The 57,551-nt window shown below is 57.0% G+C and carries 53 protein-coding genes (1 of these 53 running past the window's edge); 16 read left to right on the top strand and 37 right to left on the bottom strand.

Features of this window, described 5'->3' with window-relative positions:
- Positions 1–645: 645 nt before the first annotated feature.
- Positions 646–1,581, bottom strand: coding sequence for a transcriptional regulator LrhA (gene lrhA / locus AC1RKG_RS20275; RefSeq protein ID WP_493183640.1), 936 nt, complete (start codon positions 1,579–1,581; stop codon positions 646–648).
- Positions 1,582–2,439: 858 nt separating this feature from the next.
- Here lrhA and AC1RKG_RS20270 point away from each other — a divergent pair.
- Both AC1RKG_RS20270 and yfbR read left to right on the top strand, forming a co-directional pair.
- A complete protein-coding gene (locus tag AC1RKG_RS20270; RefSeq protein ID WP_020827851.1) occupies positions 2,440–3,654 on the top strand; it encodes a pyridoxal phosphate-dependent aminotransferase in 1,215 nt (404 codons plus the stop codon).
- Positions 3,655–3,771: 117 nt separating this feature from the next.
- The gene (gene yfbR / locus AC1RKG_RS20265; protein WP_020827852.1) at positions 3,772–4,371 is read left to right on the top strand and encodes a 5'-deoxynucleotidase; all 600 of its coding nucleotides are present in this window, start codon (positions 3,772–3,774) and stop codon (positions 4,369–4,371) included.
- 26 nt (positions 4,372–4,397) lie between these two features.
- Here yfbR and AC1RKG_RS20260 read toward each other — a convergent pair whose 3' ends face one another.
- The 4 genes from AC1RKG_RS20260 to yfbV form a co-directional block, all read right to left on the bottom strand.
- The gene (locus tag AC1RKG_RS20260; RefSeq protein WP_232807826.1) at positions 4,398–6,230 is read right to left on the bottom strand and encodes an SLC13 family permease; all 1,833 of its coding nucleotides are present in this window, start codon (positions 6,228–6,230) and stop codon (positions 4,398–4,400) included.
- Positions 6,231–6,327: 97 nt separating this feature from the next.
- Positions 6,328–6,984: a sugar phosphatase gene (locus AC1RKG_RS20255; RefSeq protein ID WP_046373051.1), complete on the bottom strand. Its 657-nt coding sequence runs from the start codon at positions 6,982–6,984 to the stop codon at positions 6,328–6,330.
- 16 nt (positions 6,985–7,000) lie between these two features.
- Positions 7,001–7,495 carry a YfbU family protein gene (locus AC1RKG_RS20250; RefSeq protein WP_020827855.1) on the bottom strand — a complete coding sequence of 165 codons (495 nt, stop codon included), beginning with the start codon at positions 7,493–7,495 and terminating at the stop codon, positions 7,001–7,003.
- A gap of 146 nt (positions 7,496–7,641) precedes the next feature.
- The gene (gene yfbV / locus AC1RKG_RS20245; RefSeq protein ID WP_020827856.1) at positions 7,642–8,097 is read right to left on the bottom strand and encodes a terminus macrodomain insulation protein YfbV; all 456 of its coding nucleotides are present in this window, start codon (positions 8,095–8,097) and stop codon (positions 7,642–7,644) included.
- Between the two features lie 354 nt (positions 8,098–8,451).
- Between yfbV and ackA the strand changes: the two genes are divergently transcribed.
- The gene (gene ackA, locus AC1RKG_RS20240) at positions 8,452–9,654 is read left to right on the top strand and encodes an acetate kinase (protein ID WP_020827857.1); all 1,203 of its coding nucleotides are present in this window, start codon (positions 8,452–8,454) and stop codon (positions 9,652–9,654) included.
- A 74-nt stretch (positions 9,655–9,728) separates the two neighbouring features.
- Positions 9,729–11,891, top strand: a complete 2,163-nt coding sequence (gene pta / locus AC1RKG_RS20235; protein ID WP_041415539.1) for a phosphate acetyltransferase — start codon at positions 9,729–9,731, stop codon at positions 11,889–11,891.
- Between the two features lie 66 nt (positions 11,892–11,957).
- On the opposite strand, the gene yfcD is transcribed toward pta, so the two are convergent.
- The gene (gene yfcD, locus AC1RKG_RS20230; RefSeq protein WP_020827859.1) at positions 11,958–12,515 is read right to left on the bottom strand and encodes an NUDIX hydrolase YfcD; all 558 of its coding nucleotides are present in this window, start codon (positions 12,513–12,515) and stop codon (positions 11,958–11,960) included.
- A 90-nt stretch (positions 12,516–12,605) separates the two neighbouring features.
- On the bottom strand, positions 12,606–13,157 hold the full coding sequence (gene yfcE, locus AC1RKG_RS20225; RefSeq protein WP_020827860.1) for a phosphodiesterase: 552 nt from the start codon (positions 13,155–13,157) through the stop codon (positions 12,606–12,608).
- Between the two features lie 259 nt (positions 13,158–13,416).
- On the opposite strand from yfcE, the gene yfcG reads away from it, so the two are divergent.
- The 3 genes from yfcG (at position 13,417) to AC1RKG_RS20210 (ending at position 15,465) form a co-directional block, all read left to right on the top strand.
- Entirely contained in the window at positions 13,417–14,046 is a 630-nt protein-coding gene (gene yfcG / locus AC1RKG_RS20220) for a GSH-dependent disulfide bond oxidoreductase (protein WP_020827861.1), read from the top strand.
- Between the two features lie 104 nt (positions 14,047–14,150).
- Positions 14,151–14,522 (top strand): dihydroneopterin triphosphate 2'-epimerase, encoded by a 372-nt coding sequence (folX, locus tag AC1RKG_RS20215; RefSeq protein ID WP_012146035.1) that lies wholly within the window; start codon positions 14,151–14,153, stop codon positions 14,520–14,522.
- A gap of 28 nt (positions 14,523–14,550) precedes the next feature.
- Positions 14,551–15,465 (top strand): TIGR01777 family oxidoreductase, encoded by a 915-nt coding sequence (locus tag AC1RKG_RS20210; protein WP_122079909.1) that lies wholly within the window; start codon positions 14,551–14,553, stop codon positions 15,463–15,465.
- A gap of 41 nt (positions 15,466–15,506) precedes the next feature.
- Here the strand turns inward: AC1RKG_RS20210 and hisP are convergent, their stop codons facing one another.
- The 15 genes from hisP to AC1RKG_RS20135 form a co-directional block, all read right to left on the bottom strand.
- On the bottom strand, positions 15,507–16,280 hold the full coding sequence (gene hisP / locus AC1RKG_RS20205; protein ID WP_020827863.1) for a histidine ABC transporter ATP-binding protein HisP: 774 nt from the start codon (positions 16,278–16,280) through the stop codon (positions 15,507–15,509).
- 18 nt (positions 16,281–16,298) lie between these two features.
- Positions 16,299–17,003, bottom strand: coding sequence for an ABC transporter permease (locus AC1RKG_RS20200; RefSeq protein ID WP_020827864.1), 705 nt, complete (start codon positions 17,001–17,003; stop codon positions 16,299–16,301).
- Positions 17,000–17,686, bottom strand: coding sequence for a histidine ABC transporter permease HisQ (locus AC1RKG_RS20195; RefSeq protein ID WP_020827865.1), 687 nt, complete (start codon positions 17,684–17,686; stop codon positions 17,000–17,002). Before AC1RKG_RS20195 ends, AC1RKG_RS20200 begins: the two co-directional genes overlap by 4 nt.
- An 85-nt stretch (positions 17,687–17,771) precedes the next feature.
- Positions 17,772–18,554: a histidine ABC transporter substrate-binding protein HisJ gene (gene hisJ / locus AC1RKG_RS20190; protein WP_020827866.1), complete on the bottom strand. Its 783-nt coding sequence runs from the start codon at positions 18,552–18,554 to the stop codon at positions 17,772–17,774.
- Positions 18,555–18,856: 302 nt separating this feature from the next.
- Positions 18,857–19,429 (bottom strand): UbiX family flavin prenyltransferase, encoded by a 573-nt coding sequence (locus tag AC1RKG_RS20185; protein WP_020827867.1) that lies wholly within the window; start codon positions 19,427–19,429, stop codon positions 18,857–18,859.
- 131 nt (positions 19,430–19,560) lie between these two features.
- Positions 19,561–21,078 (bottom strand): amidophosphoribosyltransferase, encoded by a 1,518-nt coding sequence (purF, locus tag AC1RKG_RS20180; RefSeq protein ID WP_020827868.1) that lies wholly within the window; start codon positions 21,076–21,078, stop codon positions 19,561–19,563.
- 21 nt (positions 21,079–21,099) lie between these two features.
- The gene (cvpA, locus tag AC1RKG_RS20175) at positions 21,100–21,600 is read right to left on the bottom strand and encodes a colicin V production protein (protein WP_020827869.1); all 501 of its coding nucleotides are present in this window, start codon (positions 21,598–21,600) and stop codon (positions 21,100–21,102) included.
- A 232-nt stretch (positions 21,601–21,832) separates the two neighbouring features.
- Positions 21,833–22,597 (bottom strand): cell division protein DedD, encoded by a 765-nt coding sequence (gene dedD, locus AC1RKG_RS20170; protein WP_048763008.1) that lies wholly within the window; start codon positions 22,595–22,597, stop codon positions 21,833–21,835.
- Positions 22,598–23,863 (bottom strand): bifunctional tetrahydrofolate synthase/dihydrofolate synthase, encoded by a 1,266-nt coding sequence (folC, locus tag AC1RKG_RS20165; protein WP_020827871.1) that lies wholly within the window; start codon positions 23,861–23,863, stop codon positions 22,598–22,600.
- Positions 23,864–24,070: 207 nt separating this feature from the next.
- On the bottom strand, positions 24,071–24,979 hold the full coding sequence (accD, locus tag AC1RKG_RS20160; RefSeq protein ID WP_020827872.1) for an acetyl-CoA carboxylase, carboxyltransferase subunit beta: 909 nt from the start codon (positions 24,977–24,979) through the stop codon (positions 24,071–24,073).
- A 233-nt stretch (positions 24,980–25,212) separates the two neighbouring features.
- A complete protein-coding gene (locus tag AC1RKG_RS20155) occupies positions 25,213–25,875 on the bottom strand; it encodes a DedA family protein (RefSeq protein WP_020827873.1) in 663 nt (220 codons plus the stop codon).
- Positions 25,876–25,950: 75 nt separating this feature from the next.
- Positions 25,951–26,772, bottom strand: coding sequence for a tRNA pseudouridine(38-40) synthase TruA (gene truA, locus AC1RKG_RS20150; RefSeq protein WP_020827874.1), 822 nt, complete (start codon positions 26,770–26,772; stop codon positions 25,951–25,953).
- Positions 26,772–27,782, bottom strand: coding sequence for an aspartate-semialdehyde dehydrogenase (locus AC1RKG_RS20145; protein ID WP_046373047.1), 1,011 nt, complete (start codon positions 27,780–27,782; stop codon positions 26,772–26,774). Before AC1RKG_RS20145 ends, truA begins: the two co-directional genes overlap by 1 nt.
- Positions 27,783–27,871: 89 nt before the next feature.
- Positions 27,872–28,993 carry a 4-phosphoerythronate dehydrogenase PdxB gene (pdxB, locus tag AC1RKG_RS20140; RefSeq protein WP_493183639.1) on the bottom strand — a complete coding sequence of 374 codons (1,122 nt, stop codon included), beginning with the start codon at positions 28,991–28,993 and terminating at the stop codon, positions 27,872–27,874.
- Between the two features lie 177 nt (positions 28,994–29,170).
- Positions 29,171–29,944, bottom strand: a complete 774-nt coding sequence (locus AC1RKG_RS20135; protein ID WP_048763002.1) for an AraC family transcriptional regulator — start codon at positions 29,942–29,944, stop codon at positions 29,171–29,173.
- A 117-nt stretch (positions 29,945–30,061) separates the two neighbouring features.
- Between AC1RKG_RS20135 and AC1RKG_RS20130 the strand changes: the two genes are divergently transcribed.
- Positions 30,062–30,964, top strand: coding sequence for a DMT family transporter (locus AC1RKG_RS20130; RefSeq protein WP_020827878.1), 903 nt, complete (start codon positions 30,062–30,064; stop codon positions 30,962–30,964).
- Here AC1RKG_RS20130 and AC1RKG_RS20125 read toward each other — a convergent pair.
- From AC1RKG_RS20125 to AC1RKG_RS20115, 3 genes are all read right to left on the bottom strand, one after another.
- Positions 30,961–32,379: a sensor histidine kinase gene (locus tag AC1RKG_RS20125; protein ID WP_122079914.1), complete on the bottom strand. Its 1,419-nt coding sequence runs from the start codon at positions 32,377–32,379 to the stop codon at positions 30,961–30,963. The two genes, AC1RKG_RS20130 and AC1RKG_RS20125, sit on opposite strands and share 4 nt — an antisense overlap.
- A complete protein-coding gene (gene tctD, locus AC1RKG_RS20120) occupies positions 32,366–33,040 on the bottom strand; it encodes a transcriptional regulator TctD (protein WP_122079915.1) in 675 nt (224 codons plus the stop codon). The genes AC1RKG_RS20125 and tctD overlap by 14 nt, the downstream gene beginning before the upstream one ends.
- 220 nt (positions 33,041–33,260) lie before the next feature.
- Complete coding sequence (locus AC1RKG_RS20115; RefSeq protein ID WP_122079916.1) at positions 33,261–33,587, bottom strand: hypothetical protein; 327 nt, start codon at positions 33,585–33,587, stop codon at positions 33,261–33,263.
- Between the two features lie 299 nt (positions 33,588–33,886).
- On the opposite strand from AC1RKG_RS20115, the gene AC1RKG_RS20110 reads away from it, so the two are divergent.
- Genes AC1RKG_RS20110 through AC1RKG_RS20100 form a run of 3 tightly spaced genes read left to right on the top strand, consistent with a single transcriptional unit; the run spans position 33,887 to position 36,841 of the window.
- Positions 33,887–34,867, top strand: coding sequence for a Bug family tripartite tricarboxylate transporter substrate binding protein (locus AC1RKG_RS20110; RefSeq protein WP_020827882.1), 981 nt, complete (start codon positions 33,887–33,889; stop codon positions 34,865–34,867).
- A 13-nt stretch (positions 34,868–34,880) separates the two neighbouring features.
- Positions 34,881–35,312 carry a tripartite tricarboxylate transporter TctB family protein gene (locus tag AC1RKG_RS20105; RefSeq protein WP_046373041.1) on the top strand — a complete coding sequence of 144 codons (432 nt, stop codon included), beginning with the start codon at positions 34,881–34,883 and terminating at the stop codon, positions 35,310–35,312.
- 11 nt (positions 35,313–35,323) lie between these two features.
- A complete protein-coding gene (locus tag AC1RKG_RS20100) occupies positions 35,324–36,841 on the top strand; it encodes a tripartite tricarboxylate transporter permease (RefSeq protein WP_020827884.1) in 1,518 nt (505 codons plus the stop codon).
- Positions 36,842–36,876: 35 nt separating this feature from the next.
- On the opposite strand, the gene AC1RKG_RS20095 is transcribed toward AC1RKG_RS20100, so the two are convergent.
- Positions 36,877–37,506, bottom strand: a complete 630-nt coding sequence (locus tag AC1RKG_RS20095; protein WP_128864618.1) for a CatB-related O-acetyltransferase — start codon at positions 37,504–37,506, stop codon at positions 36,877–36,879.
- 155 nt (positions 37,507–37,661) lie between these two features.
- Complete coding sequence (locus AC1RKG_RS20090) at positions 37,662–38,657, bottom strand: DMT family transporter (protein WP_122079919.1); 996 nt, start codon at positions 38,655–38,657, stop codon at positions 37,662–37,664.
- A 169-nt stretch (positions 38,658–38,826) separates the two neighbouring features.
- On the opposite strand from AC1RKG_RS20090, the gene pdxR (AC1RKG_RS20085) reads away from it, so the two are divergent.
- Entirely contained in the window at positions 38,827–40,284 is a 1,458-nt protein-coding gene (pdxR, locus tag AC1RKG_RS20085; RefSeq protein ID WP_493183638.1) for a MocR-like pyridoxine biosynthesis transcription factor PdxR, read from the top strand.
- Between the two features lie 8 nt (positions 40,285–40,292).
- On the opposite strand, the gene AC1RKG_RS20080 is transcribed toward pdxR (AC1RKG_RS20085), so the two are convergent.
- From AC1RKG_RS20080 to AC1RKG_RS20065, 4 genes are read right to left on the bottom strand one after another with little or no spacing between them, the layout of a single operon-like run.
- A complete protein-coding gene (locus tag AC1RKG_RS20080; RefSeq protein WP_020827888.1) occupies positions 40,293–40,793 on the bottom strand; it encodes a protein disulfide oxidoreductase in 501 nt (166 codons plus the stop codon).
- Entirely contained in the window at positions 40,786–41,502 is a 717-nt protein-coding gene (locus tag AC1RKG_RS20075; RefSeq protein ID WP_116690054.1) for a DsbA family protein, read from the bottom strand. The genes AC1RKG_RS20080 and AC1RKG_RS20075 overlap by 8 nt, the downstream gene beginning before the upstream one ends.
- A complete protein-coding gene (locus AC1RKG_RS20070; RefSeq protein WP_493183637.1) occupies positions 41,499–43,535 on the bottom strand; it encodes a protein-disulfide reductase DsbD family protein in 2,037 nt (678 codons plus the stop codon). The genes AC1RKG_RS20075 and AC1RKG_RS20070 overlap by 4 nt, the downstream gene beginning before the upstream one ends.
- Before the next feature lie 49 nt (positions 43,536–43,584).
- Positions 43,585–43,950 (bottom strand): hypothetical protein, encoded by a 366-nt coding sequence (locus AC1RKG_RS20065; RefSeq protein ID WP_046373035.1) that lies wholly within the window; start codon positions 43,948–43,950, stop codon positions 43,585–43,587.
- Between the two features lie 305 nt (positions 43,951–44,255).
- On the opposite strand from AC1RKG_RS20065, the gene flk reads away from it, so the two are divergent.
- The gene (gene flk / locus AC1RKG_RS20060; RefSeq protein WP_046373034.1) at positions 44,256–45,284 is read left to right on the top strand and encodes a flagella biosynthesis regulator Flk; all 1,029 of its coding nucleotides are present in this window, start codon (positions 44,256–44,258) and stop codon (positions 45,282–45,284) included.
- Between the two features lie 95 nt (positions 45,285–45,379).
- On the opposite strand, the gene AC1RKG_RS20055 is transcribed toward flk, so the two are convergent.
- Positions 45,380–45,835, bottom strand: a complete 456-nt coding sequence (locus AC1RKG_RS20055) for a rhodanese-like domain-containing protein (protein ID WP_020827892.1) — start codon at positions 45,833–45,835, stop codon at positions 45,380–45,382.
- 93 nt (positions 45,836–45,928) lie between these two features.
- Between AC1RKG_RS20055 and pdxR (AC1RKG_RS20050) the strand changes: the two genes are divergently transcribed.
- On the top strand, positions 45,929–47,362 hold the full coding sequence (gene pdxR, locus AC1RKG_RS20050) for a MocR-like pyridoxine biosynthesis transcription factor PdxR (RefSeq protein ID WP_493183636.1): 1,434 nt from the start codon (positions 45,929–45,931) through the stop codon (positions 47,360–47,362).
- A 32-nt stretch (positions 47,363–47,394) separates the two neighbouring features.
- Here the strand turns inward: pdxR (AC1RKG_RS20050) and AC1RKG_RS20045 are convergent, their stop codons facing one another.
- The gene (locus tag AC1RKG_RS20045; protein ID WP_020827894.1) at positions 47,395–48,291 is read right to left on the bottom strand and encodes an endonuclease/exonuclease/phosphatase family protein; all 897 of its coding nucleotides are present in this window, start codon (positions 48,289–48,291) and stop codon (positions 47,395–47,397) included.
- A 214-nt stretch (positions 48,292–48,505) separates the two neighbouring features.
- Here AC1RKG_RS20045 and pepT point away from each other — a divergent pair, with 214 nt between their 5' ends.
- Entirely contained in the window at positions 48,506–49,738 is a 1,233-nt protein-coding gene (gene pepT / locus AC1RKG_RS20040) for a peptidase T (RefSeq protein ID WP_122079923.1), read from the top strand.
- A 43-nt stretch (positions 49,739–49,781) separates the two neighbouring features.
- Here the strand turns inward: pepT and AC1RKG_RS20035 are convergent, their stop codons facing one another.
- Positions 49,782–50,894 carry an SLC13 family permease gene (locus AC1RKG_RS20035; RefSeq protein ID WP_176984254.1) on the bottom strand — a complete coding sequence of 371 codons (1,113 nt, stop codon included), beginning with the start codon at positions 50,892–50,894 and terminating at the stop codon, positions 49,782–49,784.
- Between the two features lie 157 nt (positions 50,895–51,051).
- On the opposite strand from AC1RKG_RS20035, the gene apbE reads away from it, so the two are divergent.
- Positions 51,052–52,083 carry an FAD:protein FMN transferase ApbE gene (gene apbE / locus AC1RKG_RS20030; protein WP_020827897.1) on the top strand — a complete coding sequence of 344 codons (1,032 nt, stop codon included), beginning with the start codon at positions 51,052–51,054 and terminating at the stop codon, positions 52,081–52,083.
- A gap of 46 nt (positions 52,084–52,129) precedes the next feature.
- On the opposite strand, the gene AC1RKG_RS20025 is transcribed toward apbE, so the two are convergent.
- The 3 genes in view from AC1RKG_RS20025 to AC1RKG_RS20015 are tightly spaced (each overlapping or abutting the next) and all read right to left on the bottom strand, a layout consistent with a single transcriptional unit that may run on beyond the window.
- Positions 52,130–55,249, bottom strand: coding sequence for an efflux RND transporter permease subunit (locus AC1RKG_RS20025; protein ID WP_493183635.1), 3,120 nt, complete (start codon positions 55,247–55,249; stop codon positions 52,130–52,132).
- Positions 55,246–56,697 carry an efflux RND transporter periplasmic adaptor subunit gene (locus tag AC1RKG_RS20020; RefSeq protein ID WP_493183634.1) on the bottom strand — a complete coding sequence of 484 codons (1,452 nt, stop codon included), beginning with the start codon at positions 56,695–56,697 and terminating at the stop codon, positions 55,246–55,248. Before AC1RKG_RS20020 ends, AC1RKG_RS20025 begins: the two co-directional genes overlap by 4 nt.
- Positions 56,694–57,551: the 3' portion of a TolC family protein gene (locus AC1RKG_RS20015; RefSeq protein WP_493183633.1), read on the bottom strand. It continues 402 nt past the right edge of the window; the window shows 858 of its 1,260 coding nt (coding positions 403–1,260); the start codon falls outside the window, past its right edge; it ends in the stop codon at positions 56,694–56,696. The genes AC1RKG_RS20020 and AC1RKG_RS20015 overlap by 4 nt, the downstream gene beginning before the upstream one ends.

The raw sequence follows: 57,551 nt of genomic DNA, 5'->3' as shown, positions 1-57,551 counted from the left end.
CATCGATTTAAGGGAAGGATAAATAAACCACACAAACAAACTGCTTTTACAGCGAGTTAGGCAGCGTTTTACTGTGGGCTTTTTACTCCTTTCTATAACCTTTTGTCAACTTTGACAAAAGTATCTACACACTAGTTTACATACGTATCATTTAATTAACATTTGATGCGCCTGGCTTAGGCTAAATCGTGTCAGTTAATTGCCGTGTAGAAACAGATAGATATAAACCAACATGCACATTTCAGTTTTACTATACCATTGTCTCAGGAATCTCCTGTTCTTCCACTCACTACCTAGGGGTATTTTTTTGATCCAGGACACGTTTTCAGCATAAAACCTCAAAAAAAGTGTGGCCCTTTAATAAATTTTGTCAATTCTTGCGGTAAAAATCGCCGTGACACGCTATCAAAATAACCCTATCTATTCCAGGTCTTTAGCGGTGAAATTAATCGTTCAAAAAATAAGCGAAAGTCATTTTTTTCGTCTGATAACCGTTCTCATTACCCAGAAAAACTTAAATAAATACCCACTTCGATATCTGAATCAAACGAACTCGATATAAATAAAACTTTTACCGAATTTTGGCCAAAAAAAAACCTCCGCCGAAGCAGAGGTTTTATCATCCCGTTTTAACGCGTTTCGGCGTTATTCTTCATCATCAACCAAACAAGCATCATCTTGCAACGATGCCCCAGGTCCATTGAAGCTGTAGTTGTCATTGCCATTCTGCATGGCGCTGAATATCGCCATCGCCAGCTCATTACCGCACTGAGGATCCTTGCACAGGCTGTATTGAGTATCAGGCAACGCGGGTAACCCCTCGGTTGCACCAAGCACACGCAGGTCCGGACTCATCATTTCTATTGGGCGAACGGTAATGCCCAGCCCGGCCTTACAGGCGGCGCGAACGGCGGAAAGCGTCGAAGCCACATAGGCGATCCGCCATGGGATCCCGGCGTCATCCAGGTGTTTGATCGCCATCGCGCGGAATGGACTTGGATCGTCCATCACCACCAACGGGATCGGTTCGCCAGCCTGGAAATGGTAATCGGCCGCGCAATACCACAGGGTTGGCGAGGTACGCAGCACAATGTGCGGGCGATCTGCGGCAGCTATAGTGGTGATGGCCAGATCGACTTCGCCGCTTTCCAGCATGTCGACCATGAACGAGCTGGGTTTCACCCGGACATCAATCGCCAGTTTTGGGTACACCGACGTGACGCGGTTAAGCAAGAAAGGCAGGATGGTATCGGCGGTATCGTCGGAAGCGCCAATAGTCAGAACACCCTTTATATTGTTGTACATCAACGAAGTACAGGCTTCGTCATTGAAGCGCAGGATTTTCCTGGCGTAGCCGAGAAGCTGAATACCGTGTTCGGTCAGTAATTTATTGCGCCCATGTCGGGCAAACAACTCTTTGCCAACCAGTTGCTCTAACCGCTGCATTTGTTGGCTGACGGCTGATTGAGTGCGACAAACGGCGACTGCCGCCGCCGCAAAAGTATTCAAATCAGCAACAGCTACAAAGGTTCTTAGCAGATCGAGGTCGAGATTGAGTATCGGACGATTTGCAGTTGTCATAGTGTTTTCTTCACTTTTTGAATTCTAATTTACAAACTACCCTGGTGTGTTTCTAAGACATCGTTAAAGGACGATGCCAGACATGACAGTACCCCACTCATAAGTGGAGGGCAAAAAAATTACTTTTATTTCGTTACCTCTATCGCCTTTTAAAATGTGATCTATCGTGAATGCTTATAGAAATGCCGTACTTTATAAGTGGTGAAAGTGTTTCATTTTTACCGGGTTAAATATTTTACTCATTCAACGCGTGAGATTTCCACACCAATCGTGCTGCATAACTCCCGCGTCCAGACTGGCCTCAGCGCCGTTTTCTGCACAGAAAAATCCGTAGTTCGCAGCGTAACGTCTGGTTCATTTTTTCATGACTTTAATAAATTCAATCAGTAACATTTATTGCGTGAATAAATCAGAAATAACTACTTAAACAGCGCTTAAGATAGAAACTGAAATACGGCTAATGTAATTCATCCTTGTCTTTCAGTTTGGATCGCCGATTGACATCCCGCTATCAGACTACTCTGGCATTATCATTTCTTTACATTTTAACTTCTTTAATCTTTGGCCGGATAACCCGTTTGTCGGGTCCCGTTCCGTTACGGGGATGATACCGGGTAATTATGACTGCACACCACCACAAAGACAGAATTAAATACCAATTTCAAAATAAAATGCAGCACTAAAACCCACCAAAACACTTTAACATTGCTTATCTCACCTGGGTTCCTGCGTTACCCCCTTCGTTTGCACCAAAGGCGTGCATGGCCCTTCAAAAGCGCCCGCGCCAGGAGTACATTGGGCAGGTTGCGGCATTCCACGGTAGGAACGCCCCCATCCCAGCAAAAGGCTCAACTTTTTATGTCCCCCATTGAGAAATCCAGCAAACTGGACAACGTCTGCTATGACATTCGTGGCCCGGTGCTCAAAGAAGCTAAACGTCTTGAAGAAGAAGGCAATAAAGTCCTGAAACTGAACATCGGCAACCCAGCCCCATTCGGTTTCGATGCCCCTGATGAAATCCTGGTCGACGTGATCCGCAATTTGCCCACGGCGCAAGGGTATTCTGATTCCAAAGGGCTCTTCTCGGCGCGTAAAGCGATCATGCAGCACTACCAGGCCCGCAACATACGCGACGTGACCGTTGAGGATATCTACATTGGCAACGGGGTTTCCGAGCTGATCGTGCAATCCATGCAGGCGTTGCTCAATAGCGGCGACGAAATGCTGGTGCCGGCGCCGGATTACCCACTGTGGACCGCGGCAGTTTCGCTGTCCGGCGGTAAAGCCGTGCATTATCTGTGCGATGAGCAAGCCGGCTGGTTCCCGGATCTGGATGACATCATCAGCAAGATCACTCCACGCACCCGCGGCATCGTGATCATCAACCCGAACAACCCAACCGGTGCGGTGTACAGCAAGGCCTTGCTGGAGCAGATCGTCGAGATCGCCCGTCAGCACAACCTGATCATCTTCTCCGATGAGATTTACGACAAAATTCTGTATGACGAAGCCGAACACCATTCGATCGCCGCGCTGGCACCGGACCTGCTGACCGTCACCTTTAACGGATTGTCCAAAACTTACCGTGTGGCGGGTTTCCGTCAGGGTTGGATGGTGCTGAACGGGCCGAAAAAACACGCCAAAGGCTATATCGAAGGCCTGGAAATGCTGGCGTCGATGCGTCTGTGCGCTAACGTACCGATGCAGCACGCTATTCAAACCGCACTGGGCGGTTACCAAAGCATCAGCGAATTTATTCAACCCGGCGGCCGTCTGTATGAACAGCGTAATCGCACCTGGGAACTGTTGAACGAAATCCCAGGGGTTTCCTGCGTGAAACCTCAGGGCGCGCTGTATATGTTCCCACGCATCGATGCCAAACGTTTTAATATTCACGACGATCAGAAATTGGTGCTGGATCTGCTGCTGCAGGAAAAAGTGCTGCTGGTGCAGGGCAGCGCCTTCAACTGGCCGTACCCGGATCATGTGCGCATCGTTACGCTGCCGCGTGTAGATGAACTGGAAATGGCGGTCGGCAAACTGGGCCGCTTCCTGGAAGGCTATCGTCAATAGTCATGATGGGCGCAGCCTGCTGCGCCCTTCTCCCCCATCACCGCACTGCCTGAGTTGCATAACCCGCCATCACTGCTCACAATGGAACCCTCACTTGCCGTTGTATAAGAGAGCACCATGAGCCAGAGCCACTTTTTTGCCCATCTGTCACGTTTGAAACTGATTAACCGCTGGCCGCTGATGCGCAATGTACGTACCGAGAACGTTTCCGAGCACAGCCTGCAGGTGGCATTTGTCGCCCATGCGCTGGCGGTGATCAAGAACCGGAAGTTCAATGGCAACCTGAGCGCCGAGCGTGTCGCCCTGCTGGCGATGTACCACGATGCCAGTGAAGTGATCACCGGCGATATGCCGACGCCGATCAAATACTACAATCCGCAGATCGCCCACGAGTACAAGAAGATCGAAAAGATCGCCCAGCAGAAACTGCTGGATATGATCCCGGCCGAATTGCGCAACGATTTCCGCTCGATTCTCGACGAGCACTATTACACCGAGGACGAAAAGTTGGTGGTGAAGCAGGCCGATGCGCTGTGCGCCTACCTGAAGTGTCTGGAGGAGCTGTCTGCCGGCAATAACGAATTCAAGCTGGCGAAGGCGCGATTGGACAAGACCTTGCAGCAGCGCAGCAGCCCGGAAATGGACTATTTCATGAACGTGTTTATTCCCAGCTTCAGCCTGTCGCTGGACGAAATCAGCCTCGACTCCTCCCTGTAAATCTTATGGCGCAGCCCGCTGCGCCGTTAAAATGCATACAGCCAGGGCACGATAATCACGCTAACCAGCATCACCAACAGCGTGAACGGCACGCCCATACGCACAAAATCACCGAACTTATAATTCCCTGGCCCCAACACCAACGTGTTCACCGGGGAAGAAACCGGCGTCATAAAGGCCGCCGAAGCGGCAATGGCGATAATCATGGCAAACGGGTACGGTGACACCCCCATTTCGCGGGCGGCGGCAATGGCGATCGGCGCCATCAACACCGCGGTTGCCGTATTGGAGATAAACAACCCAATAGTGGCGCACAGAACAAACAGGCACACCAGCATCACCCTTGGCCCGGCACCGCCGGCAACGTCCATTAACCCGCGCACGATCAAATCCACCCCGCCAGTCTTCTGCAATGCCTGAGCAAAGGGCATCATGCCGACAATCAAAATAATGCTCGGCCAGTGGATCGATTTGTAGGCACTTTCCATGTCGATACAGCGGAACTTACCCATCAGCAGGCAGGCAATCAATGCGGCGATCGGATTGGGGATCTCGTCGGTCAGCATCATCGCCACCATCAACGCCAGACAGAATAATGCGTGCGGCGCCTGGGTGATGGCCGGCGCAACCTCGTCGACCTCGGCAGGCAGATTGAGCACGATAAAATCGTGGGTTTTGGCCTGCAGTTGGCGAATCGCCTTCCAGTCGCCAATCACCAACAGAATGTCGCCCAGCGCCAGGGGCTCATCCACCAGCTTGCCCGCCAGGGTTTCGCCATTACGGCGGATCCCCACCACGTTCAGATCGTAACGGCTGCGAAAGGCGGATTCGCGCAGGCTTTTGCCCAATAGCGTCGAGTCAGGAATCAACGACACTTCCGCCATACCGACGTTGCGCGACTGCTCGGAAAAATAGTCGCCGCGCAGAACCATAGGTTCCAGTTGCTGCTCACTGCAAAATTCCCGTAAATCGACCTGGCTGTCCGACATGTCGAGCAGCAGCACATCGCCTTCGCGCAGCTCGGTGCTGCCGGATGCGCTGACCATTACCCGCCGAAAGCGCTTCCAGCGTTCAATGCCCACCACATTGGCGCCGTAGCGAGCACGCAGGTGCAGCTCGTCAAGGGAATGTCCCACCAGCGGCGAACCGCTGCGCAGCGCCAGCCGACGCGCCCGGCCGGTCAGCTTGTAGTCACGGATCAGATCGCGGAAGGTGCGTCGCTGCCAGGTTTCGCGCGTCTTATCGCCGTCTTCATTACCCAGCCAACGGCGAGCCACCAGCATATAGCCCACGCCCAACACCAGCACCGCCAGGCCTACCGGCGTCACGCCGAAGAAGCCAAAACCGCTGATGCCTTCGCGCACCAGCTCGCTGTTTACCACCATGTTCGGCGGGGTCGCCACCAGGGTCATCATGCCGCTGATCAGGCCGGCAAAGCTCAGCGGCATCATCAACCTTCCCGGGGCAATTTTCATTCGCGCCGCCACGCTGAGCACTACCGGGATAAAAATTGCCACCACGCCGGTCGAGCTCATGAATGCCCCCAGGCCGGCGACGGTGACCATCAACAACATCAGCATTTTGGTTTCGCTACTGCCGGCGACCTTCACCAGCCAGTCTCCCACCTGATAAGCCACCCCGGTACGCACCAGCCCTTCACCAATCACGAACAGCGCAGCAATCAGGATCACGTTGGGATCGCTGAACCCGACCGTGGCCTCCGGCAGGGTCAGGGTACCGCTCAGCACAAAGGCGATGATCACCAGCAACGCCACTACGTCCATACGCAGTTTATTGGTGGTAAACAACACAATGGCAATCAACAGTAAACTCAGCACCCACAGTAATTCGCTGTTCAAAACGGCCTCACCCGGCAGAGATATCCAAGGGCTTAAAAATTAGCATAAAAAAACCCCGCGGGTGCGGGGTCTAATCAATTTGGGTGAAGATAACGCGTTACGCCACCAGGTTAATCGCGGCGCCCTGCTCCGTTTTGCTCACGGCGATCTGCTCAAGCGATGACAGCAGCAGATCGACCTGATCCAACTTTGGCGCATCGGCTGGTGCATTGACGGCAATCACCTGGCAGCCTGCGGCCAACCCGGACAGAATGCCGGCAGCGGCGTCTTCCACCACCACACAATCTTGCGGTGCCAACCCCAGGCGCTCAGCCCCCAGCAGATACGCATCCGGCTGCGGCTTACCCTTTTTCACCTGCTCGGCAGTAATGAAAACCTCCGGCTGTGGTAGGCCACCGGCGTTCCGCCGAGCGGTAGCTACCGGGATCGAGCCGGAAGTGACGATCGCCCAGGGAATGTCGAGTTGATTCAAGCGTGCCAGCAAGGCAGCGGCGCCGGGCAGTGCGGTAACGCCCTCGGTGTCCTGCGCTTCCACCTGTTCCAGCAGCAGAAACTCCTGCTGGATCGCCGCCTCGCTTTCACCCGGCATAAAATGACGCAACGAGGTAATGGCCTGTTTACCGTGAATAAAATCCAGCACGTCCTGCGGATCAACGCCGCGGCGTTTGGCCCAGTTAACCCAGGCGCGCTCTACCGCAGGCAATGAATCCACCAACGTCCCATCAAGATCGAACAGAAAACCCTTACACTCCACAGGAAACCTCTTTTAATCAGGCATTGATAATTTGCGCTATCTCAACGGCGCTCAAGTGATACTGGCGTGGGCATGACAGCCAGATAGCCAGCATACGCTGGTACTTTTCCCACATTTTGGTTTGGGCGTTGAAGCCGTGGCTGCCGGAATCGAAATGAGTATAGCGCCCCTCGGTGTTAACCAGGAAACGCACGTAGCTCAGATGGCGCGCCTCGGTCGCGGCGTCAAAGCCGAGAAACGCCAGGCGGCGGGCTTCAATACCTTGTTTGTCTTTCAGATTGTCCCAGGAAACCTGCAGCGCGTGGTGCATTTCCATCACGTTGATAATGGTGCGGCACACGTCTTCGCTCATTTCGCCGAAGTCGCGATCCAGCTCGCGCATCTGCAGGCCAAAACCGCGTTCGATAATGGTCTGCAAGCGACGGTAACGTTCGGCGTTATCCGGGTCCAGCAGGGTCATCATCTTGTATTGGTTCGACAGGATCAGGCGTTGGGCGTGGGTCATTTCCATTATAATTTCCTCGATAAATTACTCATGGCGAAAGCATCGCACAGCGCAATATCACAGGAAATCACAACTCGCCGGTTCTTTGATTTGAACGGGGGTTATTGGCCAGAACGCTAAAATGGCCGCCGGCAATACGGCCATTTTTAGTGTTAAAGGTCATCCAGGAAGGTTTTATCCAGCTGCTTGAAGGCGCGCTTCAGCAGGTCTGCCAACGACTGGTAGGTTGGCGTGCCTTCTACCGGCGCGACGGCCTGACCGGCTTCCGTCAGCTTGTTGCGTACCTCATGGAACCACTGCAGCAGCGTGGGCGGCAACGGGGTAACCGAACGACGGCCCAACCACCACAGACCCTGCATCGGCATGCTGCAGGCAAACAGTGCGGTGGCGATCGCCGGGCCCAGTTGGCCCCCCAGGGCAATCTGCCAGGTCAGGGTAAACACCGCCAGCGGCGGCATAAAGCGGACGGCAAAGCGGGTGGCACTCGCAACGCGATTCTCCGGAAAGACCGGAGCCAGACGTTTGTCTGACGGCCAGGTTTTCATGTAATGCTGCCCGCGCTGGAAGACCTGAAACCAGCTTACGGAACCGGACGGTTTGCTCGTCATCGCGTACCTCAACGTCACAAAGAAAAATAAGGGCACGGCCAACACATACTAAAAAATTTGAAGCTTTAAATTTATTTTGTGTTTGCCTCGGGCTATCGGTATCCTAGGCCGGCCTTTTGGCCGGTAGAAGATGACAATAATTCTGTCAACTTTTAGCCCTATAAAAATCAAGATTATTTAAACCGCAGAGAAATCATCGGTTTTTTCATCGTCATGTGGTTTGTGCAATTCACATGATGTTAATCATAAATGTCAACGGCATTATGCGCTACGCTTGTTGTCTGATTGACGATTAATTCACCACGTGTTTTGGTATTTCCTTTAACAACACGAACTATTTAAGTAGGTACTTCCATGTCGAGTAAGCTAGTACTGGTCCTGAACTGCGGCAGTTCTTCCCTGAAGTTCGCTATCATCGATGCTGTCAACGGTGAAGAACACCTCTCCGGCCTGGCCGAATGTTTCCACCTGCCTGAGGCTCGCCTCAAGTGGAAGATGGACGGCGCCAAACACGAAGCGGCTCTGGGTGCCGGCGCTGCGCACAGCGAAGCACTGAACTACATTGTTAATACTATTCTGGCACAAAAACCGGAGCTTTCTGCACAGTTGACCGCTATCGGTCACCGCATTGTGCACGGCGGCGAGAAGTTCACTTCTTCTGCCGTAATCAATGACGAAGTCTTGCAGGGTATCAAAGATTCGGTGCCATTTGCACCACTGCATAACCCAGCGCACCTGATCGGTATCGCTGAGGCATTGAAATCCTTCCCTAAACTGGCGGATAAAAACGTTGCCGTGTTCGACACCGCGTTCCACCAGACCATGCCGGAAGAATCCTACCTGTACGCCCTGCCGTACAGCCTGTACCGCGACCACAGCGTTCGTCGCTATGGCGCACACGGCACCAGCCACTTCTACGTAACTCAAGAAGCTGCGAAAGTGCTGAACAAGCCGGTTGAAGAAGTTAACCTGATCACCTGCCACCTGGGCAACGGCGGTTCCGTAACCGCAGTGCGCAACGGCAAATGCGTTGACACTTCTATGGGTCTGACCCCGCTGGAAGGCCTGGTCATGGGCACCCGCAGCGGTGACATCGATCCGGCGATCATCTTCCACCTGCACGACTCTCTGGGCATGAGCGTTGATCAAATCAACAAAATGCTGACCAAAGAATCCGGCCTGCTGGGCCTGACCGAAGTCACCAGCGACTGCCGTTACGTTGAAGACAACTACGCAACCAAAGCCGATGCAAAACGCGCTATGGACGTATTCTGCCACCGTCTGGCCAAGTATATCGGCGCTTACAGCGCACTGATGGACGGCCGTCTGGACGCGGTGATCTTCACTGGCGGCATCGGCGAAAACGCCGGTATGGTGCGTGAGCTGACCCTGGACAAACTGGGCCTGCTGGGCTTCGAGATTGACCACGAACGCAACATGGCCGCTCGCTTCGGTAAATCCGGCGCCATCACCAAAGACGGCAGCCGCCTGGCGCTGGTTATCCCGACCAACGAAGAGTTGGTCATCGCGCAAGACGCATCCCGTCTGACCGCGTAACGCTCTCCGACACCGTCAGCCCAGGCTGACGGTGCTGTTTTAGCCTCATGTTAATTCGTGAAGAGGACTATTCTGTGTCACGTACAATTATGTTGATCCCCACCGGCACCAGCGTCGGCCTGACCAGCGTCAGCCTGGGTGTCATCCGCTCCATGGAGCAAAAAGGCGTTAGCCTGAGCGTGTTCAAACCTATCGCTCAACCACGCACCGGCGGCGACTCGCTCGACCAGACCACCACCATCATCCGCAGCAGCAACTCCACCATCACGGCGGCCGAACCGCTGCGCATGAGCTACGTTGAAGGCCTGCTGAGCTCCAACCAGCAAGACGTGCTGATGGAAGAGATCGTGGCGCGCTATCACGAGAACACCAAAGACGCGGAAGTGGTGCTGATCGAAGGCCTGGTGCCGACCCGTAAACACCAGTTCGCCAACGCGCTCAACTATGAAATCGCCAAGACCCTGAATGCGGAAATCGTATTTGTACTGGCACTGGGCAATGATTCCCCGGCTCAGTTGAAAGAGCGCATCGAGCTGGCTCGCAGCAGCTTCGGCGGCAGCAAGAACAAAAACATCACCGGCGTGATCATCAACAAGCTGAACGCCCCGGTTGACGAGCAGGGCCGCACCCGTCCTGACCTGTCCGAGATCTTCGACGACTCCACCAAGGCCAGCGTAACCAACGTTGACCCGGCGCAACTGTTCGCCAACAGCCCGCTGCCAGTGCTGGGCTGCGTGCCGTGGAGCTTCGACCTGATCGCGACCCGCGCTATCGACATGGCCCGTCACCTGAAGGCCACCGTGGTCAATGAAGGCGACATCATGACCCGTCGCGTGAAGTCTGTAACCTTCTGTGCGCGCAGCATTCCGCACATGCTGGAACACTTCCGTCCGGGTTCACTGCTGGTCACCTCGGCAGACCGTCCTGACGTGCTGGTTTCTGCCTGTCTGGCCGCGATGAACGGCGTGGAAATCGGCGCAGTGCTGCTGACCGGCGGCTACGCTATCGACGAGCCAATCAGAAAGCTGTGTGAACGTGCGTTCCAAACCGGCCTGCCGGTCTTTATGGTCGAAACCAACACCTGGCAGACCTCGCTGAGCCTGCAAAGCTTCAACCTCGAAGTGCCGGCGGACGACCACCAGCGCATCGAGAAAGTGCAGAACTACGTGGCCAGCCACATCAACGCCGAATGGATCGAGTCACTGACGGCGACCTCCGAGCGTTCGCGTCGCCTGTCTCCACCGGCGTTCCGCTATGAGCTGACCGAGCTGGCACGTAAAGCCGGAAAACGCATCGTGCTGCCGGAAGGCGACGAGCCGCGTACCGTGAAAGCGGCGGCTATCTGCGCCGAACGTGGTATCGCTGAGTGCGTGCTGTTGGGTAACCCGGAAGAGATCCAGCGCGTTGCCGCTGCGCAGGGCGTTGAGCTCGGCAAAGGCATCGAGATTGTTGATCCGGTCGCCGTGCGCGAGCAGTACGTTCCACGTCTGGTTGAGCTGCGTAAGAGCAAGGGCATGACCGAAGTGGTTGCGCGCGAGCAACTGGAAGATAACGTGGTTCTCGGCACCCTGATGCTGGAGAAAGGCGAAGTCGACGGCCTGGTTTCAGGCGCGGTTCACACCACCGCCAACACCATCCGTCCACCGTTGCAGTTGATCAAAACGGCACCGGGCAGCTCGCTGGTGTCCTCCGTGTTCTTCATGCTGCTGCCTGACCAGGTTCTGGTATACGGCGACTGTGCGATCAACCCGGACCCAACCGCAGAACAGCTGTCTGAAATCGCGATCCAGTCGGCAGATTCCGCTGCGGCCTTCGGTATCGAACCACGCGTTGCCATGATCTCCTACTCCACCGGTAACTCCGGCGCGGGTAGCGACGTTGAGAAAGTGCGTGAAGCGACCCGTCTGGCGCAGGAAAAACGTCCTGACCTGATCATCGACGGCCCACTGCAGTACGACGCCGCCATCATGGCCGACGTCGCCAAGTCCAAAGCGCCAAACTCTCCGGTTGCAGGCCAGGCTACCGTGTTCATCTTCCCAGACCTGAACACCGGTAACACCACCTACAAAGCGGTACAGCGTTCTGCTGACCTGGTGTCCATCGGGCCAATGCTGCAAGGCATGCGCAAGCCGGTGAACGACCTGTCACGTGGCGCACTGGTAGACGACATCGTTTATACCGTCGCCCTGACCGCCATTCAGTCTTCCCAGGCTGATGCAGCAGCAGTCAAAGCCTGATAATCCCCGGATTATCAGATAAAAAAAACCGGTCAATTGACCGGTTTTTTTATTTGCGCGAACGCATCAGGCATTTTCATCGCTATCGCGCAACGGCTTGCCATAGGCCTGTTCGTTGTTGCGCGTCAGCCATAGCGACAGCGCTTTTAACGAGTCCGGCGTGAATTCGTCGCAGCGGGCGGTGATTTCTTCCGGCGTCAGCCAGCTAACCTCAACCACTTCTTCTTCCTGCAGTGCAAAGGGGCCATGCGAGACACAGCTGAACAGCGCACCCCACACCCGGCACTGCTCTTCTTCAAAGTAGAACAGCCCGTGCTCGGCAAAAGGCACGCCGGCAATGCCCAGTTCCTCTTCCGCCTCGCGGCGAGCGGAGTCCAGCACGTTCTCCCCGCTTTGCACTACGCCACCGGCTGTGGCGTCCAGCCAACCCGGATAGAAATCTTTAATGTCGGTGCGACGCTGCACCAGAATTTTTCCCATTCCATCATGCACCACAATATAGGTAGCACGATGACGCAGCCGTTGAGCACGCATCTGTTGGCGACTGGATTGAGCAATCACTTCATTTTGCTCGTTGACGATATCAACCCACTCGGTATCTGCAGCCTGACCCTGTTCCGCCATCCTCTAAAACCTTCTATTTTGGCGCGATGCATCCCGCGCACTGGTTAATCAATGAGTGTTTTTCAAAGATTTTTATTGTGTGTGTATAAATTAGTGCGTTAATGCCACCTCTGCAACAGCCTTGCCGCCGTCCAAAGTGACCACACTTAAAATGCCGTCCTCCAGTATGCCATAGCTGGCGGGAAAGCCCCCTTTCGGAATGCTGACCGACCCTGGATTAAAGCAGTAAATTTCGCCCTGCCGTTCCGCCTGCGGTAAATGGCTGTGTCCGTAGACCAGCACATCACCGGCAGATAACGGCGGCAGTGCGGAGGGATGATAAAGGTGTCCGTGGGTTAAAAACAATCGTCTTTTTTGCAATAGCACCTGCTGCCAAGACGCGGTGATGGGAAATGACAATAACATCTGATCAACTTCACTGTCACAGTTGCCGCGAACGGCGATGATCTTGTCGCTATAGCGATTCAATTGTTCAGCAACCTGCGCCGGTTGATAGCCCGCTGGCAACGCATTTCGCGGCCCGTGATTCAGCAAATCACCCAGCAGGATCAGCCAGTCGGCACCGCTTTGCTCAAAACGTTCCAGCACGCTTTCGGTGGCGGGTAGCGAACCGTGTATATCGGAGGCGAATATCAGCTTCATAACCTTTCCTTTGGCAGGGAAATAACGGCTATTTTATCGCAGTGGCCAGCGACGGCAAGGCTGCCGAGGAAGCGATTCCTGAAGACCCGGAATTGTGATGCATGTTGTAGAGATAGCATCAGACGAATCTCACATAGCCTGCTATTCTTAGCTGCTATTGTGGGTAACCCTATAGAAAGATCTCTGATATACCTTTGTGCGCGGCGAAGACCGCAACAACGTGTAATGACTTACAGATCACCTTACCGCAGGAGGCAACATGATTGACCTGTATTACGCGCCTACTCCCAATGGTCACAAAATTACCCTGTTTCTGGAGGAGGTTGGCTTACCCTACCGTATCCATCGCGTAAATATCAGCGCCGGCGACCAGTTCAAGCCGGATTTTCTGAGCATTTCACCCAACAACAAAATTCCGGCCATCGTCGACCAGCAACCGGTTGATGGCGGTGCGCCCATCAGCCTGTTCGAATCCGGCGAAATCCTGCTGTATCTGGCGGAGAAAACCGGCAAATTGCTGAGCAAAGGCCTGCGCGAGCGTGCCGCTACGCTACAGTGGCTGTTCTGGCAAGTCGCGGGCTTTGGGCCGATGCTCGGGCAAAACCATCACTTTAACCATTACGCGCCGCAGCCGGTGCCCTACGCCATCGAACGCTACCATCTGGAAACCAAGCGCTTGTATGCCGTGTTGGAAGCCGAGCTGCAAAAGCACCCGTACCTGGGCGGCGACAACTACAGCATCGCTGATATTGCGACTTACCCCTGGGTGGTGTCTCACCCACGCCAGCGCATCGATCTGGCGGATTACCCGGCGGTACGCAACTGGTTTGAACGCATCAGCAACCGTCCCGCTACCGCACGCGCCTACAAGCTGGCCGAACAGGGCTAAATTTCCCGCTCCCCGACCCGCGGGGAGTTTCCTTTAGCTCGTTATCTTTTCCTTACTTTCCGTGTATTCTGAGCGGCAATAATCAGACCTGTGGAGATCTTCTGATGTCATTCAGTCAACCCGACGCCATTATTCGTATAAAAAACCTGCGGTTGCGTACTTTCATCGGTATCAAGGAAGAAGAAATTAACAATCGTCAGGACATCCTGATTAACGTAGTGATCCACTACCCGGCGGATAAAGCGCGCGACAGTGAAAATATCGACGACGCGCTCAATTACCGCACCATCACCAAAGCCATCATCCGCCATGTGGAAGATAACCGCTTCGCCCTGCTGGAAAAATTAACTCAGGATGTGCTCGATATCGTGAAACAACATGCCTGGGTAACCTATGCTGAAGTAGAGATAGATAAACTACTGGCCCTGCGCTACGCCGACTCGGTTTCGATGACCATGAGCTACCGCCGGGCCTGAAAACCACCTGTTTCAGGGAGAATCGACCATGCGGATCCTGATCACCGGCGCCACAGGATTGATAGGGAGCAGCCTGACGCGGCGGCTGTTGGGCCTTTCTCACCAAGTCACGGTGCTGAGCCGTAACGTGCCCCGCGCTCGTGAGCGCTTCGGTGAACAGGTCAGCTACTGGTCAACGTTGCAGGATCAGCCTTCGCTCGATGGCTTTGACGCCGTGATCAACCTGGCCGGCGAGCCGATCGCCGACAAGCGCTGGAGTAAGGCGCAGAAAGAACGCCTGTGCCACAGCCGTTGGGATCTGACCGAGCAGTTGGTGAAACTGATTAACGCCGGCAGCAACCCGCCCAGCGTGCTGATTTCCGGTTCCGCGACCGGTTATTACGGCGATCAGGGCCAGGCGGTGGTCACCGAAGACGAAGCGCCGCATGACGAGTTCACCCATCAATTGTGTCAACGTTGGGAATCGTTGGCGTTGCAGGCGCAAAGCGATGCCACCCGCGTCTGCCTGCTGCGTACCGGCGTGGTGCTGGCGGCAAAAGGCGGCGCGCTGGCGAAGATGTTGCCGCCGTTCCGCTTCGGACTGGGCGGGCCCATCGGCAGTGGCCGCCAATACCTGCCGTGGATCCACCTGGACGACATGGTCAATGGCATTATCTATTTGCTGGATCACCAGACCCTGCAAGGCCCTTTCAATATGGTTGCCCCCTACCCGGTCCACAACGAGCAGTTTGCCGCTCAGTTGGCCAACGTGCTCGATCGACCGGCATTTTTGCGCGTACCGGCATTCGCCATGCATTTATTGATGGGGGAAGCGGCAGTGTTGGTCTTGGGAGGGCAACGTGCGGTGCCGAAACGGCTGGAAGAGGCAGGCTTCAGCTTCCGCTTTCTGGAGCTGGAGCAGGCGCTGGATGATGTGATCAATCAGCGGGACCCAGTCCGCTGAGGAAGTTATCGGGGCCAGAAAAATCCGGCCCCGACAATCGATTATTTTAATGCGCCGGAAAGAAACTGCTGCAAACGCGGGCTTTTCGGATTGCCAAACAGTTCGGCCGGTGGCCCCTGCTCTTCAATCAGCCCTTTGTGCAGGAAAATCACGTGGCTGGACACGTGGCGAGCAAACTCCATCTCGTGCGTCACCACCACCATGGTTTTTCCCTCTTCCGCCAACTTTTGCATGATGCGCAGCACTTCCCCTACCAGTTCCGGATCCAGCGCCGACGTCGGTTCATCAAACAGTAAAACTTCCGGCTCCATCGCCAATGCCCGGGCGATCGACACGCGCTGCTGCTGCCCGCCGGACAGGTGCACCGGGTATTTGCCGCGGGCACGCTCATCGATGCCAACCTTATCCAGATAGCGTATCGCGCGCTCACGCGCCTCGGTCTTGCTCAACCCCAACACCTGCACCGGTGCTTCCATCACGTTCTCCAGCACCGTCATGTGGCTCCACAGGTTGAAGTGCTGAAACACCATGGTCAGGCGGGTACGCAGCAGCTGCAGCTGTTTCTTGTCGAACACCTTAAGCTGCCCGTCCTTGTCGCGCACCATGCGGATATCTTCATTGTTCAGGCTAATGGATCCTTCACTCGGTTTTTCCAGGAAGTTAATGCAGCGCAAAAAGGTGCTTTTACCGGACCCGGAAGAACCGATGATGCTAATCACATCCCCTGCGTTGGCCGCCAGCGATACGCCTTTCAACACTTCGTGCTCGCCATAGCGCTTATGCAGTTCGGTGACGGCTAATTTATTCTCAGACATAGTGTGTTCCCGTCATTATCAGTGATTAACGTGTGCCATCCAGCGCTTTTCCGCCTTGCGGAACAGGCTGATTAACCCGTAGGAGATGATCAGATACAGTACCGCAGCAATGCCGAAGGCATAAAACGGTTGATAGGTCGCCGCATTGATGTCTCGCGCTATCTTCAGCAGATCCGGCACGGTGGCGGTAAACGCCAGCGCGGTAGAGTGCAGCATCAGGATCACTTCGTTACTGTAGGCAGGCAACGCGGTGCGCAGCGCGGAAGGTAAAATGATGCAGCGATACATTTTAAAGCGTGAGAAACCATAGGCATTGGCTGCCTCGATTTCACCGTGCGGTACCGCGCGAATAGCCCCGGCGAAAATCTCGGTGGTATAGGCGCAGGTGTTCAGCGTCAGCGCCAAAATGGTGCAGTTGAGCCCGCTGCGGAAGAAGGCGTTGAGGAAGTCCGTACCGCGCACGATTTCCAGGCTGTACATGCCGGAGTAGAACACCAGCAATTGCACATACAACGGCGTGCCGCGGAATATGTAGGTATACAGCCATACCGGGAAGCGCACCCAACTGATGGAGGAAACGCGCGCCACCGCCATCGGGATCGCCAGCAAACCGCCCATCACCACCGAGGAGATCAGCAACCACAGCGTGACCGCCACGCCGGTAAAACGATAACCGTCGCTCCACAACAACGACTGCCAATACTGTTGCAAAATTTCGATCATAGCTCAGCCCTCCGGACGCCGAGGGAATAACGCCGTTCAAGCCACAACAGCACGCCATTGGACACGGTGGTGAAGACCAGATAAACCACCCCGGCCACGATCGCGAAAAAGAACGGCTGATAGGTGCCTTTACCGGCCAGTTGGGTGGCCTTCACCACGTCGTTCAGGCCCAGAATCGACACCAGCGCCGTCGCCTTGAGGATCACCTGCCAGTTATTGCCGATGCCAGGCAGGGCAAAACGCATCATGGCAGGGAACAGAATGCGGCGGAATATTTGCGAACCGGAAAAACCGTAGGCGGTGGCCGCTTCTATCTGCCCTTTCGGCACCGCCAAAAAGGCCCCACGGAAAGTCTCAGTGAAATAGGCACCGTAGATAAACCCGAGGGTGATGATCCCCGCGCTGAGCGGATCAATATCGATTTGCGAAAAACCAAGCAGTTCGGTGATGTTGTTAAGTGCAATTTGCAGGCCGTAGAAAATCAGCAGCATCAGTACCAGATCGGGTACGCCACGGATCAGCGTGGTATAAGCGCCAAACAGCGTGGAAAGCAGGCGGTTATGGGAAAGCTTGCCACCGGCGCCGATCAAACCAATCACCACCGCCAGCAGTACGGAACTGAGGGCCAGCTCCAGCGTCACCAGAGCGCCCTCAAATATCAATTGGGAGTAGCCTTGCAGCATTTACTTCACCCTGTCGTCATAGGATCCCGAACCATCGGGGCCGGCAGACCGGCCCCGTAGTCACAACATGGAAGGGTATGCGGCATTAACCGCCGTAGACGTCAAAGTCGAAGTATTTCTTCGCAAACTTGTCGTAGGTGCCGTCTTTGCGCATTTCGGCAAAGGCCTTATCCAGCGCCGCCTTGAGCTCGGTATCAGTCTTGCGCAGGCCCATGCCGGTGCCTACGCCAAAGAATTTGTCATCCTTCACCGATTCACCGGCGAAAGCGTAATCCTTGCCTGGAGGTTGTTTCAGGAAGCCATCACTCCCTGCGACTTCATCCTGGAAGGCGGCATCGATACGGCCTGATGCCAGGTCGGCGTAGACCAAATCCTGGTTCTGATAAGGCACAACGGTGATGCCCTTCGGCTGCCACATGGCGTTGGCATAGGCTTCCTGGGTGGTGCCCTGCAGCACGCCGACGCTCTTGCCTTTCAGCGCATCCACGGTAGGCAACAGTTTCGACCCTTTCGGCGCGATCAGGCGGGCGTTAGCGGCATACAGCTTGTCGGTAAAGGCAATTTCCTGCTGGCGTTTTTCGGTGATCGACAAAGAAGAGATGATGGCGTCAATTTTCTTCGCCTTCAGGGAAGGGATCAGCGCGTCAAAATCGCTTTCCACAAAGGTACATTGGGTATTTATGCGTTTGCACAGCTCTTTGGCCAGATCGATATCAAAGCCGACCAGCTCACCTTTGGCATTTTTGGACTCAAAGGGTGCATAGGTCGGATCGGTACCTATCTTCAAGGTCGATGGTACGGCGGCAAATGCGCTGCTTGCCGCGCTTAAAGCCAAGACTAAAGGAAGAACCTTAACCAGCTTTTTCATAAATTACCCTCAAATTGATTTTTTCGATGCCACTGCGGGCATTATTTTTCCACCAAATCAATTTGCAGTAATCGTGCCACATTGGTTGCTGTCGGCGGAGGGAACGGCTCCGACCTTCACAAAACTGTTTCCTGGGACGATAACCGCAAAATTAAATCGGCCTGGCTGGGCCGCGCCACGGGCAATGGAGAAATACCAGCGCCTTGAAACAGTGAACGTGATGAAGTGGGATCATTATGGTGCAGGTGCCGCCCTAATTCAGTGCGGTGTTGCACAAATGTACCAAATTGGAGAGAAATTTGTTAATTGGCACCTTGCCAGCGGGAAAATAAATCTTTGGGTAATTCAATATCGAACTGATCGACCACCCGGTTCACGGTTTGGTCGATGATGTCTTCTACGCTTTCAGGGCGGTGATAAAACGCCGGCACCGGCGGCATAATGACGGCTCCCATTTCTGCCGCTTGAGTCATCAGGCGCAGGTGGCCCACGTGCAGCGGAGTTTCACGCACGCACAGCACCAGGCGGCGACGCTCTTTCAGCACCACGTCAGCGGCGCGCGTCAGCAGACCGTCGCTGTAGCTGTTGGCGATACCGGACAACGTTTTGATTGAGCAAGGTAAAATCACCATCCCGATAGTTTTGAACGATCCGGAAGAGATGCTGGCGCCAATATCGCGCGAGTCATGTACCACATCGGCCAGCGCCTGCACTTCGCGCAGGCTGAGCGCGGTTTCCAGCGACAGCGTTTGTCGCGCTGCATTACTCATCACCAAATGGGTTTCCACCTCTGCGACGTCACGCAATACCTGCAGCAGGCGCACGCCGTAGATAGCGCCGCTGGCGCCGGAAATACCGATGATGATTCGTTTCATAAAGCTGGCCTCTGCCACGGAAAAAATAGGATCAGGCAGACTTTGCCGCAATGGCGCTATATAAGCAAGTCAGGCGGGAATAATGCACCGCAGCGACCGCCGCGGTGCACCATTTTGGTCAGTGCGAAGGCTTAGCCTTCGTTGTGCATTTCCAGATTTTCCGCTTCGGTCTGGCTACGCATTTCTTTGGCGTCGTCATTGCGCAGCGATTCCAGATACTCGAGGTAGCTCTGGTCGACGTCTTTGGTGACGTAGATACCGTTGAATACCGAGCATTCGAACTGGCTGATGTCCGGGTTCTCTTCACGCACCGCTTCAATCAGATCGTCCAGATTCTGGAAGATCAAACCGTCGGCGCCGATGATCTGGCGGATTTCATCCACTTCACGGCCGTGGGCAATCAGTTCGTTGGCGCTTGGCATGTCGATGCCGTACACGTTGGGGAAACGAATCTCCGGCGCTGCGGAAGCCAGATAAACACGCTTCGCCCCGGCGTCACGCGCCATTTCCACGATCTGTTCAGACGTGGTGCCACGCACGATGGAGTCGTCCACCAGCAGCACGTTCTTGTCGCGGAATTCGGCGCGGTTGGCATTCAGCTTGCGGCGTACCGATTGGCGACGCGCCTGCTGACCCGGCATGATGAAGGTACGGCCGACGTAGCGGTTCTTCACAAAGCCCTGACGATACGGCTTGTCCAGGATACGGGCGATTTCCAACGCGATATCACAGGAGGTTTCCGGGATCGGGATCACCACGTCGATGTCCAAATCTTCCCATTCGCGAGCAATTTTCTCACCCAGCTTCTGCCCCATGCGCACGCGGGCGCTGTAGACCGAAATCTTGTCCATAAAGGAGTCTGGACGGGCGAAGTAAACGTATTCGAACAGGCACGGGTTGGTTTTTGGGTTCTCTGCACACTGACGAGTGAACAGTTGGCCCTTGTCGGTGATGTACACCGCTTCCCCAGGCGCCACATCGCGCAGGAACTCGAAGCCCAGCGTATCCAACGCCACGCTCTCGGAAGCCACCATATACTCGTTGCGGCCGTCTTCAAGCGTGCGTTTGCCAATCACCAGCGGGCGGATGCCGTTAGGGTCACGGAACGCCAGCAGGCCATGGCCGATGATCATCGCGACGCAGGCGTAAGCGCCGCGCAACTGCTGGTGCATGGCGGCAACGGCGGTGAATACGTTGTCGGACTCCAGCGGATAGTGTTGGAAACGGTCCAGCTCGCTGGCCAGCACGTTCAGCAAAATCTCGGAATCGGAGGTGGTGTTGACATGGCGGCGACCGCTTTCAAACAGCGTTTGACGCAGTTCATGGGCGTTGGTCAGGTTGCCGTTGTGTGCCAGCGTAATGCCGAACGGTGAGTTTACATAGAAAGGTTGAGCCTCTGAGGCACTGGAGCTGCCAGCCGTCGGGTAGCGCACATGGCCAATACCCATGTTGCCCTGCAAGCGCTGCATATGGCGTGCCTCGAACACATCCTTCACCAGACCGTTTGCCTTACGCAGACGGAACCCGTTATGGGCATCGATGGTGACGATGCCTGCGGCATCCTGGCCACGGTGCTGTAGCACCGTCAACGCATCATAAATCGACTGGTTTACCGGCATAAAACCGGCGATACCGACAATACCGCACATGTTGTCTTTTCCTCATCAGCGCTACCGCCCCGGTAAATGGGTCGGTAAGAAACTCGACGTGCTCTGCAGGTAGTCAAAGAACCACCTGATGATGTAACTGAACTGGGGAATAAGCTGCGACTGTTTCCAGTCTGCGCTTTGCGAAAAGCCGGTAAAGGTATCCAGGAAAAACAGTATCGCCGAAACGATTAACACGCCGCGCAGTGCGCCGAAACAGACGCCCAGTACCCGGTCGGTGCCTGATAACCCGGTTTTCTCTACCAGTGAGCTAATCACATAGTTAACAATAGCTCCTACGATCAGGGTCGCGATAAACAAGATGGCAATCGCGATGCCGTTTCGCACCAGTTCATCTTCAAAACGAGTGAAGTAGACCGCAAGGTAAGAGTAGAAATGGCTGGCAACAAAAAACGCACATCCCCATGTCACAAGTGACAATGCTTCGCGAACAAACCCTCGGATCAGGCTAACCAGAGCCGAAAATCCAATCACCGCTATAATGACGTAATCAATCCAGACCATGAACTATTCCAATGATGAATCGCCCCTGCATCCAATTCGCGGCGAATTCTAACAGAAAAAGAAAACGTTTGCGTAGGGGTTTTCCTACCACGTTACAAATAAAAAGCGGCGATAAAAAAATTCCCAATCGCCGCGCCTACATAGGCCATTTCAGCTACGAAAGGCACAGTTTTTTTAATGATTATACCGTCATCTTTCGGTTCCGGGGCACAGCATGCTGTGCCCCCTGCGGTTAACGTACGCCGTACGGCTTCACCTGACCGCTCAAGCCGCTGATAGAATTCAGCGCGGGCAGCGAAGACTGCAGTTTCTGTTTCGAGGCGTCTGGCCCGACATAAATCCGGGTGATCTGCCCCTGTACCGGCGTTGACGGCACGGTAAAGGCACGATAGCCGGACAGCCTCAGCGACGCCACCACCTCATTGACCTTGGCGGCGTTCTTCAGCGCCCCGAGCTGCACCACATATGCCTGCCCTGCCGGCGCTTTCTCTTCCGCCGGTTTCTGCACGGGTGCAGGTTCAGGCTTCGGTGTCGGCGTAGGCTCCGGTTTCGGCTCTGGCTTAGGTTCAGGTTTCACCACCGGCTTCACTTCCACCGGTTTCGGCTGCTGCACCGGTTTTGGTTTCACTTCCACCGGCTTGGTCTCAACCGGTTTCGGTTTCGGCTGCTGTACCGGTCGGGTTTCAACCGGCGGCGGCGTAACCTGGGTCGGCTGCTGAGCCGGCTGGCGGATGGCCTGTTGCGTCGCCGCTTCATTGGCGGCCTGCTGCTCCACCATCGCGCCCGCGCCTTCCGGCGGTTGGGCCGGCAGCGTCTGGCTTACCGGCGGCACCACGTCGTTTTCTTCCACATCACCGGCCTTCGGCACCAAAGGGATGGCGGCGAACTCGTCCTCATAATGTTTCTTTTTACCGTCCAGCAGCCCTGGCAGGATAATCACCCCCAGCGCAACCAAAATGACGGTACCGACCAATCGGTTTTGAAATTTACTTGCCACTCACACTCCCCGCATCTCGTCTAACGCCGCCATTACCTGTGCAACGGTGTGGAACGATCCACAGACGATCACAATATCCTGAATATCAGCGTCCTGCATAGCCTGACGCCAGGCAGTTTCGACATCGGCGAACTGCCGCGGTTCCGTCAAATGTTGCGCCAACTGCTCGGCGCTGGCACCGCGCGGCCCTTCCAGCGGCGCACAATACCACTCATCGACCTGCTCACTCAGACAGGCCAGCGTACCGGCGATGTCTTTGTCCGACAGCATGCCCACCACCGCGCGCACTTTACCGCCATTGCGCGGCAGCGTCGCCAGACGCCCGGCCAGATAACCGGCTGCGTGCGGGTTATGCGCGACATCGAGGATCAACATCGGATCGCGGCGCACAATCTGGAAGCGCCCAGGCAACGTCGCCTGCTGCAGACCGGCGAAGATCGCACGTTCATCGATTTCCAGCGCAGAAAAATGCAGCGCCGCCAACGCCGTCGCGGCATTCGCCAGCGGCACATTTGGCATCGGCAAGTCGGTCAGCAAGGTGCCACCGCCCTCCCACTGCCAGCGTTCGCCCTGTTCGCTGAAGGTCCAGGCGTCGCCGCGACGATACAGCTGCGCCCCCAGCGTATCCGCCACCTGCTGAATGGTCGCCGGCATATCCGGTTCCCCCACCACCGCAGGTTTACCACCACGGAAAATACCGGCCTTTTCGCGGCCAATGCTTTCACGATCGCTGCCCAGCCAGTCGGTATGATCCAGCGCGATGCTGGTTACCACCGCCACGCTCGGATCGACGATATTGGTTGCGTCCAGGCGGCCGCCCAGGCCCACTTCCAGGATCACCACGTCAAGCTTAGCCTGTTTGAACAGCTGCAACGCCGACAGGGTGCCAAATTCGAAGTAAGTCAGTGAGGTTTCGCCCCGGCCCGCTTCAATGGCGGCAAACGAACGGCTGTGTTCGGCCTCGCTCAGCTCATCGCCTTGAATGCGCACACGCTCGGTGTAGCGCACCAGGTGCGGCGAGCTATAAACGCCGACGCGCAGACCGGCCGCCATCAAAATGGCTTCCAGGGTGCGGCAGGTGGTGCCTTTGCCGTTGGTACCGGCAACGGTGAACACCGTCGGTGCAGGGGTGAGTAAATCAAGATGCGCTGCAACGCGCTGTACGCGTTCCAGGCCGAGTTCGATCGCCTGGCTGTGCAGACGCTCAAGATAGAAAAGCCACGAGCTCAATGGCGACGTGGCTTGGGGAATTTGGTGGTTTTGCATGAGTCCCGTCACTGAACTTGGGTTCATTAATCCATCAGGGCACCACCCTCACCGCGGTAAAGGCGATGCTCTGCATGATACCCGTTGTCTTCCAAGCGTCGGAATGGACCGCTACGCTCAATCTACAAGGGTATTTCAACCGTCACTTAGCCACAAAATGACGGTTGAAACCCGCGAGACCTGCGCCGCGCGGGTGACTTATCAGCCTCAGGCGTCGGCCTGACTTTCCTGCCCGGCCACCGGCGCTACCTCATCGAAATGCGGCTGCGGCTGGTTGGTCAGCTTGGAAAGGATACTCGCCAAGGTCTGGCGCATTTCCGGGCGACGCACGATCATGTCGATCGCGCCTTTCTCAATCAGGAACTCACTGCGCTGGAAGCCCGGCGGCAGTTTTTCACGCACCGTCTGCTCGATGACGCGTGGGCCGGCAAAGCCGATCAGCGCCTTCGGCTCGGCGATATTGATATCGCCCAGCATGGCCAGACTGGCGGAAACGCCCCCCATGGTCGGGTCGGTCAGCACCGAAATGTACGGCAGACCGCGTTCCTGCAATTTTGCCAACGCTGCGCTGGTTTTCGCCATCTGCATCAGCGACATCAGCGCTTCTTGCATACGGGCACCGCCACTGGCTGAGAAACACACCAGCGGACAGTTGTCTTCCAGCGCCTGCTCAACCGCACGAACAAAACGCGCGCCGACCACGGACGACATGGAACCGCCGATGAAGGCGAATTCGAATGAAGCGGCAACGATCGGCATACCGTACAGCGTACCTTTCATCACCACCAATGCATCTTTTTCACCGGTCGCTTTCTGCGCGGCAACCAGGCGATCCTTATACTTCTTGGAATCCTTGAACTTCAGAACGTCTTTCGGCTCCAGTTCGCTGCCCAGCTCCACTTCACTGCCTTCATCAAGCAGGGTATGCAGACGCATACGCGCGGTCATGCGCATGTGGTGGTCGCATTTCGGGCACACTTCCAGATTACGCTCCAGCTCGGCGCGGTAGAGAACCTGGCCGCAGCTATCGCATTTGGTCCAAACCCCTTCAGGAATACTCGCCTTACGGGTTTGGGTAATATTGCTCTTGTTAAGAATTCGTTCAATCCAGCTCATCGATGACCTTTCTGTTTGAACCTGGCAGACGCCAGTCCGCAGTTCATGCTTTAACAATCCCCCCGAAAACAAACCCAATGAAAAAGTGCCCGAGCAAAACGCGACTAGCGCGCGACAGAGGCACTGGTTTCAAGGTTGTTAACAGGAACAGACCATAAATGTCGCTCATTAAACCATATCGGCCCGACACTGTGGATAAAAAACTGGTCGAACCGACAGGTTGAGCGATGTTTTTACTGTTTTTGCTGGCGGGCAGCCGCGCGCTTGTGGCGCCAAATTTCAATGATGCCCGGCAGAATTGAAACAATGATGATAGCCACGATCAACAGTTTCAGGTTTTCCTGCACGATCGGCAAGTCGCCGAAAAGGTAACCAGCATAGGTGAACAGCAGCACCCAAACCAGTGCGCCAATCACGTTGTAGGCAGCAAAATGGCGATAGGACATATGCCCCATACCGGCAACGAACGGCGCAAAAGTACGCACAATCGGCACAAATCGCGCCAGAATGATCGTCTTCCCGCCGTGTTTTTCATAAAACTGGTGGGTTTTATCCAGGTAGCTGCGGCGGAAGATTTTCGAATTCGGGTTACTGAACAGCTTTTCCCCGAACAACCGCCCAATAGTGTAGTTCACCGCATCCCCGAGTATCGCCGCGCCGATCATCAACGCCACCATGGTGTGCACATTCAGATCGTTGGTCGGCAATGCCGCCAGCGCCCCTGCAACAAACAGCAGAGAATCCCCCGGCAGGAAAGGCGTCACCACCAGGCCGGTTTCGCAAAACAGGATCAGGAACAAAATACCGTACACCCACATACCGTATTGCGCCACCAGCTCGGCCAGATGCACGTCAATATGCAGAATAAAATCAATCACAAACTTGATGATGTCCATAGGTTCTCTCTTTGACCGGGTGTCTCACCCACCCGGCAGGTACACAAGGGAGCAACGCGTCAGTCGCGCCGGCGTTTAATCGTCGGGTAAAAACAGTGGCCCCATCGGTGGCCGGGGTAAAGCAAAGTGCTCAGGATAATCAACGCTCACCAGGTATAACCCTTCGGCCCGCGCCGTAGCCGCAGCCAGATTGCGATCCTTCAGCGCCAGCAACTCGGCCATCCAGTTCTCGTCCTGATTGCCGCAGCCAATTTCCATCAGGCTACCGACAATGTTGCGAACCATATGATGCACAAAGGCATTCGCCTTGATATCTACCACAATATATTCACCGTGGCGCGTAACCTTAACGTGTTTTACGTTACGCCAGGGAGTACGCGACTGGCATTGCACGGCGCGAAACGACGTAAAGTCGTTCTCGCCCAGCAGCGCCTGCGCCGCCCTTTCCATCCGGTCGGCATCCAGCGGGTGATAAAAATGGGTCATCCCCTGCTGCAATACCGCTGGGCGGTAGCGGTGATTATAAATAATGTAGCGGTAACGGCGCGCGGTGGCGCTGAAACGCGCATGGAAATCTTCAGGCACGCCGGTTACCCAGCGCACGGCGATATCCGGCGGCAGATGGGTGTTGACCCCCATCGTCCAGGCGGCGTCCTTGCGCTGCGCGGTGGTTTCAAAATGCACCACCTGACCGGTAGCGTGCACCCCGGCGTCGGTACGTCCGGCGCACAGCACGTTGATCGGCGCGTTGGCCACCTTGCTCAAGGCCTGTTCCAGACAGGCCTGCACGCTGGCCACTTCCTGCTGACGCTGCCAGCCATAATAACGGCTGCCGTCATATTCAATCCCCAGCGCGATTTTCAGTGTCGGCTGGGTGGGCAAAACAACCTCTGACATCAGTACATCTGCTCCTGCACCAGACGCTCTGCGGTTTCGATAGCCATCAGCGCGCCACCGAAGCGTACGTTGTCGGCGACCGACCAGAACTGCAGAATTTCAGGAATGCCGTAGTCATTGCGCAAGCAGCCCAGGCTCAGCGCATCGCTGCCGGAAGCTTCCGTGACCTGAGTCGGATAGTCGTCTTCTTCGCTCAGTTGGATATCGTCTACCTGCTCCAGCTCGCTGCGCGCTTCTTCCGCAGAAATTGGGCGCAGCGCTTCCAGATGCACCACCTGCGCATGGCCGTAAAACACCGGCGACTGCACGCAGCTCACCGAGATCGGCAGCCCTTCGTCCTGCAGCACTTTACGCACCTGGTCGACGATCAACCGTTCTTCGCGCACGCTGCCCTGCTCGTCGGTCATCAACGGCAGCAGGTTGAACGCCAGCTGCTTGGCAAACACGCCCGGCTCGGCCGGAATGCCGTTCAGCAGGCGCGCACTCTGACCGGCCAAATCGTCTACCGCCACTTTTCCGCGGGCAGAGACCGACATCAGGGTGGTGACGTGCAGACGGGAAAGCCCGGCCTGTTCGGTCAAAGGTTTGATGGCCGTCAGCAGTTGGCTGACCATGCTGTCGGCCACGGCGACGATATTACGATTACGGTAATCCGCCAGCACCTGCGGGTTAACCCCCGGTACCACCAGCGGAACGTCCGGCTCCAGCGCAAACAGGCCACTGGTGTCGATCACCAGGCAGCCCATATTGCCGGCTTCTTCCGCATAGCGGGCCGAGGCTTCGCTACCGGCGACGAAGAACGCCAATTGGGCCTGTGACCAGTCGAATTCTTCCGCTTTTTGCACCAGAACCGATTTGCCATTGAAGCGCACCGTGGCACCGGCACTGCGTTCGCTGGCCAAAGGATAGAGTTCGCCCACCGGGAACTGGCGTTCCTGTAACAATTCCAGCAACGCTTCACCTACCGCGCCAGTGGCGCCAAGCAGAGCGATATTCCAGCCGTCAGACATTGGGTTTCTCCAGAGTATTTTTCAAATGCAGATGGGCGACTGATTCGCCGCCCTGATAACAAAATTAGTCACTGTGGCTTAAGAAAGCCTTACGCGATCGAAAAGCCCAGCTTGTGCAACAGCTCCGCACCAGCGCTATCATCACACTGGACGCGTAATGAAGACCATTCACGGCGCTCCTGATAATGTTTGCGCAGACGATCAAACTCGCCCGGTTGCCCGGCCACTTTACGCAGTGGCGCGTCGTCGCGGCGCACATCATACACCAAGTGCATCAATCGTTTTAATTTGCCTTCGTCCAGTGGCCCATTGAGCTGGATCTGGCTGAACTCAGGCACCGGCAACAATGAGGCCAGTTCGATCTGCTGCGGCTGTCCCAGGTGGCGGCTGAAGGCCTCGAAGACCTGCGTCGTGCCGCGCGCCTTGCCCTCCAGCGTGTAACCGGCGATATGCGCGGTACCGATATCGACCCGCGCCAGCAGCGGCAGAGACAGCTCCGGCTCAGGTTCCCACACGTCCAGCACCGTGCTCAGCTTTTTGCCTTTTTCCAGCGCCTGCAACAGCGCCGCGTTGTCGACTACCGGACCGCGGCAAGCGTTGATCAGAATGCGATTGTCCGGCAGTGCCGCCAGCAGTTCGGCATCCGCCAGGTGCAATGAATGATAAGGGCCGGATTTATTGAGCGGCGTATGGAAGGTCAGCACGTCAGCTTCCGCCACCAGCTTCTCCAATGGCCAGAACTCGCCGCTGTCACCACGATCGGCACGCGGCGGATCGCACAGTAAGGTACGCACGCCCAGGGCTTTCAAACGGGCATCCAGCCGTGAACCTACGTTGCCGACGCCGATAATGCCGACGGTTTTATCGCGCAGGTGAAAACCGTCACGCTCAGCCAGCAACATCAGCGCGGAGAAGACATATTCCACCACGGCAATGGCGTTGCACCCCGGTGCCGCAGAAAAACCTATGCCCTGCTGTTGTAGCCAGGCGTCGTCTACGTGATCGGTGCCGGCTGTCGCGGTGCCGACAAAACCAATGCGAGTGCCGGCCAGCAGCGCTTCATTCACTTTGGTCACCGAGCGCACCATCAACGCATCGGCATCCGCCAACGCATCACTCGGAATTGGGCGGCCAGGCACGGCCTGTACGTTCCCCAAGCGACTGAACAATTCAGTCGCGTACGGCATATTTTCATCAACCAGGATTTTCACTTGTTGCTCCGACGGTTTACGGCTATTTATACCCAAAATAATTGGCGCTGCATCAAGGCGGTAAGAGCAGGAGTCCCCAGAAGCTTACTCAAATAAGTGACTGGGGTGAGTGCTCGCAGCCAACACAGAGGCGCCGTCAAGTATGAAGAGTTATCTGGGAAATAGTGTGCCATTGAATCATGCCCGGCGAAAGCGCTCGGGGGTGGTGCCAGCGATTTGCTGAAACATGACGATAAACGCCGACGCAGAGCTATAGCCCACTTCCAGCGCAACCTCTTGTACGGTTTTACCCTGCTCCAACAGCGAAACAGCATGCAAAAAACGCAGGCGCTGGCGCCATTCGCTAAACGACATCCCCAAGTCCTGCTGGCAGCGGCGCGACAGCGTGCGTTCAGTGGTGTAGACCCGAGTGGCCCAGATGGCGAGCGAGGTATTGTCCGACGGACAGTGCTCCAGGGCTTCCAACACCGGTGCCAAAAATTTGTCTTCGGAGGTCGGCAGATAAGTTTGCTGCACCGGTGAGACATGCAGTTGGTCGATCAACGCGCGGCACAGGCGTAAATCCTGTTTGCTTTGCGGGATGTATTGTTTGCGAGCGTAAAAATCTTCGGCAATGGCGCGGAAAATCGGGGTAACGCTGACCAGACAAGGTTCTTCCGGCAAACCGGCGCACAGCGGCAGCGCAATATCCACCATGCGACACTGCGCCAAGCGCTGGTTATAGCAGGAGTGTTCAATCTCCGCTGGCGCCCACAACACAAATTCCGGCGGTGCCAAAAAGCGCTGGCCGCCGATACGCAGCACCATGACGCCAGCTTTTACCCACATCAACTGTCCCCAGCTATGACGATGTGGCTGGAACTCGGTACGAGCATTGAACTCTTCGCAGCGGAACTGCACCGGCCGCGGCGCCGGGATCAAGGCTTCTGGGAAATGGCGGATTTCTGGCATGGTTTCGCCCCGTTACTTGTCTTGTTTGGCAGAAAATTTGTCTGAATATCGCTATATATAATAAACCGGACACGAGTAAACTAGCCAGCATGTTAGTCGTTAATGAGAATAATTATCATGAATATGCTCTTCCCTTTGCTGGCGGTTCTGATTTGGTCAATCAACGCCGTGGTCAGCAAGCTCTCGGCCACCGCTATCGATCCGGCCGCGATCTCCTTCTACCGCTGGTTGCTGGCGCTGATCACCCTGACGCCGTTCGTGCTGCCCGGCGTGATCCGCCACTGGTCGGCGATACGCGCCAACTGGTGGAAATTGCTGGTTCTCGGCATGCTGGGCATGGTGCTGTATCAGAGTCTGGCCTATTACGCGGCGCACAGCGTCAGCGCGCTGTTTATGGGCATTATTGTCTCACTGATCCCATTACTGACCATTCTGATCAGCATCGTGCTGTTGCGGGTCGCTCCCACGGTAGGTATTGCCATCGGCAGCCTGTTGTCTTTGGGCGGCTTGATCTGGCTGGTGAGTGCCGGTAACCCGGGTGAATTGCTGCAGCACGGCATCGGCAAGGGGGAATTGATGATGTTCGCCGCCACCGCCTCTTATGCGCTGTACGGCGTGCTGACCAAACGTTGGGCGATTGCCCTGCCGAACTGGCAGTCGTTGTATGTGCAGATCCTGTTCGGCGTGGTGCTGTTACTGCCGAACTTCCTGATGGCACAAGACGTGTCTCTGACCAGCCAAAACATCCCGCTGGTGCTGTTTGCCGGCATTCCGGCCTCGATTGTCGCACCTTATCTGTGGATCCACGGCGTTATGCGTCTGGGGGCCAATACCGCGTCGATCTTTATGAACCTGGCACCGGTATTTACCGCCATCATTGCGGTGCTGTTCCTGCATGAACATCTGCACAGCTACCATCTGATCGGCGGCGGCATTACCCTGCTGGGCGTGATCCTGTCGCAGCGTCTGCGCACGCCGCTGGGGCGCAAGGCCAAACAAGCCGCGGAATGTCAGAGCTAAGATAACAATTGAAAACGCACCCGCACCAGTAGGCCACCCAGCGTGGCCGAGGTCAACAGCTCCGGGCGGGTGCCGTGATAACGGGTGATATCGCTGACCAGCGCCAGCCCTAACCCGGCACCGGGTTGATCACCCACGTTATCCAACCGATGAAACGGCTGCAGCGCCTGCGCGGTATCCTGTTGGGCAATGCCCGGGCCGCTGTCTTCAATTTCCAATATTCCCTCCCCGGCCTGCTTGTCCAGGGTTAAACGTGCGGTGACCGTGCCCTGATGCGGCGTATATTTCAGTGCGTTATCCAGCAAGTTGGCGCACAGTTCGGTTAGCAACAGCGTTTCTCCGCCGACCCAACAAACCGATTCTCCCTCGTACCCCAAATCGATGCGCTTGCTGCGAGCCTGGGGTAAACGTGAAAAACAGGCATCGCGCAGCACCTGCGCCAGGTTTACCGGCTGCAGTTGGCGATCGGCGTGATGCTCATGAGCTTTGAGCCGTGAGAGATAGAGCAGGCGATCGGTCAGCGCCACGGTGTTATCCAGCGTCGCGCTCATGGCCAGCAAGCTTTCCCGCCACTGCTCCGGCTTATCGCTGGCCAGCGCCACCCCCACCTGGGTTTTCAATACGGTTAACGGCGTGCGCAGCTGATGTGAAGCGTCGGCGCTAAAACGTTCCTGTCGTGCCACCATCACCCGCAGCCGTTCAATATAGCGGTTGAACGCCAGCAACAGCGGCTGCATTTCCGACCAGGGCAATACCATCGGCAACGGCGTCAGCTCACCCGGGTCACGCCGCAGCATAATGCCGGAAAGCTTGCGCATCGGCTTAAGCACCCGTTTAAGCAACGCAAAGGCCAGGATCATGGTCAGTACCACCACGGTTCCCTGGCTGAGCAAAGCGGAAAGCATCATCTGCCGTGCCAGATAGCGGCGCGACTCCAGGGTTTCCGCCACCAGAATGGTGGCCATGCCCATCACTCCGGATTCGTTGACCGGCTGGTACAGGGCAGCGACGCGGATCGGCCGCCCGCGGTATTCGGCGTCATAGAAATGCACCAGCGCCGGGTACAGGCTTGAGCGCAAAATATGCGGCGGCATCGTCGGCAAATCGTCATAGCCGGAGATACTTACGCCCTGCGGGGAGATCACTTCGTAGTAAAGCTGATCGTTCATGTTGCGCTCAAAGCTGTCGAGCACCACGTAGGGCACATCCACCTCAAGCCGGCCATTTCGCACCACCAGCCGTTCCGCCACGGTACGCGCTGACGCCAGCAACGTGCGATCGTAAGCCAGCGTAGCGGCATTCATCGCGCTGAAGTAGTGGGTATAAATCGAGATGCCGCCTAACACCAGCAGCGGCAGGCCAAAGAACAACAGCAGTTGATAAAATAGCGATTGCGGCGCGTTAAACCACCTCATTGCAAAGCTCCAGGCTGTAGCCCAGACCGCGCAGAGTGATAATCGCCACGTTGCTGCCCTGCAGTTTTTTTCGCAGCCGGTGGACATAGAGTTCAATGCTTTCCGGATTGGCCTCGTCGGCCAAAGTAAACACCTGTTCAAACAACTGCTGTTTGGCCACCGGCCGGCCACGGCGGTGAATCAACGCGGTCAGCACCGCCAACTCACGCGGCGTCAATTGCAGCGGTTTGTCGTCCAGCTGAAAATAGCCTTCATCGAGATAGGTCAGCGCGCCATATTTCAACGCCTGCTGAGTCACACCGACGCTGCGGCGCAGCAACGCGCGAATACGCGCCTCCAACTCATCCAGTTCGAAAGGCTTGGTGAGATAATCGTCTGCCCCCAGGTTCAGCCCTTTAACCCGATCGGCAACGTCGGTTCTGGCCGTCAGCAACAGCACCGGCAAGTCCTGTCCTCGCTTGCGCAGACGGGCCAGCAGATCCAGCCCGTTCAGCCGCGGTAACGCCACGTCCAGCACCACCAGCGCATAGGATTCGTTTAACAGCAAATGATCGGCCGCCAGCCCGTCCGGCGCGACGTCGACGGCAAAACCGACGCCGGTTAACGCCTTTTGCAGCCAGTGGGATAACTCGGGATGATCCTCAACCAATAACAGACGCATGTTTCCATTCCATTGATTTTTCTATGCCCGCAGGCCGAATGCTGAGCGATGACGTCAGCATCCGACTTATTGTCAATTAACATCTTTATAACAGCAGGATGGCACGGAAGACGCAGTGATAGAAGGGTTGCTCCCATTCCGTTTTGGGAGCTGGAACACAAATGCGACACGGAATAACCCCTGAGCCGTCGGCAACAGGGCTAATTCGGTTAGTCAGCCACTACATTGCGATTTCGCAGTCGGCCAGGGCGATTTCCAATACCGGTTTCAACTTGGCGGGGGTAAACGGCGGAGACACCAGCACCGAGCGGTTGTTGGCGGCGAAGACCAGATCAATACCGGTGATACAGGCCGTCATGTGGCAAGCGTATTTTTCACCTTTGTCATTCGAAAAATGCAGTTCAAAAACGCCGATATCTGCTCGCAGGCGCTTAACACGACAATGGCCTTCTTTCCCAACAGCCTCGGCATAAGCCGCGGGCAACATCTTGATGGCACTCACTTTATTGCCGTCCTTGCTGCCGAATAACTTCCCTAATGAAAACATAATAATGCACCTTCATTCATTTTATTTTTCGGCATTTTATCGCAAGACGAAACCGATAAAACTGATATTACGCAGGCTTTACGCCAGGTTTATGCGCTGTTATTCCTTCATCGCATGTGTTAACCGGCGGGCAATCAGGACGATGGTCAGTCGTGTAATTCTCGCTAACAGGAGACACGTATCACATCCCGGAAACTTTTCCCTCGGTTGAAAGGTAAATGAAAGGTTGTTGATTTAACAATCCAGCAACCCGTATCGGCGGGGATCTACACCGACTGAAAAATACCTTGGGGAAAGCAATGAAAAAAATAATCACCCGCACACTGACCGCTACCGCTCTGCTGCTGGCCACCCATCAGGCTTTTGCCCTGGAAGCGCCGAAACGCACCGAATGCATCGCTCCTGCCAAGCCTGGCGGGGGATTTGACCTGACCTGCAAGCTGATCCAGGTCTCGCTGCAAGAAACCAAAGCCATCGACAAACCGATGCGCGTGACCTATATGCCTGGCGGCGTCGGCGCGGTGGCTTACAACGCCATCGTGGCTCAGCGCCCGGCGGAATTCGGCACGGTAGTCGCCTTCTCCGGCGGTTCGCTGCTGAATTTGTCACAGGGAAAATTCGGCCGTTACAACGTCGATGACGTCAAATGGTTGGCCGCTGTCGGCACCGACTACGGCATGATCGCCGTGCGTGCCGACTCACCGTACAAAACCCTGAAAGACCTGATGAACGCCTTCCAAAAAGATCCCAACAGCGTGGTGTTCGGCGCAGGCGCTTCGATCGGTAGCCAGGACTGGATGAAAACCGCCCTGCTGGCGCGTGAAGTCGGCGTCGATCCGCACAAGATGCGTTACGTGGCGTTCGAAGGCGGCGGCGAGCCGGTTACCGCCCTGCTCGGCAACCACATTCAGGCAGTTTCCGGCGATCTGAGCGAAATGGTGCCTTACCTGCAGGGTGACAAAATTCGCGTGCTGGCGGTGTATTCCGAACAGCGCCTGCCGGGTCAGTTAGCCGATGTTCCGACCGCCAAAGAGCAAGGGTTCAATCTGGTCTGGCCGATCATTCGCGGCTTCTACGTTGGCCCGAAGGTCACGGAAGAGGAGTACCAGTGGTGGCTCGATACCTTCAAGAAAATGATGGCGACCGAGGAATTCAAGCAACAGCGCGATCTGCGCGGCCTGTTTGAATTCGACCTGACCGGCAAGGAATTGGACGCCTACGTGAAAAACCAGGTCAATCAGTACCGCGAACAGGCCAAAGTTTTCGGCCTGGCAAAATAACCGGGGGCATACCATGAGCGATCGCATTTTTGCCGGGTTCTGGCTGCTGCTGTGTATCGGCGGCCTGTTTATCGGCTGGGGCATCCAGAGTGAATACAGCTACGAGCCACTGGGTCCGCGGCCCTTCCCACTGGCTATCCTCAGCCTGATGGCGCTGTGTGCGGCACTGCTGCTGTTGAACAAACCGCAGGCCGTTGAATGGCCGCATAACAAGGTGATGCAACGTCTGCTGGTGCTGGTGATCACGCTGGTGCTGTACGCCTGGGGCTTCGAGTGGCTGGGCTTTCCGCTGGCAACCGCACTACTGACCTTCAGCATTGGCCTGCTGTTCCAGGCCAGCCTGATAGCGGCGTTGGTGTCTGGCGCGATCATGGGCGTTTCGCTCTATTACGCCTTTGACCGCTTACTTGATGTGACACTGCCACTCGGCGTTTGGCTGAGCTAACGGGGGCGATGATGGAAACCTGGATGTATTTGTCTCAAGGGTTCGAGGTGGCGCTGGTGCCCCAGAACCTGATTATCGCCCTGATCGGCTGCTTCGTCGGCACCATTGTCGGCCTGCTGCCGGGCCTGGGACCGATCAACGGCGTGGCGATCCTGCTGCCGCTGGCGTTTGCCCTCAAATTACCGGCCGAGTCGGCACTGATCTTGCTGGCGACGGTGTATATCGGCTGCGAGTACGGCGGCCGCATCTCCTCGATATTGCTCAACGTACCGGGAGACGCTGCTGCGATCATGACCGCACTGGACGGTTACCCCATGGCACAACAAGGCCGTGCCGGCGTCGCGCTGTCGATTTCGGCGGTCAGCTCCTTTGTCGGTTCGATGATTGCCATCGGCGGGATCATTCTGTTTGCCCCGCTGCTGGCCCGTTGGTCACTGGCATTTGGTCCGGCAGAATATTTCGCCCTGATGGTATTCGCTATCGCCTGCCTGGGCAGCATGATGAGCCAAAACCCGTTGAAATCTCTGCTGGCGGCGCTGATTGGTCTGGGGCTGGCAACGGTCGGGGTGGACGCCAACACCGGCGTTTATCGTTTCACCTTCGACAGCGTCCACCTCTCCGATGGCGTGCAATTTATCGTGGTGGTGATTGGCCTGTTCTCGGTCAGTGAAATCTTGCTGATGCTCGAAAGCACCAGCGCTGGGCAAAAACTGGTGCGTAAGACCGGCCGCCTGCTGTTTAACCGCAAAGAGGCCGCCGAGTGCGTGGGCCCCACGCTGCGTTCTTCGGTGATCGGTTTCTTCGTCGGCATTCTGCCGGGTGCCGGGGCCACCATCGCCAGCGCCCTCACCTACATGACCGAAAAGAAAATCAGCGGCAACAGCGAAACCTTCGGCAAAGGGGATATCCGCGGCGTTGCTGCGCCCGAAGCGGCCAATAACGCCTCGGCCTGCGGTTCGTTCATTCCGATGCTGACGCTGGGCGTACCGGGTTCCGGCACCACCGCGGTAATGATGGGAGCGTTGACGCTGTACAACATCACGCCAGGTCCGGCAATGTTCACCGAACAGCCGGATATTGTCTGGGGGCTGATTGCCGCACTGCTGATTGCCAACGTGATCCTGCTGATCATGAACCTGCCGTTGGTGGGCCTGTTTACCCGCATGCTGACCATCCCTTTGTGGTTCCTGGTACCGGCGATTGCCGCGGTGTCGGCGGTCGGCGTTTACGCGGTACACAGTACCACCTTTGACCTGCTGTTAATGGTAGGGCTGGGGGTGTTCGGTTACATACTGAGGAAAATGCACTTCCCGATGTCACCGCTGATCCTGGGCTTTGTTCTGGGAGAAATGCTGGAGCAAAACCTGCGCCGCGCGCTGTCGATCAGCAACGGTGAGTTCAGCATCCTGTGGGGTAGTGGCATCGCGCAAACGCTCCTGGTGCTGGCGGTATCCGTGCTGGTGCTGCCGCTGCTGTTGCGCAGAATACGCAAACGCCGCCTGACGGCGGAAGCGGCCAAGGCCGAATAAGCAAAAGGGCGGAGTATTAACTCCGCCCTTTTCATTTAACGTTTAATTTCGCTTATCGCCCGTTCAAGGGCCGCAATATCGTCATTGGCCAGCAAAGGCTGCACCTGAGCAAAATCCTCGGCCGACAGATCATAAATGCGCAAAGCGAGTAACCTGGCTACGATCTGCGGAGCAAAGCGCAGTCTTATTGGTCGCGCCGGATTGCCCCCCACCAGGGTGTAAGGCTCAACATCCTTCGTCACAACGCTACCGGCGGCGACTATCGCTCCTTCCCCAATCGTCACGCCCGGCATCAGCATCGCCCGCATGCCTATCCAGCAGCCGTCCCCCAACCGGGTATCGCCCTTCGGCTGATAGGAAGCCAGAATGCTTTCCATCATCGGATACAGGCAGAACCAATCGGCACGATGGGTATGGTTGCCCCCCATCAGGATCACCGCCTCGGCGGCAATGCAGACATAATCGCCGATCAGCAATTGGTCTATCGTTCCTAGCGGCTGCCACTGTTGGCTGACCTCGTCGCCGTGCAAATAACGCACCACGGAGCGCTCAAAGCCGTCATCCAGGTAGTCGCTGTAATAGCTGTGAGTCCCTTTGACGATAATATTGGGGTTGGTCACCGTTTGGTGTAACAGTTCTGTTTTTGACCAGTGTTTTTCAGTCATGGCGCTTTCTCTATACTCATTGCAAGAGCCACAGCCAAATGTCTGTGGCAGTGTTTTTTGGTCGTAAAACACTGCCGCTTTAAGCGATTAACGCCCGTTTTAACCTTGGGTTATTGGTCATTGTTGCCTCCACATCCGGCCCTAATGTTAACAAATCACGTCGCAGCCGTCTTGCTCTTCAGCATCAGCACCCCGCCCATCACCAACGCACTGCCCAGCAGCTGTAACTGATTCATGCTTTCCCCCAGCAGGAAGTAAGCGATCGCTGCCGTGAACACCAGTTCCAGCGACAAAATCAGGTTTGCCACCGCCAGCGGCAAGCTTTTCAAACTGATGTTGTACAGGCCGAACCCCAACAGCGTTGGGCCGGCAGCCAGGGTCAGCAGCAACCACCAGCCCCCCCACTCGATACCCTGAACGCCCTGGGACAGGAACCACAATGACCCCGTCATGCCGTGGAACGCCTCCAGTGGGTAAAAGGTCAGCGCGGCATTGAACAACCATTGATAAACAGCCGAAAAGCCAAACACGTACAGGATGGTGTTCCACACCGGGTAACGCCGTTCGGTCGCGACCCGCCCACCCAGCGTATAGAGGGTGTATCCGATGCCGGACAGCATGCCCACCACCAGCCCCAACAGGTTAAAATGGCTGTTGCCCAAGCTGTCGCCGTTGCTGACCAGAAAACAGCCGCCCAGGCTGACCACAATCACCACCAACTGACGCAGGCTCAGGCGCTCGCTGTACATCATCCAGCCGAGAAACACGGTAAAACCGACCGAGCAGTAGGTCAGGATAGTCGCCACCGACGCACCGTTCAGCGCCACCGACAGCGTCCACAGGCTGTTGAACACTGCCAGCAGCAGACCATAGCAGGCATAAAAGGGGATCTGCGCGCGCTGTAAACGCGCCCATTCGGGTTTGAACAGCAGCAGTACCGGCAACAGCACCAGAGCAACCAGCGCCGCGCGCCAAAAAGCCAGCACAAAGGTCGGCAGGTGATAATACTCCGTCAGCACGCGGATAATAATGGCGGTAAAGGCCAGCAACATGGCGCTGATGATAGCAATCACATACCCCTGACTGCTGCCCTGTAAAATGTGCGCCCCCGGGAAAACCGGCCTGGCTGAGATACCCGATGGTAATGACATGACACCCTCAAAAAACGGCAATAGTGGACTCAGGCGAGATTCTAACGCCGCGTAACTTTACCGCCAGAGCCACTTTCCCCCGATGTTATATAGGCCACTTTTATCCTCTTGAAGCCCTGTAACTATGGGGTATAGTAAAAAATATCACCGTCAACCGGGCCAATTTTGCATGCATATTCCCTTAGACCGTCAGCAAAACATTCCTTTATATCTGCAAATTGAGGAAGCGCTGCGGCGGGCGATCCTCAGCGGCGCATTTGTCGACGGCGATAAGCTGCCCTCCACGCGCACGCTTGCCGCCAAGCTGGCGGTCAGCCGGTTGACGGTGGAAAACGCCTATGCCGAACTGGCGGCAAAAGGTTTTTTGCACCAGCGGCGCGGCAGCGGTGCCTATGTCTTGCACCCGCTGATCCAGCCAGCCCAGCCACGCCCAACAAGCGATGCGCCCTTCCCGGCGGAGCGTTTCACTACCCTGACCTCTCGGCTGGATGGCTACCCCGATACGCCGTTGCCGGACAACATCATCAACTTTGCCGCCGGCGTCGGCAGCCCGAAAGTCTTTCCGCAGGAGGAGTTCCGCAAGATATTGCTGTCGGTACTCAGCCGCCATGCGGAAGAAGCCTTCAGCTATGGCGAATACTGCGGCTATTACCCGCTGCGCGATACCCTGGGGCGGATCCTCACCGCTCAGGGTATTCCGACCCATGCAGAGCAACTGCTGATCACCAACGGTTCGCAACACGCCATCAGCCTGATAGTGCAAAGCCTGCTGGAGCCGGGCGACACGGTGATTGTCGAACAACCGACCTACGCCGAAGCGCTGGGGCTGCTGCGCCAGCACCGCATCAATATCGTCACCGTCGCCAGCGACCGGCACGGCATGTTGGTTGAACAGCTGCCCGCACTGATCGAAAAACACCAACCGAAGTTGATTTACACCATTCCCAATTTTCATAACCCCACCGGCCGCTGCATGAGTGAAGCGCGCCGTCGACGCCTGCTGGCACTGGCCCAGCAGGCCGGTGTAGTGATATTGGAAGACGATTTTGTCGGCGATCTGCGCTACAACGGCAAACAGCTGCCGTCGCTGCGATCGCTGGCGCAACCGGGGGCGGTGATTTACGTCAGTACCTTTTCAAAAATGCTGCTGCCCAGCATGCGCATCGGTTACCTGGTGGCGGACAGCGAACACTATCAGCGACTGGCTCGTCTGAAACACGTCGACAGTTTTACCAGCTCCAACCTGATCCAGCGGGCACTGGACGCATTCGTCACTATCGGTCGTTACGACAAGCAACTGCGGCGCGCCGGGCGGTTATATCGCCAGCACAGAGACGTGATGGTGGCAACCTTGCAGCAGCAACTGCCGCCCGGCTGTCAGTTTGAAACGCCGGAGGGTGGACTGTTTATCTGGCTGACGCTGCCTGCCGCCGTCAGCACCGAGGCACTGATGCCGCTGGCCTGGCGACACGGCGTGACCTTTGCGCGTGGGGAGTGCTTTTATGCCGAAGAACAGCAAGGCGCACATGGCCTGCGATTGAATTTCGCCGCCAATACGCCGCCGCAGATAGAGGAAGGTATCGCCCGACTGTGCCGGGCGATTAATGAGGTCATCACTTCAGAATAGGCCGCGGTTCAGAGCCCGGCCCACCATAGCCGCAGCTTCATTCCCCAATAGCTGGTCCAGCCGGTGGTGCTTTGCACCACCTTGCCCTGGGAAATGACCACCAAGGTGGGCGTGACGCCGATCTGCCACTGCGCCGACAGCTCGCCACGGGGATCGTTAACCACCGGCAACGTCACACGCTTGCCCGCCAGCCACTGTTCCACCTGACGATCGTCGCCGGAACGCAGCGCCACGGTCAATACGTTGCCGCCCTCGCCGACCAGTCTGGCAACATACGGCGTGGTAAACCGGCAAACCCCGCACCAACTGGCCCAGAAATAAACCAGCAGCGGCTTGTCCTGGCTGAGCTGCGCCAGCGAGACTTGTTCACCGTTCAACGTCGTCAACGGTTGCGAATCGAACGCCGCCGGTGGCTGCGGTGCGCGTAACCAGTCCATTCCGAACGCAACCGCCAGCACAATCAGCAACAGGATCAGCAGTTCGCGGCCCCAACGCCGCAGCTTAGCCATTGTTAACCTTCGCAAGCTGTTGTTTCACTACCGCCTCCAGATCCTCATACGACACCGCGCCTGGCAGCATTTGATCGCCGATCAGGGTGGCCGGCGTTCCTTGTACTCCAAGCTGCTCCGCCAATGCCATATTGGTGCGCAAGGTGGTCATGCTCTGTTCGCTTGGTGCAACGGCTTTCACCCCGGTTTTCTGCTGTGCGGCAGCGATGCTGGCCGTGTCATGGAAGCCTTTTTTCGCCATCAGCCGCTGATGCAGCGCCCAGAATTGGTCCGGGTGTTGCTGCCAGGTCGTCAGCGCCACGCGTGCAGAACTGACGGAGCTCTCTCCTTTGAACGGCAGCAGTTTTACCACCAGCGCCACATCAGGATACTGTTTGACGATTTTTTCCAGCATCGGGTCAAAACGCTTGCAGTACGGGCAGTTGTAATCGGTAAAGGCCACCAGCGTCAGTTTGGCGTTGGCCGCTCCCAAACGTGGGCTGGCCGGATCTTCGTATAGGGTTTTGGCATTTTGCTTGATCGCCTGGCTGATTTGCTGACCAGCGGTCTGTTGCTGCCAGGCATCCACCGCCTGCGCCAGAATATCCGGGTTCGACACCAGCGTTTCGCGGATCAGCTCTTTAATCCGCACCTCTTGTTCCGGGGTAAAAGGAGCCGCAGCCCAGACCGGAGTAACCATCAGCATCAGTAACATCAGTAATTTTTTCATTGTGAATTTCCTTTGGCGGCGGACAGGGTTTGCAAGACGGCATCGCGGGTCAACAGCGGGGATAACACCACACCGTCAGGGCTGCCGGGGCCATAAATCTGGTTAAAAGGCACGGCAACGCTGCCGCGTTTTTGCAGGAAAGCGCTAATCTCGGCCGAAGGACGGCTCCAGTCTCCTCGCAGGGCGACAACGTCGCCGGCGCTCAGCGCTTTTTGCACGTCATCACGCAACAGCACGTTGAATTTGTTGGCTTTACAGGTTACGCACCAGTCTGCGGTGACGTCGACAAACACCCGTTTGTTCTGAGCGAGTGCCTGGGCGATCGCCTGTTCACTTAGCGGTTGCCAGGTGACATTGTCGTGCAGCGGCTGACGCCACAGCCCGGCGGTCAGCGAACCGGCCAGTAACACCACACCGACCAGCACCAGCGTGCCGGCCGCCAGCTTGGCCGCCAGACGAACCCCATGTTGCCAGCCTACCGCCAACAACAAGGCCAACAGTGCGATACCGCCCAATGCCAGCGTCGGCAAGGTGCCAATATGATTGACCATCAGGCTCAGCAGCCACAGTGAAGAAGCCAGCATCAGCAGACCCATGGCCCACCGTAAAGTGTTCATCCAACGCCCCGGACGCGGCAGGCGCAGCGCTAAAGCAGGCCATGCGGCAATCAGCAGCCAAGGCAGGCTCATGCCGATACCCAAGGCGACAAACATGCCCCACAGCACCGGCAGCGGCGCAGCCAGTGCAAAGGCCACGGCAGTGCCCAGGAAGGGAGCCGAACAGGGCGTCGCCAGCAAGGTGGCAAATGCGCCCTGCCAGAAATGCCCGCTCAGGCCACGGCCGTTATGGGTCGCCAATTTGGTATTAAGGGAGGAGGACAGCTGCAAATGGAACAGGCCAAACAGGTTGGCGCTGAACAGGAACGTCACCAGCACCATAAAGCCGATAAACCACGGGTTTTGGAACTGAATACCCCAGCCCAGCGCCTGATTGCTCAAGCGCAGCAGCGTCATCAGCAACGCCAGCGCCATAAAGGACGCCACAATGCCAAACGAGGACGCAAGGAACTGCAGCCGAATGCTGTGTCGGTCGCGCTGCTCCACCTGCAAAATCGATCCCAGTTTGATGCCCAGAACCGGCAGCACACAGGGCATCAGGTTGAGGATCAGGCCCCCCGCCAACGCCATCAGCACCGCTTGCCACAGAGTGAAACTGGCGGCGCTCGGCAGCGGCAGCGGCCCGCCAATCGGCAGCGTCACCTGCTGCGCCATGCCGCCGTCGCCGATTACCAACGTCAGGGTTTTACCGCGCAGATCCGGGGCGCTGTCACCCCAGCCATCGCTGACCGGTACCCGCGCGGTCATCAGTGAACCTTCGCTACTGACCCGTGGCTTGCCGAGGTCTGCGTCCTCCAAGGTGTCGAAGAACAGCTCCGGCCGTTGCCAACCGGCGGCTCGCTCGGCGCTGATCTGTAATTCGCCATTGAGATAACCGGCCTTGATGCTCTCCACCAGGCCCTCGGCGATCGGTACCTGACCCATCGCCTGGGCAAAGTCATGGTCAAACTGCGCGTCAGACGGCGCGGCAAGATCCAGACTGAACGGATAGTCGGTCAAAATACAGACGTTGCTGCAGGTGGACAGCGTCAGCGTCCCCGCTAACTGGCGCGGTGCCGTTCCTTTCATCACCATCGGCAGCTCTACCCGATCGTGGTAGCCCTGCGTGGAAATACCGGCCACCTCAAAACGCTGCGGCGTAGGCCAATACCAGGTCACCGGAGGCGGATTGCCTTGCCAGGTTATTGCCGGCGCAATGCCACCTTCCCCCGGCGAACGCCAGTAGGTTTTCCAGCCTTTTTGCAGCTCAATAGCCAACAGCAGCCGGGTTTCTCCTGGCTGCGAGGTGTCAGCGCGGAGTCGCACCTTGGCATGATCGTTGGTCGGGCTTTGCAACCAGACGCTGTCCGCCGCCTGCAAAGCGGGCAGCCACAGCATTAACAGGCAGACAAACGTCGACCTGATGATATTCAACATGTTTTTTCTCCATAAATAAGACAATCACCAAAACAAACGGGCGATTAACTCATTCACGGAAGACGCATAATCGGAGATGTACCCTGAGGGTGGGAGGGGAAATCACTCTGGGAGGGGGAATGCGCAAACGCGCAGCCACGGTAGGCGCCAACAGCGCCAGCAGCAGGCCAAGCCCGAGCAGCACGGTTTCAAACATCACCGGCGGTGAGGCCAATAAGGATTTAGCGCTCAGTTCACAGGGGGTAGGTTGCAGTTCGGCGGCATCGTCGCCGGCGGATGGCGCAGCGCTGGCAGCAGGAATCCCCATCGCTTGCTGCAACGCATGCAGGCTCGCCATGCGCTGAGTCATGCAGGTCAGCACCACCAGGCAAGCCAGGCATAAAAACCATTTCGCAATCCGCTGCTGTTTAACCATGCCGCCCTCAATTCCAAGTCTGCGCTTATCTTAGCGGCGCAGGCGCGTTTAGCAATGTTTTGCCTGTAAAGAAATGTCTTACGACGGTATTGATGGCGGGCATTTACGGGTATCATAGGCGCACACCTGCGCTTTTCGCCGGGTACGACGATTATTCTTTCCCCAAAGTCATGGGTGTTGCGGCAAGGCGGCAAGCAAGCGAGTCTCGATGAGCTTACTCAGGTAAGTGTTTCGAGTGAGATTGCGCAGACCACACCGCGGCAACGCCAGCTAAACTGGGGGATACACAGCGAAGGACAGGTGATATGCAACCTTTGAGTGGACCGGGCACCCCGATCGCCAGCGATCGTCCTTCAACCCCGGGCAAAACCACCCCCACAGACGATAGCCCGCTCTCCCCGGCGCAGCGTACGACGCTGGAGAAGCTGGTGGTCAAAATCATGGCGCTAAGCCCGGCCAAATCCGCAGAGATTTGGGTCACGCTGCGTCACGATCTGCAGACAGACAACAGCAGTGAACTGCTGGCGCGTCATTTTCAGCCGGCCGAGCAACTGCTGCAAAACCGTCTGACGCAGGTACAGCAAAACCATGCCAGTCGCCAACTGATGCAGCAGCTTACCGAACTGTTGCCGCAGGGCAATAACCGCCAGGCGGTGAGTGATTTCATTCGCCAGCAGTTTGGCCACACGGTACTGAGCCAGTTGAGCCACTCGCAGTTGCAGCAGGTACTGAACCTGTTACAGACCGGCAGCCTGACGATCCCTCACCCGCAGCAAACTGCCACCAGCGATCGCCCGCTGCTGCCTGCCGAGCATCAAAGCCTGCAGCAGCAGGTCACCAAGCTCAGTGCCGCCACCGGCGAGTCGCCGGCCAAGATCTGGCAAACGCTGTTTGATCTGACCGGGGTTAAAACCAACGATCCGCTGCCGGCGCGCCACTTCCAACTGCTGAACCAGTTTTTGCAGGTGAAGGTCGCGCTGAGTCCACAAACCGCGCCGACGCTGAACAACCTGCTCGCCGTGCTTAAACAGCCGGCGGATGCGCAGGAGCAGCAGCAGTTGAATGACTACTGCCAGTCCCGCTTCAACTGCAATGCCAGCGCCCCCTTGACCCACCCGCAGATGAGCGACGTCATCAACCAGCTATTTGCACGTCGTCTGGAAAAAGCCGGTCATGCTCAGCCGATCATCGGCAACGCTACCGAGCCGCAACCGCTGCTCAATCCGCTGATTGCCGCCCTGCCCCAGCCGCTACAAAAAGCGCTGAGCAAACCGGCGGTGACGCTTATCCTGTTCATTTTGGTGCTAGCTCTGGTATTGGCGCTGGTGTTTTAACGCTTTCCCTTCTCAAACGATTTCTGGCCTGTGGATGCCCTGTCCAGGGCCAGACTCTAATGCTGATGTTAACTTCGCGGTAACTCCGGCCAACGTCAGGCGCAGCCACAGTCCTCTCCACTGGCACTTCCCACCAGCGAGCCCGGCTGTTCACCGGTGGCCAGGGGATGACCATCACGTATCCAGAAGTCCAATCCACCAATCAGCTCTTTCACCCGCAGCCCCTGTTGAGCCAGTTTGTAAGCCCCTTTGGTCGAACCGTTGCAGCCGATACCATCGCAATAAGTGACGTAAACCTTGTCGCGATCCAGATGCGCCGTGCCCGCCTCGTTCATCAACCGGTGCGGCAAACTGATAGCGCCGGGAATATGCCCGGCCGCATAGAGTGCCTCTGCACGGGTATCGATCACCAGGATCTCACTGACCCCGTTGCGCAAATCCTCCGCCACGTCCCACGCATCCGCGTAATAACTCAGCTTTGCGGCCAGATAATCCAGGCTCTGCGCCGCGCTGCCCGGTGGAAAAGCCAAAACCAATGAAGATACCGCCATGGAATTCACTCCTGTAGAGAAAGACTGATGACAATATTGCCTGATTTTGGTCTTATGCTTGATACCCATTTTCGCCCATGGATAAGTCCCATTATGGCTAACGCATTGCCCACTCTGTTTCATCAACCGGAACACGCCGGTGGCACCTTGCGTGAACGCGTCTGCAGCACGCTGCGCCGGGCTATTCATCATGGGGCTCTTGGCCCTGGGCAACGCTTGCCCTCATCGCGGGTCCTGGCTGAAGATTTGGGCGTCTCGCGCGTAACCACCGAAGCAGCCTATGCTCAGTTGGAAGCCGAAGGCTATCTGCAGCGCCGCGTTGGTCAAGGCACCTTCGTGGCGATCAACATCGTCAAGTCACCATCCGCCGCCAAAGTCAGCGGCGAACCCCGCCTTTCGCTGCGCGGCACGCAGATCGCGCAAACCGGCGGCTGCCACGATCCACTGCAGCCTCTGCCCTTCGCTGCCGGTTCGCCGGATTTACGTGCTTTCCCGCTAAAACTGTGGAAACAGCTCACCGCTCAACAACTGCGTCTGCGTGGGGAAGCTCTGATGCGCTATGGCGATCCTCAGGGCTACTTTCCGCTACGCGAAACCATTGCCGGCTATGTCAGCCAGACGCGCGGCGTTAACTGCGATGCGCAGCAGGTCGTGGTGCTGACCAGTTCGCAGCAGGCCCTGCAGCTGATTGCCACCCTGTTGTTGGATAGCGGTGACAAAGTGTGGATGGAAGACCCCGGTTATCGCGGTGCCAGAAACGCCTTTAGCAGCGTCGGAGCCGAACTTGTCCCGGTCAAGGTGGACGACGCCGGACTGATGCCCGATGAACACCTGCCTGCACCTCGACTGATTTACCTGACGCCCTCGCATCAATACCCCACCGGCGTAGCACTCAGCCTGCCACGCAGGCTCGAGCTGCTGGCGCTGGCACAACGGCAGCGGGCCTGGATTATTGAAGATGATTACGACAGCGAGTTTCACTATGACGGCCAGCCGATGCCGGCGATGCAGGGGTTGGATCGGCACGGCAACGTGCTTTATCTGGGCACCTTTTCCAAGGCGCTGTTTCCTTCCCTGCGGCTGGCTTATTTGGTGTTGCCACCGGCGTTGGTGGAGCCTTTTACCACCGCACGCACGGTATACGACGGCCACAGCGCCCAATTGATGCAGGCGGTGACCGCCGAATTTATCCAGCAGGGGCACTTTGCCGCTCATATCCGCTATATGCGCCAGCTGTACCGCAGCCGTCGTGACCTGTTACTGGCGGAGGTGCAGGAAAAGCTTGGGCATTTCGCCACCCCGCAACCGGCAGGGGGCGGCTTGCAGCTCAGCGTTTGGCTGCCGCCCGGGCAGGAGAGCGCCCTGACTCAGCAGGCGCAGCGCCTGGGCGTAGTCACGCCCGGATTGACGGCACAGTACCAAACCCCGAGCCTGCAGCGCGACGGCTGGCTGCTGGGCTTTTCCGCCCTGACACCGGGCGAGATCCGCGCCGCCGTCGAGCGGTTGACGCGGATCTTGCCTGCTTGACCTTGCGGGACGCTTGGCGGCCCCGAGTCAGGTTACTGCTCGGTCAACCGCAGCTCGGCCACCAACGGCAGGTGATCGCTGACCGCCGGCCAGTGAATGCCGTTCCAATCGCCGCTGGCGTTCGGCACAGTCAGGCTGTCCAGATGCCAGCGCTGGGCATTGCCGCTAAAGATATAATCGACCTTGATTTCGGCGTTTTCCGCCGGCCAGCTGCGGCCATCCTGCTGCTTGGGCATGATATCGTTCCAATAGCGGCTCAGCTCAGTCCAGGTGACGCTGCCCGGCACGTCGTTCATATCGCCGAACAACAGCTTGATGCCGCGCATTTCAATCGTGCGGTCATTCAGTTCGCGCACCTGATCCAGCCGCATCGCCGGATCTTCCTTGGTGTCCAGATGGGTATTGATCAGGGTAATCGGCGCCGGGAACTCGGGCACGTCGGTCTGGGCGCTGAATGCAATTCGCTGCTCGCGCTGACCGGAAGGCAACGGGTAAATTTTGCTGTCATGCAGCGGGTATTTCGATAGGAACGCCAGCCCATATTCGCCGCCGTCAAAATCAATCGCGCGGCCGAACGCGACGTGCATACCGGTCAGTTTGGCCAGTTCCTCCGCCTGATCGAGCTTGCCGCTGCGGCCGGTCAGTTTGTCCACCTCCTGCAGCGCCACCACATCGACATTCATCGCCTTGATCGCTTTGGCGATTGCGGTCATGTCGCTGACCTTGCCGGCGGCGATATTGAAGCTGGCTACGCGGATCTTCGGTGCCTGCTCCAGGCTATAGGTTTTGTTTTTCAGACCGCCGAGCGCACTGGCCACTTCACGGCTATTGGCGTTGCTGTTGGCATGGCCACCATCGGTGGATGACCAGGCCGTATGCGATATTCCCAGGGATAACAAAGTGATAAGTAAAGCATGACGTGAGCGCATGTATTCTCCTTTAACGATCCTATTATTTGGGGGCACCCGTTCCCCCACAGCTAACAACGATTTTGCCGCAGTTACCCGAGACTATTTCCTAGTTGTGCCGCTATTTTTTTATTCTGCGCGGCATCTCGCATTCCGGCAGCGAAAGCATTGCACCATTGGACAACCGGCTGATTTAGCTTTAAAACCGTTAGACCGCTTATCGAGAGGAACCCGCATGACCAGCGCCATTGCCGAACAGCTCACCGAACGTTTCTTCCGCTATCTGGCGGTGACCAGCCAGAGCGACGCCGCCGCAACCACCCTGCCCAGCACGCCGGGCCAACATGATATGGCCAAGCTGCTGGCGGCCGAACTGCGCCAGCTAGGCATGCAAGACGTGCAAATCGACGAGCACGCTACCGTGACCGCCCGCAAACCCGGCAATCAGCCAGGCGCTCCGCGTATCGGCTTTATCACCCATATCGATACCGTTGACGTTGGCCTGTCGGCCCATATTCACCCGCAGCGCCTGCGCTTTACCGGCCAGGATTTGTGCCTGAATGCCGAACACGATATTTGGCTGCGCACCGCCGAACATCCGGAGATCCTGGCCTATCCGAATGAAGAAATTATTTTCAGCGACGGCACCAGCGTGCTCGGCGCCGATAACAAAGCGGCGGTCACGGTGGTCATGACCCTGCTGGCCAACCTGAGCGCCTCCGATCGCCACGGCGACATTGTGGTGGCCTTTGTCCCGGATGAGGAAATTGGCCTGCGCGGCGCCAAAGCGCTGGATCTGGCGCGTTTCGAGGTGGATTTTGCCTATACCATCGACTGCTGCGAGTTGGGGGAAGTGGTGTATGAGAACTTCAATGCCGCAGGTGCGGAGATCCGTATCGAAGGGGTCACCGCGCACCCCATGTCGGCGAAGAACGTGCTGATCAACCCGATTCGCATCGCCAACGACATCATCAACCAATTCGACATCAAGGACACGCCGGAACATACCGAGGGGCGTGAAGGCTACTTCTGGTTCAACGATCTGACCGCCAATGCCAACCTCGCTACGTTGAAAGTGTCGATCCGCGATTTTGACCTGGCCGGGTTCAATGCGCGTAAAGAGCGCATTCAGGAAGTGGTGCGACAGGTGGCGGCAAACTACCCGCGCGCCAAGGTCAGCTGCAAGGTGACGGATATCTACAGCAATATCAGCAACTCTATCGGGGAAGACCAGCGAGCCATTGAGCTGATTTTCGGTGCCCTGGCCGCCCACGGCATTCCCCCCAAGGTGATCCCGATGCGTGGCGGCACCGACGGCGCCGCACTCTCCAGCCGTGGGCTGCTGACGCCGAACTACTTCACCGGCGCGCACAATTTCCATTCGCGCTTTGAGTTTCTGCCGATCAGCGCCTTTGTGAAATCCTATCAGGTGACTCGCAGCATCTGCTTGCTGGCGGCACGCGGTTAGACGCCATGGTGTAAAAGCGCGGTATGGCAGGAAAATACCGCGCTTAAGCCAACAGCCAGCCAAGCAAGCCGGCCCATACCAGTAACGGCAACGAATAGTAATGAAATTTCAGCCAAATTTTGCGCTCGTCCGCCATACGCAGCGCAATCAGGTTCGCCAGCGAACCGATCGCCAGCCCAAAGCCACCGGCGTTGACCGCATAGGCCAGCAGTTGGCTGGAAGGCACGTAGTTGAGCATTAAAATGGTCGCCGGCACGTTGCTGATCACCTGCGACAGGCCAATCCCCAAAGCGTAAATGCCCCCGTTACCCAGCGTAGCGATATCGGCAAACCAAGGCTGGATCGCCTGCAACCGGGTAAACAGCCCCACGTCGATGAACATGGCGATAAAGACAAAAATCAGGCTCCAGTCGATCTGCAGCAATACCCGACGCGCCAGCAGCAAAAAACCGACGAACACCGCCAACAGGCCATACAGCGGCAGATCAAGATCCAGACACAGCAGAAAAATCACGTACAGCGCCACACAGCTCAGCAACAGGCGTAGCTGATACGGATAACCTTCGGTGTGCGGCGCTTTAACGATATCCCGCGCCGGGAAGCAGAACCCGGTCAGCAGCAGCAAACTGACCAGCATCACCACGCCAAACGGTGCCATTTGGCCAATGAACCCCAGGAAAGAGAGTGAAGACTTGCTCCACAGCAGAATGTTTTGCGGGTTGCCAATCGGCGTCAGCAATGAACCGGCATTGACCGCCAGCGCCTGGAAGATAATCAACCGGCCAATCGGTAACGACGACAGTTTTTTCAGCGTGATGGTCAGCGGAATGACGATAAACAGCGCCACGTCGTTGGTCAGGAACGACGACAGCAACGCGGCGGAAAACACCAGAAACAGCGCCAATCGCCGCTCGCTGTGCAGCGTATTGATGATTTTGCGGCCAACAAAATCGAAATAACCGCTGACCTCGACGCCCTTGGTAAGTAACATCAATCCAAGCAGCGTAATGATGGTGCGCCAGTCGATAAAACTGTTTAACGCAGGCAGCTGTTGCGGGTTAAAGGCCGCCATCAGTACGCCGACTAACAGCAAAATATGCAAAAAACGATCTTTCAGGAACGGCTGAATCAGCCGGGAAACGGCGTTTGAACTCATGTTGAGCGCTTCAAAAAAACAACCAGGGATCAGGAACCAGACGTTAGCCCAAGCACGGCGGCAACGCCAGCAAAATGCTCTTTTACCGTTAACTGCTTTTCATTTGCCGCGCTTTACTTTATTTGTAGCGCCTTTCACTGTTTCAAAGGATGTTTTCATGGCTAACGTTTTTGCCAAAGGGCTGTTGCTGAGTGTGACCATCGGCTTACTGGCTGCCTGTAATGACCCGGATACCCGCCCACAGATCGACATTGAAGGCAAAACCATGGGCACCTTCTACAGCGTCAAGGTCAGCGGTGACGTGGCGGTCAATAAACAGCAGTTGCAACAGCAGATTGACGCCGTGCTGGAACGCGCCAATGACGATATCTCCACCTATCGCAATGATTCTGTGCTTTCGCGTTTTAATCAAACCCAGAGTACCGAGCCACAGCCGATCCCGCGCGGAATGGCGGATATTATCCTGATGGCTCAGCGCATTGGCCGCGACACTCAGGGCGCGATGAATATCACCGTGGGTCCGCTGGTGAATTTATGGGGCTTTGGCCCAGACAAGCGTGTGGTCAAGGTACCGAGCCAACAGCAAATAGAGGCGGCACAAAAAAATATTGGCCTGCAGCACCTGAAGCTACTCAGCGACAGCCGTGGCGAATGGCTGCAAAAGGACTTGCCCGGGATGTATGTTGATCTCTCGACGTTGGGCGAAGGCTATGGCGTCGATCAGTTGGTGCAGCTGATGGCCCGTAATGGTATCACCCATTATCTGGTGTCGGTCGGTGGTGCAGTATCCTCGCGCGGCGTTAACGGGCAGGGCAAACCCTGGCGCGTGGCGATCCAAAAACCGACCGACCGCGAAAATGCGGTTCAGGCACTGGTTGATTTGCAGGGTTACGGCATCAGCACCGCCGGCAGCTACCGCAACTATTTTGAACAGGACGGGCAGCGCTATTCGCACGTGATCGATCCCACAACCGGCAAGCCGATTACTCATCGCCTGGTCTCCGCTACGGTGATAGCGCCCACCGCGCTGGAAGCCGACGGCTGGGATACCGGGTTGATGGTGTTGGGGACGGAAAAAGCGCTCAAACTGGCGGAAGAAAAAGGCTTGGCGGTTTACCTGATCAGCAAAACCGATGATGGGTTCAGCGCCGTAATGACGCCGCAGTTCAAGGCGTTTCTGGTGAAATAGTTTCTGTGCGGTAAAGACGGGGCGCAGTGCACTGCACCCCGCTTGCTTATCCTTTTCGGTGCAGTAACAGGTAGACCACAGGAACCACCAACATCGACAACAGCGGTGCACTGAGCATGCCGCCAATCATCGGTGCCGCAATGCGCCGCATTACCTCAGAACCGGCACCGTTACCCCACATGATCGGCAATAGCCCGGCCATAATGGTGGCAACGGTCATCACTTTTGGTCGCACCCGCAATACCGCCCCCTCGGTGATGGCATCCATCAGCTGTTTTTGCGTGAGCGGTTGTCCCGGCTGGCGATGTTTTTCCAACGCATGGTTCAAGTACAGCACCATTATCACGCCGAATTCCGCCGCCACACCCGCCAGCGCGATAAAGCCAACTGCCCCGGCCACCGACAGGTTGTAGTTCAGCAGATAGAGCAGCCACACCCCGCCGATCAGCGCAAACGGCAGCGTCGCCATGATCAACAACGCATCACGCACGCTGCTGAAGGTGACAAACAGCAGCACGAAAATGATTGCCAATGTTACCGGCAGTACGATTTTCAACTGAGCGCTGGCACGTTCAAGATATTCAAACTGCCCGGACCAGCTCAACGACACCCCGGCCGGCAGCTTGACCTGCTGCGCGACGGCCTGCTGCATCTCTTCCACCGCCGATTTGAGATCGCGCCCGCGCAGATCGACATAAATCCAGTTGGAGAGCCGCGCGTTTTCACTTTTCAGCATCGGTGGCCCTTCGCTAATCCGAATATCCGCCAGCATCGACAGCGGCACCTGGCCACCGCTGGCAGTCAGTACCGGTAACGCCTGCAACTGCTGTACCGAATCACGCACCTCACGCGGATAACGCACATTGATCGGGTAACGCGCCCGGCCCTCGACGGTTTCGCCAATGTTTTCGCCGCCCACCAGCGTCGCCACCATGGATTGCAGCTCTTTCACCGAAACGCCGTAGCGCGCAGCCCGCTGACGGTCGATATCGATATCCACGTAGCGGCCGCCGGTGATGCGTTCTGCCAGCGCCGAAGTGACGCCCGGCACCTGCTTCACCACCTGCTCAATCTGCCCGGAAATCCGTTCGATATCGGCCATATTATTGCCGTTCACCTTGATGCCCACCGGACTTTTGATTCCGGTGGCCAACATGTCCAGCCGATTGCGGATCGGCGGAACCCAGACGTTGGCAATACCCGGCACCTTGACCACCGCATCCAGTTCCGCCACCAGCTTGTCCATGGTCATGCCCGGTCGCCACTGGTCACGCGGTTTGAAACGAATGGTGGTTTCCAGCATGGTCAGCGGAGCGGGATCGGTAGCGCTTTCCGCCCTGCCGGCCTTACCGAACACCGTCGCCACTTCCGGCACGGTTTTGATCAACCTGTCGGTCAGTTGCAGTAGCCTGCTGGCCTCGCGCGCCGACATCCCCGGCAGCGAGGAAGGCATATACAACAGGTCACCTTCGTCGAGCTGCGGCATAAATTCGCTGCCCAACCGGCTAAGCGGATAGGCGGTTAACAGCAACAGCAGGCACGAAATCCCCAGCGTGGTTTTTGGCCGTGCCAACACCGACGCCAGCACCGGCTGATACAGGCGGATCAGCCAGCGGTTGATCGGATTGGCATGTTCGTCGGGAATGCGGCCGCGGATAAAGTAGCCCATCAGCACCGGCACCAGCGTAATGCCCAGACCGGCCGCCACCGCCATGGCGTAGGTTTTGGTGTAGGCCAGCGGGGAGAACATCCGGCCTTCCTGCGCCTGCAGGGTGAACACCGGAATGAAGGACAGCGTGATAATCAGCAAACTGCAAAACAGCGCCGGCCCCACCTCCACCGCCGCCTGCTCTGAAATGCGCCAATAATCCGTCGACGTCGGCTGCTGTCCAAGATGGCGTTGCCGCCACTGCTCCAGCACCTTATGCATGTTCTCAATCATGACGATGGCTGCATCCACCATGGCGCCAATGGCGATGGCGATTCCCCCCAGCGACATGATATTGGCGTTTACGCCCTGGTAATGCATCACCACAAAGGCGCCAAGAATGCCGAGCGGCAGCGTGATCATCGCCACCAGCGCCGAACGAAAATGGAACAGGAACAGCGTGCACACCAAAGCCACCACGATAAACTCCTCCAGGAGCTTGTGGGACAAGGTTTCAATTGCATGTTCGATCAGTTGGGAGCGGTCGTACACGGTGACAATTTCCACACCCGGCGGCAGGGTCTGCTGAACCTCCTGCAGCTTGACCTTCAGCGCGTTGATGGTTTCCAGGGCATTTTTGCCGTAGCGCATCACGACGATGCCGCCCGCCACTTCGCCCTCGCCGTTCAGCTCCGCCACGCCCCGGCGGATCTCCGGCCCTTCACGCAGTGTTGCCACTTGCGACAGCAGGATCGGCACACCGTCACGCACGGTGATCACCACGTTGGCAAAGTCGCTGAGTTTTTTCAGGTAGCCCGAGGTGCGAACCATATACTCCGCCTCCCCCATTTCCAGCAGCGCCCCGCCGCCTTGCTGGTTGGCGTCCTGAATGGCACTGACTACCTGTTGATGGGTGATGTTTAGCGCGCGCAGGCTGGGTGGATCCAGCACCACCTGATATTGGCGTACCATGCCGCCCACGCTGGCCACTTCCGCCACGTTGGGGACGGTTTTCAGTTCAAACTTCAGCGTCCAGTCTTGCAGCGCGCGCAGGTCGGCCAGGCTGTGCTTGCCGCTGTTATCCACCAGGGCATACTCGTACACCCAGCCGACGCCGGTGGCGTCCGGCCCCAGTGCCACCTTCACCTGCGGCGGCAGTGAGGATTGCACCTGGCTGAGCGCCTCCAGCACCCGCGAACGCGCCCAGTACAAATCGGTGCCGTCCTCAAACAACACGTAAACGTAGGCGTCGCCAAACATGGAAAAACCCCGTAACGTTTTGGCCCCCGGCACCGAGAGCAACGTGGTGGTCAGCGGATAGGTCACCTGATCTTCAATTACCTGCGGTGCCTTGCCCGGATAGGTGGCACGGACAATCACCTGTACGTCGGAGAGATCCGGCAGCGCATCCAGCGGCGCTTTCTGCAATGCCCAGATCCCCCAACCGGCCAACAGCACCGAAGCCAGCAGCACCAAGAGCCGGTTGCGCAGCGACCAGCGGATCACGAAAGCAATCATAAGTGGCCCCCATGTTCAGCGCTTGTCGGCACGATTTGGCTGATATGTGAACCTTGTTCATCAACGCTAAAGTGGATTTTTACGCTATCACCGGGTTTGATACCGGCAGGTATTCCCCCTGGCGGCAGGGCAAAATCCATGGTCATCGCCGGCCACTGCAGCTCCGGCACGGGGCCGTGGGACAGCGTGATGGTGCTCTCGTTCACGGCATCCACCACCCCCTCGGCCTGGTATTGTTTCACCTCGTTTGGCGCCGCCATTTGTGGCAAGGCACTGCGCATGCTGGCCTCGGAATCAATCAGGAATTGGCCGGAGGTCACTACCCTTTGCCCTGCATTCAGCCCACGTTTGATTTCTACCCAGCCGTCCTGCGCACGACCGGCCACCACGTCAACCGGCGTGAAGTGCCCATTGCCTTCGGCGATCAACACCCTATTGCGATCGCCGCTGTCGATCAGCGCCTCCTGCGGTATCGCCAACACCGGTTGGCCGAGGTTGCTGTGCGACAATGTCAGTTGCAGGTACATGCCCGGTCGAAGCTTTTGTTGAGGGTTTTTCAACAGGATGCGCGCTTTGAAGGTTCGGGTCAGCGGATCGACATTGGCCAGCAGTTCGCTCACCTCGCCTTCAAATCGTTCACCAGGCCAGCTGGCGGAAGCGGCCTGCACCTTATCGCCCACTTTCAACAATCCGGCCTGCGCCTGCGGATAATCGGCAACGATCCACACCGGATCGAGGCTGGCTAGTTCAAACAGCCCCTGCGCGGCCGTCACCTGAGCGCCTTCGAGCACGCTCAGCTTATTCACAAAACCATTTTCCGGTGCCGCTATCTGCACCCGCGGTTCGGGTTTACCTGAACGTTCCACCTGCCGGATCACCGCCTCGGGCATAAACAGCAACTGCAACCGCTGACGTGCAGCGGCGGTCAGTGCGCTATCGCCCAGTTTGCGTATTGCCAGATATTCCTGCTGTGCCGCACTCCAGTCGGGGATCCACAGCTGCGCCAGGGCTTCGCCCTTTTTCACCTGTTGCTGACTGGCACGCACGTAGAGTTTTTCCACCAGTCCGTTGGCGCGGGCGGCGACAATCTGAACCCCGCGTTCATCGGTGGCGACGCTGCCGAAAGCGCTCAGTTGTGGCTCCAGTTGGCGCAATTGTGCAGCTTCGGTGCGAACGCCCAGGTTCTGCTGTTGCCGGGCGCTGATGGTCACGCCCCCTTCCGGTTCAACCTCATCGGCATAGCGCGGCACCAGTTGCATATCCATAAAGGGCGATTTACCCGGTTGGTCAAAACGCTGCCCCGGCATCATCGGGTCGTACCAATAAAGCACCTGCCGCTCACTCTTGACGGCCGGCGCAGGCGCTTCTCCCGCTGCGCCAAACCAGTATCCCGCCAGCCCAGTGCCAATCAGCGCCGCTAACAGCGCTAGCTTGAATTGTATTTTCATTGCATTGATTCCTGAGGGGTGAGATAGCGAATGGCGGCCCAAATCTGTGCCAGTTCCCTGGCGGCCTTGCCGGCGCTGAGGCGACTGTCGAGCAGCGCCCGCCGAGCTTCCAGTACCGCCGACAAATCGCTTTTACCGCTGCGGTACTGCGCTAACAGCAAAGTGACCCGCTGTTGTTGCAGGGGAATAGCCTGCTCCTGTTGGCGTTGCCACTGCGCCTGAGCCGCCTGATATTGCGCCAACAGCGTATCGAGCTGTGCCTGATGATCACGTATCAACAACGTGAGCCGATCGTTGGCCTCCATGCTGCGGGAAACATCAGCGGCATAGTCCTTATCCTGCCGCTGCGAGCGGAACAACGGCAGATCGACGGTAAACATCACCCCGGCCAAATCCTCGTACTCGTCGGCCCGTTTGCCGTAATACACCTCGACGCCGACGTCCGGTATCGCCGCCACCTCTGATTGCGCCGAACGCGCCTTGGCGACGTCCGCCTCACGGCTGGCCTGCAACACCTCGGGGTGTTGCCTGATGGCCTGCCGCAATACTTCGCTGTCCGCCGGTAAACGTTCAAAGCGCGGCATGGCCCCGGCGGTATCCGTCGCAGACAGGCCGGTCAACTGCGTCAGACGCGCCTGCGCGACAGCAACATCACGCTGCGCCTCGCTGATGCGATCCTGCATGCTTAGCAGCGTCAGCCTGGCATCCAGCACTCCACTCGCTGGGGTTCCCCCGCCGGCTACCGCAGCATGCTGAGTGGCAATCTGGCGTTCACTCTCCGTCACCAGGGCTGAGGCATCCCGCAGGGTTTGCCGACTCAGCGCCAGCGCCAGCCAGGCCTGTGCGGTTTGCTG

The sequence above is a fragment of the Serratia sp. GW822-FHT06D09 genome, assembly GCF_058799515.1.
Note: the sequence above shows the minus strand (reverse complement) of the source record. Positions and strands in the feature narration are given on the sequence as shown.

Bases quoted from the DNA above. Each gene is read 5' to 3' on its own strand.
- lrhA (WP_493183640.1), bottom strand. From the start codon at position 1,581: ATGACAACTGCAAATCGTCCGATACTCAATCTCGACCTCGATCTGCTA.
- AC1RKG_RS20270 (WP_020827851.1), top strand. From the start codon at position 2,440: ATGTCCCCCATTGAGAAATCCAGCAAACTGGACAACGTCTGCTATGAC.
- yfbR (WP_020827852.1), top strand. From the start codon at position 3,772: ATGAGCCAGAGCCACTTTTTTGCCCATCTGTCACGTTTGAAACTGATT.
- AC1RKG_RS20250 (WP_020827855.1), bottom strand. From the start codon at position 7,495: ATGGAAATGACCCACGCCCAACGCCTGATCCTGTCGAACCAATACAAG.
- yfbV (WP_020827856.1), bottom strand. From the start codon at position 8,097: ATGACGAGCAAACCGTCCGGTTCCGTAAGCTGGTTTCAGGTCTTCCAG.
- ackA (WP_020827857.1), top strand. From the start codon at position 8,452: ATGTCGAGTAAGCTAGTACTGGTCCTGAACTGCGGCAGTTCTTCCCTG.
- yfcD (WP_020827859.1), bottom strand. From the start codon at position 12,515: ATGGCGGAACAGGGTCAGGCTGCAGATACCGAGTGGGTTGATATCGTC.
- yfcE (WP_020827860.1), bottom strand. From the start codon at position 13,157: ATGAAGCTGATATTCGCCTCCGATATACACGGTTCGCTACCCGCCACC.
- yfcG (WP_020827861.1), top strand. From the start codon at position 13,417: ATGATTGACCTGTATTACGCGCCTACTCCCAATGGTCACAAAATTACC.
- folX (WP_012146035.1), top strand. From the start codon at position 14,151: ATGTCATTCAGTCAACCCGACGCCATTATTCGTATAAAAAACCTGCGG.
- AC1RKG_RS20210 (WP_122079909.1), top strand. From the start codon at position 14,551: ATGCGGATCCTGATCACCGGCGCCACAGGATTGATAGGGAGCAGCCTG.
- hisP (WP_020827863.1), bottom strand. From the start codon at position 16,280: ATGTCTGAGAATAAATTAGCCGTCACCGAACTGCATAAGCGCTATGGC.
- AC1RKG_RS20200 (WP_020827864.1), bottom strand. From the start codon at position 17,003: ATGATCGAAATTTTGCAACAGTATTGGCAGTCGTTGTTGTGGAGCGAC.
- AC1RKG_RS20195 (WP_020827865.1), bottom strand. From the start codon at position 17,686: ATGCTGCAAGGCTACTCCCAATTGATATTTGAGGGCGCTCTGGTGACG.
- hisJ (WP_020827866.1), bottom strand. From the start codon at position 18,554: ATGAAAAAGCTGGTTAAGGTTCTTCCTTTAGTCTTGGCTTTAAGCGCG.
- AC1RKG_RS20185 (WP_020827867.1), bottom strand. From the start codon at position 19,429: ATGAAACGAATCATCATCGGTATTTCCGGCGCCAGCGGCGCTATCTAC.
- purF (WP_020827868.1), bottom strand. From the start codon at position 21,078: ATGTGCGGTATTGTCGGTATCGCCGGTTTTATGCCGGTAAACCAGTCG.
- cvpA (WP_020827869.1), bottom strand. From the start codon at position 21,600: ATGGTCTGGATTGATTACGTCATTATAGCGGTGATTGGATTTTCGGCT.
- folC (WP_020827871.1), bottom strand. From the start codon at position 23,863: ATGCAAAACCACCAAATTCCCCAAGCCACGTCGCCATTGAGCTCGTGG.
- accD (WP_020827872.1), bottom strand. From the start codon at position 24,979: ATGAGCTGGATTGAACGAATTCTTAACAAGAGCAATATTACCCAAACC.
- AC1RKG_RS20155 (WP_020827873.1), bottom strand. From the start codon at position 25,875: ATGGACATCATCAAGTTTGTGATTGATTTTATTCTGCATATTGACGTG.
- truA (WP_020827874.1), bottom strand. From the start codon at position 26,772: ATGTCAGAGGTTGTTTTGCCCACCCAGCCGACACTGAAAATCGCGCTG.
- AC1RKG_RS20145 (WP_046373047.1), bottom strand. From the start codon at position 27,782: ATGTCTGACGGCTGGAATATCGCTCTGCTTGGCGCCACTGGCGCGGTA.
- AC1RKG_RS20135 (WP_048763002.1), bottom strand. From the start codon at position 29,944: ATGCCAGAAATCCGCCATTTCCCAGAAGCCTTGATCCCGGCGCCGCGG.
- AC1RKG_RS20130 (WP_020827878.1), top strand. From the start codon at position 30,062: ATGAATATGCTCTTCCCTTTGCTGGCGGTTCTGATTTGGTCAATCAAC.
- AC1RKG_RS20125 (WP_122079914.1), bottom strand. From the start codon at position 32,379: ATGAGGTGGTTTAACGCGCCGCAATCGCTATTTTATCAACTGCTGTTG.
- tctD (WP_122079915.1), bottom strand. From the start codon at position 33,040: ATGCGTCTGTTATTGGTTGAGGATCATCCCGAGTTATCCCACTGGCTG.
- AC1RKG_RS20115 (WP_122079916.1), bottom strand. From the start codon at position 33,587: ATGTTTTCATTAGGGAAGTTATTCGGCAGCAAGGACGGCAATAAAGTG.
- AC1RKG_RS20110 (WP_020827882.1), top strand. From the start codon at position 33,887: ATGAAAAAAATAATCACCCGCACACTGACCGCTACCGCTCTGCTGCTG.
- AC1RKG_RS20105 (WP_046373041.1), top strand. From the start codon at position 34,881: ATGAGCGATCGCATTTTTGCCGGGTTCTGGCTGCTGCTGTGTATCGGC.
- AC1RKG_RS20100 (WP_020827884.1), top strand. From the start codon at position 35,324: ATGGAAACCTGGATGTATTTGTCTCAAGGGTTCGAGGTGGCGCTGGTG.
- AC1RKG_RS20095 (WP_128864618.1), bottom strand. From the start codon at position 37,506: ATGACTGAAAAACACTGGTCAAAAACAGAACTGTTACACCAAACGGTG.
- AC1RKG_RS20090 (WP_122079919.1), bottom strand. From the start codon at position 38,657: ATGTCATTACCATCGGGTATCTCAGCCAGGCCGGTTTTCCCGGGGGCG.
- pdxR (WP_493183638.1), top strand. From the start codon at position 38,827: ATGCATATTCCCTTAGACCGTCAGCAAAACATTCCTTTATATCTGCAA.
- AC1RKG_RS20080 (WP_020827888.1), bottom strand. From the start codon at position 40,793: ATGGCTAAGCTGCGGCGTTGGGGCCGCGAACTGCTGATCCTGTTGCTG.
- AC1RKG_RS20075 (WP_116690054.1), bottom strand. From the start codon at position 41,502: ATGAAAAAATTACTGATGTTACTGATGCTGATGGTTACTCCGGTCTGG.
- AC1RKG_RS20070 (WP_493183637.1), bottom strand. From the start codon at position 43,535: ATGTTGAATATCATCAGGTCGACGTTTGTCTGCCTGTTAATGCTGTGG.
- AC1RKG_RS20065 (WP_046373035.1), bottom strand. From the start codon at position 43,950: ATGGTTAAACAGCAGCGGATTGCGAAATGGTTTTTATGCCTGGCTTGC.
- flk (WP_046373034.1), top strand. From the start codon at position 44,256: ATGCAACCTTTGAGTGGACCGGGCACCCCGATCGCCAGCGATCGTCCT.
- AC1RKG_RS20055 (WP_020827892.1), bottom strand. From the start codon at position 45,835: ATGGCGGTATCTTCATTGGTTTTGGCTTTTCCACCGGGCAGCGCGGCG.
- pdxR (WP_493183636.1), top strand. From the start codon at position 45,929: ATGGCTAACGCATTGCCCACTCTGTTTCATCAACCGGAACACGCCGGT.
- AC1RKG_RS20045 (WP_020827894.1), bottom strand. From the start codon at position 48,291: ATGCGCTCACGTCATGCTTTACTTATCACTTTGTTATCCCTGGGAATA.
- pepT (WP_122079923.1), top strand. From the start codon at position 48,506: ATGACCAGCGCCATTGCCGAACAGCTCACCGAACGTTTCTTCCGCTAT.
- AC1RKG_RS20035 (WP_176984254.1), bottom strand. From the start codon at position 50,894: ATGAGTTCAAACGCCGTTTCCCGGCTGATTCAGCCGTTCCTGAAAGAT.
- apbE (WP_020827897.1), top strand. From the start codon at position 51,052: ATGGCTAACGTTTTTGCCAAAGGGCTGTTGCTGAGTGTGACCATCGGC.
- AC1RKG_RS20025 (WP_493183635.1), bottom strand. From the start codon at position 55,249: ATGATTGCTTTCGTGATCCGCTGGTCGCTGCGCAACCGGCTCTTGGTG.
- AC1RKG_RS20020 (WP_493183634.1), bottom strand. From the start codon at position 56,697: ATGAAAATACAATTCAAGCTAGCGCTGTTAGCGGCGCTGATTGGCACT.